Source organism: Pantoea sp. SGAir0180 (genome assembly GCF_043546245.1).
The window spans coordinates 4133863-4186715 of record NZ_CP028071.1; the positions used below are offsets into that span (position 1 = coordinate 4133863).

Sequence of the window (52853 nt, forward strand, 5' to 3'; positions counted from 1 at the left end):
CACGCCCGAGCAGCATCGTGCGCTGGCCATTCGCTTTGGCGATCTTCATATCCATCCGGTTTATCCGCATGCGCCGGGCGTGGAAGAGATCATTGTCCTGGATACGCATCAGGATAATCCTCCGGATAATGATAACTGGCACACCGATGTGACGTTCATTCAGACGCCTCCGGCTGTGGCGCTGCTGGCGTCCAAAGTCTTGCCGGAGGCGGGTGGGGATACGTTATGGACCAGCGGTATTGCGGCGTATGAGGCGCTGTCTGCTCCCTTCAAAACCTTGCTGTCTGAACTCTATGCGGAGCACGATTTTACAAAGTCGTTTCCGGAATATAAACACCGTAAGACAGAAGAGGAACACCAGCGCTGGCAGCAGGCTGCGGCGAAAAACCCACCTGTGCAGCATCCTGTTATCCGGACGCATCCGGTTAGTGGGAAAAAAGCGTTGTTCGTCAATGAGGGTTTTACAACCCGAATTCTGACGCTGAGTCAGAAAGAGAGCGATGCATTACTGGGCTTTTTGTTTGCGCATAGCACGAAACCGGAGTTTCAGGTGCGCTGGCGCTGGCAGCCTAATGACCTGGCGATTTGGGACAATCGCGTCACTCAGCACTACGCCAGTGCCGATTACTATCCGGCCCGAAGAGTGATGCAGCGCGCCACGGTATTAGGCGATAAGCCTTACTGAACCGTACCGCGAGTACACCGGTACGGTTGTGACGAAAGGTGATGCCGCCTCTGTCAGGAGGCGAGCATCGCTTCCAGTTTTTCCTGCGCGTCCAGCCAGGCCATTTCCACCTCTTCCAGCGCCGATTTACTCTCAGCCTGTTTTTGCAGGGCAGCCGTTAAATCAGCCTTGCGGCTGTGTTCGTACAGCGCGCTGTCTGCCAGCAGGTGTTCGGCGTCGGCCAGTTGGGCTTGCCACTTCGCCATCTGTTTTTCTAACTTCTCGATTTCTTTGCGCAAGGGCTGGGTCTGCGTTCGCAGCTCGGCTTCACGACGCTTTTGATCCTTACGGGCCTGAGCACTGTTACCATTGTCCTGTTTAGGCGCGGCCTCATTTTGCGTTTGCTGTTTTTGCAGGTCGCTCAGCCACTGCTGATAATCTTCCAGATCGCCCGGGAACACATCAACGCTGCCATCATGCACCAGATAGAGGTCATCGGTGGTGGCACGTAACAGATGGCGATCGTGCGATACGACAACCAGTGCGCCTTCAAAATCAATCAACGCCTCAGTCAATGCCTGACGCATGTCCAAATCGAGGTGGTTGGTGGGTTCATCCAGTAACAGCAGGTTGGGGCGCTGCCAGACAATCAGCGCCAGCACCAGCCGCGCTTTTTCGCCGCCAGAGAAGCGTTCGGTTACCTCTGTGACTTTATCGCCCTGAAAGCCAAAGCCGCCCAGATAATCCCGTAACTGCTGCTCGAGCACTTTCGGCGCAAGCCGTGAAAGATGTTGTAAAGGCGACTCATCGGCGCGCAGGAACTCCAGCTGATGCTGAGCGAAGTAACCCAGCTTGATCCCTTTCGCCAGGCCAATTTCGCCCGCTTTGGCGGCGAGTTCGCCCGCCAGCAGCTTAATCAGCGTTGACTTGCCGGCACCGTTGCGACCCAGCAGGCCAATGCGCGATCCCGGCACCAGGTTAAGTTTAATGGCGTTCAGAATAATGCGATCGCCATAGCCCGCGGTGACTTTATCCATTTTCAGCAGCGGATTCGGCAGGCTTTCGGGTGCGCGGAAGCTGAAGCTAAACGGATTATCCACATGGGCTGGCGCAATCAGCTCCATCCGTTCCAGCATCTTAATACGGCTTTGCGCCTGTTTGGCTTTGGTGGCCTGTGCACGGAAACGATCGATATATTTTTGCAGGTGCGCCACTTTTTCCTGCTGACTCTGGTATAACGCCTGCTGCTGGGCCAGTTTCGCGCCGCGCTGGCGTTCGAAGGAACTGTAGTTACCGGTGTACTCGGTCATCGTCTGCTGTTCGATGTGGATAATTTTGTCCACCACCGGATCGAGAAAATCGCGATCGTGCGAGATCAGAATCAGCGTACCCTCATAGCTTTTTAGCCAGCGTTCCAGCCAGATCACGGCGTCCAGATCGAGGTGGTTCGTCGGTTCATCGAGTAACAACAGGTCCGATCGACACAGCAGTGCCTGGGCCAGGTTAAGACGCATGCGCCAGCCCCCCGAAAAATCACTGACCGGGCGCTGAAGCTGTTCCTGACTGAATCCGAGCCCGTGCAGCAGGCTTGAGGCGCGCGACTGAATCGTCCAGGCCTGAATGGTATCGAGCTTACCGTGAATCAGGGCGATGGCATTTCCGTCATTTCTGATGTTGGCCTCTGCCAGTTCTGCTTCAAGATGGCGGTATTCACGGTCGCCATCGATGACATAGTCAAGGGCGGCCTGGCTGAGGGCAGGCGTTTCCTGATTCACCCAGGCAAGCGACCAGTTACCGGGAAAGGTAAACGATCCCGCATCGCTGGTGATCTCACCTTTCAGCAACGACAGCAGGGTGGATTTTCCACAGCCGTTTTTACCCACCAGCCCGACTTTTTGGCCGGGATTGATGGTGGCGGTAGCGTTGTCGAGCAGGACGCGAACACCGCGGCGAATTTGTAGGGCAGAAAAGACAATCATAAGCGCCGTATCGTCAGAATATGTTAATTTACGTGCAACATAATTGGGTTTTTGTTGCGTTGTGCATGGTAGCGGAAATCCGCACCAATGACGACGCTTTGGAGGGAAAGGATGTCGCAGCCACCTAAGATTTTGCTGCTTTTTGCTCATCCGGAAGCGCAGGATTCCATCGCAAATCGTATTTTGCTGGACGCGGCCAGGCCCCTTGAGCATGTTACCGTTCATGACCTCTATGCCGCCTATCCGGATTTTTTTATCGATATCCACCATGAGCAACAGCTACTGCGTGAGCATGATGTGATTATTTTTCAACATCCTCTCTATACCTACAGCTGCCCGGCGTTACTTAAAGAGTGGTTAGATCGCGTGTTGTCCCGGGGTTTTGCTAACGGCATAGACGGAAACGCATTAGAAGGAAAGTACTGGCGCAGTATCGTCACAACCGGCGAACCTGAAACGGCCTTTCAGCAGCACGGACTGAACCGCTATTCCATGAATGACATTTTGCGACCTTTTGAGCTGACCGCACAGATGTGCCGTATGCACTGGATGTCGCCGATGATTATTTACTGGGCGCGCCGTCAGCAACCTGATTTACTCAAAAAATATGCCCGTGCCTATAGCGACTGGCTGGCAGCACCGCTGCCGAATGGAGGGTTATAAATGGAAGGACAAACGCTGCTGACCGCAGGAGTCATCTATCTCTTTGCGGCGGTGCTGATTGTACCGGTAGCGGCTCGCCTGGGGATTGGCGCAGTATTGGGGTACTTACTGGCCGGTATTGCCATTGGTCCGTGGGGACTGGGATTTATTAGTGACGTCGACGAGATTCTGCACTTTTCTGAACTGGGCGTTGTCTTTCTGATGTTTATCATCGGGTTGGAACTGAACCCGGCAAAGTTGTGGGCGCTGCGCCGTTCTATCTTTGGTATCGGTGCCGCGCAGGTCATTTTCTCCGCCGCCATTCTTGGCGCATTGCTGTGGCTGACAAACTTTGACTGGCGCGCGGCGGTAATCGGCGGGATCGGTCTGGCCATGTCATCAACGGCGATGGCCTTGCAGCTGATGCGGGACAAGGGCATGAACCGCAGCGAAGCGGGCCAGCTAGGGTTTTCGGTGCTGCTGTTTCAGGATCTGGCTGTTATTCCGGCGTTGGCACTGATTCCGCTTCTGGCCGGGAATGACAGCGGCAGCGTCGACTGGATGAAAGTGGGCATGAAGGTCCTGGCGTTTGCCGGCATGCTCGTCGGGGGCCGCTATTTACTGCGCCCCATTTTTCGCTACATCGCGGCCTCAGGCGTGCGTGAAGTATTTACCGCCGCCTCGCTGCTGCTGGTATTGGGCTCCGCGTTGTTTATGGATGCGCTGGGGTTATCCATGGCGTTAGGCACCTTTATCGCCGGGATTCTGCTGGCGGAAAGTGAATACCGTCATGAGCTGGAAGTGGCGATCGAGCCGTTCAAAGGCTTACTGCTGGGGCTGTTTTTTATCTCGGTGGGCATGGCGCTGAACCTCGGGGTGCTTTATACCCACATTATCGCCATTTTACTGGGCGTACTGACGCTGGTGTCGGTCAAGTTACTGGTGCTGTATGTGCTGGCTCGAATCTATGGCTTACGCAGCTCTGAACGTCAGCAGTTTGCCGGCGTGTTGAGTCAGGGCGGCGAGTTTGCTTTTGTACTGTTCTCGGCGGCCTCGTCAGCCAGACTGTTCTCGGGCGACCAACTGCCGCTGCTGCTGGTTACCGTGACGCTGTCCATGATGACCACGCCGCTGCTTATGCAGGCAATTGATCGGCTGTTGGCGCGTCGCTTTAATGAAAGCGATGAAGACACTGAAAAACCCTTCGTTGAGGACGATCAGCCGCAGGTCATTGTGGTGGGCTTCGGACGTTTTGGTCAGGTAGTGGGCCGTTTGCTGATGGCAAACAATAAGCGCATCACCGTACTGGAGCGTGATATTAGTGCGGTCAACCTGATGCGCAAGTACGGCTACAAGGTTTACTATGGTGATGCAACGGAGCTGGAACTGCTGCGAGCGGCGGGTGCGGCTGATGCGCAGTCAATCGTCATTACCTGCAGCAATCCGGAAGATGCGATGACGATTGTGCATCTCTGCCAGCAACATTTTCCGCATTTGCAGATTATGGCGCGTGCCCGTGGTCGTGTGGAAGCCCACGAACTGCTGCAGGCGGGCGTGACGCAGTTCTCACGCGAAACTTTTTCCAGTGCGCTGGAACTGGGGCGTAAAACGCTTATGTCGCTGGGAATGCATCCTCATCAGGCTCATCGGGCACAGCAACACTTCCGCCGGCTGGATATGCGTATGTTGCGGGAGCTGATGCCTGTCCACTCTGATATGGCGCAGATTTCCCGTGTCCGCGAGGCGCGACGTGAACTGGAAGACATTTTTCAGCGTGAAATGCAGCATGAACGACGTCAGTTCCATGACTGGGATGACGATCAGTAATCAAAAGACACAGGTAGAACAGCATGCGTAAACGCTTTATTGCTGGTGCGGTATGTCCGCATTGTCAGGAAAAAGACACGCTGGCCATGTGGCGTGAAAACAATGTCGATGTCGTCGAGTGTGTGAAGTGCGGCCATCAAATGCGGGAAGCCGATAAACAGGCACGCGATCAGGTTCGCAGTAACGAGCAAGTGATCGGAATTTTCCATCCCGAGTAGCGAAATGGCCTAGCTTTTTTTAAGCTTAAGCACACAGCGGGATTGAATTCCGTTACAATTGACGCCATTAACGCTGAAGTCGCAAGAGCAAAAGAGTGCCTCTTGTACTCAGCCCCGAACCTTTCTGGTTGGTGTTATTGCACGCAAGAATAGACCAATGAGACGGGATCTTAGTTCTCAACGGTTAGGAGATATCATGAAAGTAGCAAAAGACCTGGTGGTAAGCCTGGCCTATCAGGTACGTACAGAAGACGGTGTGTTGGTTGACGAGTCACCGGTGAGTGCACCGTTAGACTATCTGCACGGTCATGGTTCCCTGATTTCTGGTCTGGAAAATGCGCTGGAAAACCACGTCGCGGGCGATAAGTTTGACGTGCATATCCCGGCAAATGACGCGTACGGTCAGTACGATGACAACCTGGTACAGCGCGTACCAAAAGACGTTTTTATGGGCGTTGACGAATTACAGGTTGGCATGCGTTTCCTGGCGGAAACCGATCAGGGTCCGGTGCCGGTTGAAATCACCGAAGTGGAAGACGACCATGTTGTGGTTGACGGTAACCACATGCTGGCGGGTCAGAACCTGAACTTTAACGTTGAGGTGGTTGCGATTCGTGAAGCCACACCGGAAGAGCTGGCACACGGCCATGTTCACGGTGCAGATGGTCATCACCACGACCATGACCATGACCATGACCACGGTAAAGGTGGTTGCGGAACGGGCGGTTGTGGCTGCAGCCACTAAGTCCGACGCGGTAGTGCAGGGCCACCTTCGGGTGGCCTTACTTTTTGCGGCATTTTATTGTCAGCAGACCTCGGCAGAGCGGGCCTGCCGACAGTCAGCCTGGCCTGTCACGGATGGATCAGTAATGCGGCGGCGGGGTTTCTTCTGAAGCATCGGCAATCATCGACGGCGCGCTGGCTTTAAACTTCTCAAGTAACAGGCGCATATGTTCGCGCATCTTACTCATTTCAAGTTCATGCTGAACGACGGTATTGTTCAGTTGATCGATAGTGATCTCCTGAAAGGCCAGCTTACTTTCAAGCGCTTCAATACGTTGTTCCCACTCTGACTGTTGCATGATCTTTTCTCCTGTTAAGGGGTTACTCAGCGCATGATTCTAAAGGCTGGCGTTGCAGAATTGCCCTATTTATTCGCTTTTATTTGGCGTTTAGCTTGAAAAAGGGTCAGATGACATCATCTCTGGTGAAACTTCCTGATGCAAAAAAGGTCGGAAGTAGACCAGATAATTACGTTGTGGGAGTGTTCGTCACTGCCACGTAAAGTTATAGTGTGGGCCCTCAGTCCGCAATGATTCCCGAGGTGAGAGGCTTCGGTTTTGGAGAAAGGATGAAATCACTGTTTAAAGTCACATTGTTAGCTACCACCATGGCCGTCGCGCTGAATGCTCCGCTGGCAATGGCTGCAGAAACAGCAGCAGCTCCGGCCGCTGCCGATGCTCCACAGTCTGCTCCTCAGGCTCCAAAAAATGCCGCCTTCAAAAATGAAGATCAGCAATCTGCATACGCTTTGGGTGCGTCACTGGGCCGTTATATGGACAACTCCCTGAAAGAACAGGAGAAGTTGGGCATCAAGCTGGACAAGCAGCAACTGATTGCCGGTGTTCAGGACGCGTTTGGCGGCAAGAGCAAGCTGTCTGACGAAGAAATCGAGCAAACCCTGCAGGCGTTCGAAGCCCGCGTGAAAGGCGCGGCGTCAGCCAAGATGGAAAAAGACGCAAAAGAAAATGCCGAGAAGGGTGAAGCTTACAGCGCTAAGTTTGCTAAAGAGAGCGGCGTGAAGAAGACCGAAAGTGGTCTGCTGTATAAGGTTGAGAAAGAAGGGACCGGTGAGGCACCAAAAGACAGCGATACAGTCGTTGTAAACTACAAAGGTACGCTGATCGACGGCACCGAGTTTGATAACTCTTACACGCGCGGTGAGCCCCTGTCTTTCCGTCTTGACGGCGTGATTCCAGGCTGGACTGAAGGCCTGAAGCACGTTAAGAAAGGCGGTAAGATCAAGCTGGTTATCCCACCAAACCTGGCGTACGGTAAAAACGGTGTTCCGGGCATCCCGGCTAACTCCACGCTGGTGTTTGACGTTGAGCTGCTTGATATCAAACCGGCACCAAAAGCGGATGTAAAAACGCAGGCACCTGCTGCTGACGCGAAGAAATCCCAGTAATCTGTCTGCCGCCACCTTCGGGTGGCGGTTTCTCTTTATGACAAACCTCTGGCATAACCCCGCGACATTTGCCAGACTATCGCCTGCATAACTATCCCAATATTGAGTCTGCCCGTAGCCGCTGTGACAGGCTCCAGCCATGTAGGGTGATGTCTTCAATGTCTAATCCATTCAATCCCGGTGAACTGAGCGACTTCGATCTTCTGGAGCAGCATCCGTTCGAGCAAACTGATTACGATATTTTAAAATCGTATGAGGCCGTTGTAGATGGTCTTGCCATGTTGATCGGCTCGCATTGTGAAATCGTCCTTCACTCACTGGAAGATTTAAACTGTTCGGCCGTGCGTATTGCTAACGGCGAGCATACAGGGCGTAAAGTGGGCTCGCCCATCACGGATTTAGCCTTGCGCATGCTGCATGATATGCAGGGTGCAGACAGCAACGTCTCCCGCGCTTATTTTACCCGCGCGAAAAGTGGTGTGCTGATGAAGTCCGTCACGATTGCGATTCGTAATCGCCAGCAGCGGGTGATTGGCTTGCTGTGTATCAACATGAACCTCGACGTTCCGTTTTCACAGATCATGTCGACGTTTCTGCCGCCAGAGATGCAGCAGGTCGATTCCAATGTGAACTTTGCCAGTTCGGTCGATGACCTGGTCATGCAGACGCTGGAATTTACGATTGAAGAAGTGAGCGCCGACCGTAACGTCTCGAATAATGCCAAGAACCGTCAGATCGTATTGAATCTGTATGAAAAAGGGATTTTCGATATCAAAGACGCCATCAATCAGGTCGCCGAGCGCTTAAATATTTCCAAACATACCGTGTACCTGTACATCCGCCAGTTTAAAAACGGTGACTTTCAGGGGCAGGATCGTTAATGCGCTATGCGCTTCTTGTCACCGGTCCGGCCTATGGTACGCAGCAGGCGACCAGCGCCCTGCTGTTTGCCAACGCGCTGCTGGCAGCGGGACACCAGCTGGAAAGCGTCTTTTTTTATCGGGAAGGCGTGCTGAACGCCAATCAGCTTAGCGCGCCCGCCAGTGACGAATTCGATCTTGTTCGTGCCTGGCAGTCGCTTCATCAGGCGCATGGGGTGGCGCTGAACATTTGCGTGGCGGCCGCACTCCGGCGCGGCGTAACGGATGCGCAGGAAGCCTCACGGCTTGCGCTGCCGGGCGTGAATCTTCAGCCCGGTTTTACCCTGGCCGGCTTAGGCGCGCTGGCGGAAGCGGCGCTGCGTTGCGAGCGGATGGTGCAGTTCTGATGAAGCGTGTCGCGTTTGTATTCACCCGAGCCCCACATGGCAGCAGTGCGGGACGTGAAGGGTTAGATGCGGTGCTGGCCACCGGCGCGTTGAGTGACGATATCGGCCTTTTTTTTATTGGAGATGGCGTTCTGCAGCTTAACAGTGAGCAACAGCCGGAAAATATTCACAGCCGGCATTATGCCGCTACCTTCGGCGTGCTGGCGCTGTATGATATCGACCAGTGTTATCTGTGCAGGGCGTCGCTGCAGTCGCGCGGTTTAGCGGAAAATGCGCCACGCATTCTGGATGCCGAAATTTTAGATGCGTCGGCCCTGCGGCAAAAACTCGCAGGCTATGACCGTATTTTGACTTTTTAAGAGCACCTAATGCTGCATACGTTATTTCACTCACCGACTTACAGCGACATCGAAAGCCTGACCCGACTGCTTATGCCGGAAGATGACCTGCTCTTGCTGCAGGATGGCGTACTGGCGGCGATTGAGGGCAGCAGGGCGCTGGAACAGCTTCGCGCCTCAGGGGCGAAGCTCTGGGCACTGGAAGATGACCTGAATGCCCGGGGGCTGAGCACGCAAATTTCCCCTGTTGTGCAGTCTGTGGACTATACTTTTTTCGTTGCGCTAACGGTAAAACATCAACAACAAATGGCCTGGTAATGCATTGGCCCCCTGGTTATTTCTTGACACCTTTTTGACACAGCCCTAAAATTCTGCCTCCTCGTAATTCTACGAGGTGATTTATTACGTGTTTACGAAGCAAAAAGCTAAATCCCAGGAGCTATTTAATGGCAACAGTTAACCAGCTGGTTCGCAAACCACGCGTCCGCAAAGTTGCAAAGAGCAACGTGCCGGCGCTGGAAGCTTGCCCGCAGAAACGTGGCGTTTGTACCCGTGTGTACACCACCACTCCTAAAAAACCAAACTCAGCACTGCGTAAAGTTTGCCGTGTGCGTTTGACTAACGGTTTTGAAGTCACCTCCTACATCGGTGGTGAAGGTCACAACCTGCAGGAACACTCCGTGATCCTGATCCGTGGCGGTCGTGTTAAAGACCTGCCAGGTGTGCGTTACCACACCGTTCGTGGCGCGCTGGACTGCTCAGGTGTTAAAGACCGTAAGCAGTCACGCTCCAAGTACGGCGTGAAGAAGCCAAAGGCTTAATGGTTCTCCGTTAAGTAAGGCCAAACGTTTTAACTTAAATGTCAAACTAAACTCGTAGAGTTTTGGACAATCCTGAATTAACAACGGAGTATTTCCATGCCACGTCGTCGCGTCATTGGTCAGCGTAAAATTCTGCCGGATCCTAAGTTCGGATCAGAGCTGCTGGCTAAATTTGTAAATATCCTGATGGTAGATGGTAAAAAATCTACTGCTGAATCTATCGTCTATACCGCACTTGAGACCCTGGCTCAACGTGCTGGTAAAGATGGCCTGGAAGCTTTTGAGGTTGCTCTCGAAAACGTGCGTCCGACTGTCGAAGTTAAGTCACGTCGCGTTGGTGGTTCAACCTATCAGGTTCCAGTTGAAGTCCGTCCGGTTCGTCGTAATGCCCTGGCAATGCGTTGGATCGTAGAAGCTGCTCGTAAACGCGGTGATAAATCTATGGCTTTACGCCTGGCGAACGAACTTTCTGACGCTGCAGAAAACAAAGGTACTGCAGTTAAGAAACGTGAAGACGTTCACCGTATGGCTGAAGCCAACAAGGCGTTCGCTCACTACCGCTGGTAACAGCTGCGTAGTTGTTGTTAAACCAGCGGGCGCTCAAACAGCCAACCCGCTGGGGTCGACTAACTTTGAACGTCCTAAAAACCGAGGAATAAAATGGCTCGTACAACACCCATTGCGCGCTACCGTAATATCGGTATCAGCGCACACATCGACGCCGGTAAAACCACTACTACCGAGCGTATCCTGTTCTACACCGGTGTTAACCACAAAATCGGTGAAGTGCATGATGGCGCAGCGACCATGGACTGGATGGCACAGGAGCAGGAACGTGGTATTACCATCACGTCTGCTGCAACGACCGCGTTCTGGTCAGGTATGGCTAAGCAGTTTGAGCCACACCGCATCAACATCATCGACACCCCGGGACACGTTGACTTCACCATCGAAGTAGAACGTTCCATGCGTGTGCTCGATGGCGCAGTAATGGTTTACTGTGCTGTAGGTGGTGTTCAGCCACAGTCTGAGACCGTATGGCGTCAGGCTAACAAATATAAAGTTCCACGCATTGCGTTCGTTAACAAAATGGACCGCATGGGTGCAAACTTCCTGAAAGTAGTTGGTCAGATCGAATCTCGTCTGGGCGCGACTCCGGTTCCGCTGCAGATCGCTATCGGCGCTGAAGAAAACTTCACCGGCGTTGTTGACCTGATCAAAATGAAAGCCATCAACTGGAACGACCAGGATGCGGGCGTGACCTTCGATTACGAAGAGATCCCAGCTAACCTGCAAGAACTGGCTGAAGAATGGCGCGGCAAGCTGATCGAAGCTGCAGCAGAAGCCTCTGAAGAGCTGATGGAGAAATTCTTCAGCGGTGAAGAGCTGACTGAAGAAGAGATCAAAAAAGCGCTGCGTCAGCGCGTGCTGAAAAACGAAATCATCCTGGTGACCTGTGGTTCTGCATTTAAGAACAAAGGTGTTCAGGCAATGCTGGATGCGGTTGTTGAGTATCTGCCAGCCCCGACCGACGTACCGGCAATCAACGGTATGCTGGACGATGGTAAAGATACCCCAGCTGAGCGTCACGCAAGTGATGAAGAGCCGTTCTCTGCTCTGGCGTTTAAGATCGCAACTGACCCATTCGTGGGTAACCTGACGTTCTTCCGCGTTTACTCTGGTGTAGTTAACTCAGGCGATACCGTTCTGAACTCCGTGAAATCTGCACGTGAGCGTTTCGGTCGTATCGTTCAGATGCACGCTAACAAACGTGAAGAAATCAGCGAAGTTCGCGCAGGTGACATCGCCGCTGCGATCGGCCTGAAAGACGTTATCACTGGTGATACCCTGTGTGATCCAAACGCGCCAATCATTCTGGAGCGTATGGAATTCCCTGAGCCGGTAATTTCTATCGCCGTTGAGCCGAAAACCAAAGCTGACCAGGAAAAAATGGGTCTGGCTCTGGGTCGTCTGGCGAAAGAAGACCCGTCATTCCGCGTATGGACTGACGAAGAGTCTAACCAGACTATCATCGCTGGTATGGGTGAACTTCACCTCGATATCATCGTTGACCGTATGAAGCGTGAATTCAACGTTGAAGCGAACGTGGGTAAACCACAGGTTGCTTACCGTGAAGCTATCCGCTCTAAAGTTACCGGTATCGAAGGTAAACACGCCAAGCAGTCTGGTGGTCGTGGTCAGTACGGTCATGTTGTTATCGACATGTACCCGCTGGAGCCAGGTTCGAACCCGAAAGGTTACGAATTTGTCAACGATATCAAAGGTGGTGTAATTCCTGGCGAATTCATCCCAGCCGTTGATAAAGGTATCCAGGAGCAGTTGAAATCAGGCCCACTGGCAGGTTATCCGGTTGTGGATCTGGGTGTTCGTCTGCACTTCGGTTCTTACCATGACGTTGACTCCTCTGAACTGGCGTTTAAACTGGCCGCGTCTATTGCCTTTAAAGATGGCTTTAAGAAAGCGCAGCCTGTTCTGCTTGAGCCTATCATGAAGGTTGAAGTTGAAACCCCAGAAGAGAACACCGGTGACGTAATCGGTGACCTTAGCCGTCGTCGTGGTATGCTCAAAGGGCAGGAATCTAACGCTACTGGCGTTCAGATCCACGCTGAAGTTCCACTGTCTGAAATGTTCGGATATGCAACTCAGCTGCGCTCTCTGACCAAAGGTCGTGCTTCGTACTCCATGGAGTTCCTGAAGTATGACGACGCACCGAACAACGTTGCGCAGGCCGTTATTGAAGCTCGTAGCAAATAAGCTACGGTTTAAATTTGAACTGATGCCTTCATCCCGGGTGATGAAGGCATAACGTAAGGAATATCGCCATGGCGAAAGAGCAATTTCAACGTAACAAACTGCACGTAAACGTGGGCACCATCGGTCACGTTGACCACGGTAAAACCACCCTGACTGCAGCAATCACCACCGTTCTGGCTAAAACCAACGGCGGCCAGGCGCGTGCGTTCGACCAGATCGACAGCACCCCTGAAGAAAAAGCACGTGGTATCACCATCAACACTGCACACGTTGAGTATGAAACCCCGTCTCGCCACTATGCACACGTTGACTGCCCGGGCCACGCCGACTATGTGAAAAACATGATCACCGGTGCTGCGCAGATGGACGGCGCGATCCTGGTTGTTGCTGCGACTGACGGCCCAATGCCGCAGACCCGTGAGCACATCCTGCTGGGTCGTCAGGTAGGCGTTCCTTACATCATCGTGTTCCTGAACAAGTGTGACATGGTTGATGACGAAGAGCTGCTGGAGCTGGTTGAGATGGAAGTCCGTGACCTGCTGTCACAGTACGACTTCCCGGGCGACGACACCCCAATCGTTCGCGGTTCAGCACTGAAAGCGCTGGAAGGCAACCCAGAGTGGGAAGAGAAGATCGTTGAGCTGGCTAACCACCTGGACAACTACATCCCGGATCCGGTTCGTGCTATCGACATGCCGTTCCTGCTGCCAATCGAAGACGTATTCTCAATCTCTGGCCGTGGTACTGTAGTAACCGGTCGTGTTGAGCGCGGTGTTGTTAAAGTCGGCGACGAAGTTGAAATCGTGGGTATCAAAGATACGGCGAAATCAACCTGTACCGGTGTTGAAATGTTCCGCAAACTGCTGGACCAGGGTCAGGCAGGCGAAAACTGTGGTGTTCTGCTGCGCGGTATCAAGCGTGAAGACATCCAGCGTGGTCAGGTTCTGGCGAAGCCAGGCACCATCAAGCCACACACCAAGTTCGAGTCAGAAGTTTACGTTCTGTCTAAAGACGAAGGTGGCCGCCATACTCCGTTCTTCAAGGGCTACCGTCCACAGTTCTACTTCCGTACCACTGACGTGACCGGTTCAGTAGAGCTGCCAGAAGGCGTTGAAATGGTTATGCCAGGCGACAACATCAAAATGGTTGTTACCCTGATCCACCCAATCGCAATGGACGAAGGTCTGCGCTTCGCAATCCGCGAAGGTGGCCGTACCGTTGGCGCGGGCGTTGTTGCTAAAGTTATCGCTTAATTGTGATCTCTGATGTGGCCACATGAGTGGCCACTGCAAAATAAAAAGAGCACTTCGGTGCTCTTTTTTTATGCCTGTCATTTAATCACGCAGGCTTTCTCCTCACAAAAGGTAGGTTTGAAATAAAAACGATTCGCATTTACACTGTGCGCACGAAATAGACCGGGTGATGAATAAATGTACGTCTGTCTGTGTAATGCCATCAGTGACAAAACGCTCCGTGAAGTCGTGCGCCGTTATCAGCCCAAATCTATCCAGCAGTTGCGCCAAATCGTGCCCGTGGGAAAGCAATGTGGAAAATGTATTCGGGATGCCCGCACGATTATGGATGAAGAGATGCAGCACGCTCCGCAATATAAAGAAATCGCGTAAACGCACACACACCACCGACTTGATAATACCCACAATTTTCATCGCGTTTTTTTGACTTCTTTTTAACCGCATCTACGCTCAAATAAACATGAGCGGAGGAAGCGAAATGAAGGGCGATGCGAAAATCATAAGTCATCTCAATAAATTGTTGGGGAATGAACTGGTTGCAATAAACCAGTACTTCTTACATGCACGGATGTTCAAAAACTGGGGACTGATGCGTCTTAACGACGTTGAGTACCATGAGTCTATAGATGAAATGAAGCATGCGGATAAATACATCGAACGTATTCTGTTTCTTGAAGGCATTCCTAATCTGCAGGATCTGGGACGACTCAGGATTGGAGAAGATGTCGGGGAGATGTTGCAGTCCGATCTCAATCTTGAACTCGAAGGCGCAAAAGACCTGCGTGAAGCCATCGCCTATGCGGATAAAGTTCATGATTACGTAAGCCGCGATATGATGATCGCCATCCTCGAAGATGAGGAGCACCATATCGACTGGATTGAAACTGAGCTTGATCTTATTAGTAAGATGGGCATCCAGAATTACCTGCAGGCGCAAATCAAAGAAGAGTAAGGCTTTGACTAATGATAATTCCCCAGCCTGCGACGGCCAGGAAAGGGCCAAAGGGAAGCGGGCTGTTCAGGTACCACGCCCGGTTCCTTATCCGCAGCGCGCCGAAAGCGATCAAGGCTGTCGTACAGGCGGTCAGGGCAATGAAGGGCAGGGCCTGCCAACCACACCATGCGCCCAGTGCGGCAAACAGTTTAATATCCCCACAACCTAATCCCTTCCGCCGCGTAACCTGTTGAAAAATTCCGGCAAGCAACCAAAGTGAACCATAGCCAAACATGACGCCACCGATGGCCGAACTGACCGTGAGTGGCTGAAAGAACATGAAACGTGAAAGACCCAGCCACAGGAGCGCGTGGGTGAGAACATCTGGCAGCAGGAAGTGGCGCTGGTCGATGGCCGCAAGGACGAGGAGCAAACAGGAAGCCAGAAGCGGAAACAGCGCATGAATGAGATTGTCGTAAAACAGGTAAGCCAGCAACAGGCAGAGCAGGGCGCCTGTCAGCTCAAACAGTACGGGCAGCAAACCGACCGGATGCGAACAAAACCGACAGTGCCCCCGCAACCACAGCCAGCTTATCAGCGGAACGCTGTCGTGCCACAGGATCGTGCGGCGACAGTAACTACAGTGGGAAGGCGGCGTCCACAATGACTGAAGCCAGCGACGTGGTGAAGCGGACGTATGAAAACGTTGACAGGCCAGGGCGAGAAAGCTGCCAAGCGCGCCGCCTGACAGGGAGACAGCAACGATGATGAGCAACACGATGACCTCCGGTTAACCTGATGTGATGACTGAGTCTGTCTGAACGCGTCCTCTGCGTCGCGGATAAGAAAAAGAGAATGGAAAACCGCGCCCAGAAAAAAAAGGGCGAAGACATCCGTCCTGCAGGGCTTCTGTGCAGACGTGCACAAAAGCGTTAAACACAGTTTTCTGTGGCAAATGTGCATCGTGGGTTGCTTCCTGAGCAAATCTACGTATAATGCGCGGGCCTGCCGATATTGGCAGGCGCGATTCGAGCTGAATCGCAGACGGCAGTTTGTTGGGCCGTCTGACAATACTCCCAACTGTGGAGTTATATGCTGAACGATTACACTCTCCCATCAATCGTAATGGGTTCGAGTAGTAATTTTTTTCGTCTATAAAATGTTTGGAGCCTTGGTCTCATGTCGAACCAAAGAATCCGTATCCGTCTTAAAGCGTTTGATCATCGTCTGATCGATCAATCAACCGCGGAAATCGTCGAGACTGCCAAGCGCACTGGTGCGCAGGTACGTGGTCCGATCCCGCTGCCGACCCGCAAAGAGCGCTTTACCGTTCTGATCTCTCCGCACGTTAACAAAGATGCGCGTGACCAGTACGAAATTCGCACTCACAAGCGTCTGGTAGACATCGTTGAGCCAACTGAAAAAACCGTTGATGCTCTGATGCGTCTGGACCTGGCTGCCGGTGTTGACGTGCAGATCAGCCTGGGTTAATCAGGTCATCGAGCGATTGAGAGGTTGAAACAATGATTGGTTTAGTCGGTAAAAAAGTGGGTATGACCCGCATCTTCACTGAAGATGGCGTATCTATCCCAGTAACCGTAATCGAAGTTGAAGCGAACCGCGTTACTCAGGTCAAAGGCCTGGAGAACGATGGTTACCAGGCAATTCAGGTTACCACCGGTGCTAAAAAAGCAAACCGTGTGACCAAACCTGAAGCTGGTCATTTTGCTAAAGCTGGCGTAGAAGCTGGCCGTGGCCTGTGGGAATTCCGCACCGCTGAAGGTGATGAGTATTCTGTAGGTCAGAGCATCAGCGTTGAAATTTTCGCTGACGTTAAAAAAGTAGACGTAACTGGCACCTCTAAAGGTAAAGGTTTCGCAGGTACCGTTAAGCGCTGGAACTTCCGTACCCAGGACGCAACCCACGGTAACTCCTTGTCTCACCGTGTTCCGGGTTCTATCGGTCAGAACCAGACTCCGGGCAAAGTGTTCAAAGGCAAGAAAATGGCAGGTCAGCTGGGTAATGAGCGCGTAACTGTTCAGAGCCTGGACGTAGTACGTGTTGACGCTGAGCGCAACCTGCTGCTGGTTAAAGGTGCAGTTCCCGGTGCTACCGGTAGCGACCTGATCGTTAAACCAGCTGTGAAGGCGTAAGGGGATAGCAATGGAATTAGTATTGAAAGACGCGCAGAGCGCGCTGACTGTTTCCGAAACTACCTTCGGTCGTGATTTCAACGAAGCGCTGGTTCACCAGGTTGTTGTTGCTTACGCATCAGGCGCCCGCCAGGGTACTCGCGCGCAGAAAACTCGCGCTGAAGTAACCGGTTCAGGCAAAAAGCCTTGGCGTCAGAAAGGCACCGGCCGTGCGCGTTCAGGTTCTGTAAAGAGCCCGATCTGGCGTTCAGGTGGCGTGACCTTTGCTGCTAAGCCACAAGACCACAGTCAAAAAGTTAACAAAAAGATGTACCGCGGCGCGCTGAAAAGCATCCTGTCCGAACTGGTACGTCAAGATCGTCTGATCGTTGTCGAGCAGTTCTCTGTTGAAGCACCGAAAACCAAGTTGCTGGCACAGAAGCTGAAAGACATGGCGCTGGAAGACGTGCTGATCATCACCGGCGAACTGGATGAGAATCTGTTCCTGGCTGCGCGTAACCTGTACAAGGTTGACGTGCGTGATGCAGCGGGTATCGACCCAGTTAGCCTGATCGCCTTCGACAAAGTCGTTATGACTGCTGATGCAGTTAAGCAAGTTGAGGAGATGCTGGCATGATCCGTGAAGAACGTCTGCTGAAAGTACTGCGCGCGCCGCACGTATCTGAAAAGGCATCTAGCGCGATGGAAAAAACCAACACCATCGTACTCAAAGTAGCTAAAGACGCGACTAAAGCAGAGATCGTTGCTGCTGTTGAGAAACTGTTCGAAGTAGAAGTTAAAGACGTTAACACCCTGGTAGTTAAAGGTAAGGTTAAGCGTCACGGACAGCGTATCGGTCGTCGTAGCGACTGGAAAAAAGCTTACGTCACCCTGAAGGAAGGCCAGAATCTGGACTTCGTCGGCGGCGCTGAGTAAGTCGGAGGAGAAAGACAATGGCAGTTGTTAAATGTAAACCGACATCTCCGGGTCGTCGCCACGTCGTTAAAGTGGTGAACCCAGAGTTGCACAAGGGCAAGCCGTTTGCTCCATTGCTGGAAAAAAACAGCAAATCCGGTGGCCGCAACAACAACGGTCGCATCACTACCCGTCACATCGGTGGTGGTCATAAGCAGGCTTACCGTCTGGTTGACTTCAAACGCAACAAAGATGGTATCCCGGCAACCGTTGAACGTCTTGAGTACGATCCGAACCGCTCTGCGAACATCGCACTGGTTCTGTACAAAGACGGCGAACGCCGTTACATCCTGGCCCCTAAAGGCCTGAAAGCCGGCGACCAGATTCAGTCTGGCGTTGATGCTGCGATCAAAGCAGGTAACACACTGCCGATGCGTAACATCCCGGTGGGTTCTACCGTTCACAACGTAGAAATGAAACCAGGCAAAGGCGGTCAGATTGCTCGCTCAGCCGGTGCTTACGTGCAGATCGTTGCGCGTGAAGGTTCCTACGTTACCCTGCGTCTGCGTTCAGGTGAAATGCGTAAAGTCGAAGCTGACTGCCGCGCTACACTGGGCGAAGTCGGTAACGCTGAGCATATGCTGCGCGTTCTGGGTAAAGCTGGTGCAACCCGTTGGCGTGGTGTTCGTCCGACCGTTCGTGGTACCGCGATGAACCCAGTAGATCACCCGCACGGTGGTGGTGAAGGTCGTAACTTTGGTAAGCACCCGGTAACTCCGTGGGGCGTTCAGACCAAAGGTAAGAAGACCCGTAGCAACAAGCGTACCGATAAATTTATCGTACGTCGCCGTAGCAAATAATATTAGAGGATAAGCCATGCCACGTTCTCTCAAGAAAGGTCCTTTTATTGACCTGCACTTGCTGAAGAAGGTAGAGAAAGCGGTGGAAAGCGGTGACAAGAAGCCTTTGCGCACTTGGTCCCGTCGTTCAACGATCTTTCCTAACATGATCGGTTTGACCATCGCTGTCCATAATGGTCGTCAGCACGTTCCTGTCTTTGTTTCCGACGAAATGGTTGGTCACAAACTGGGTGAATTCGCGCCGACACGTACTTATCGCGGTCACGCGGCTGATAAAAAAGCCAAGAAGAAATAAGTAGGAGGAAGAGATGGAAACTTTAGCTCAACATCGCCACGCTCGTTCTTCTGCTCAGAAGGTTCGCCTTGTTGCTGACCTGATCCGCGGTAAGAAAGTGTCGCAGGCACTGGACATTTTGACCTACACCAACAAGAAAGCGGCTGTACTGGTCAAGAAAGTTCTGGAATCTGCCATTGCTAACGCTGAACACAACGATGGCGCTGATATCGACGATCTGAAAGTCGCGAAAATTTTCGTCGACGAAGGCCCAAGCATGAAGCGCATTATGCCGCGTGCAAAAGGTCGTGCAGATCGCATCCTGAAGCGCACCAGCCACATTACTGTGGTTGTGTCCGATCGCTGAGACTCTGGAGACTAGCAATGGGTCAGAAAGTACATCCTAATGGTATTCGCCTGGGTATTGTAAAACCATGGAACTCTACCTGGTTTGCGAACACCAAAGAATTCGCTGACAACCTGGACAGCGACTTTAAAGTACGTCAGTACCTGACTAAGGAACTGGCTAAGGCGTCTGTATCTCGTATCGTTATCGAGCGTCCAGCTAAGAGCATCCGTGTGACCATTCACACCGCTCGTCCTGGCATCGTGATCGGTAAGAAAGGTGAAGACGTAGAAAAACTGCGCACGGTCGTCGCGAAAATCGCTGGCGTTCCTGCACAGATCAATATCGCCGAAGTCCGTAAACCGGAACTGGACGCAAAACTGGTTGCTGACAGCATCACTTCACAGCTGGAGCGTCGTGTGATGTTCCGTCGTGCTATGAAGCGTGCGGTTCAGAACGCCATGCGTCTGGGCGCGAAGGGTATCAAAGTTGAAGTTAGCGGCCGTCTGGGCGGCGCCGAGATCGCACGTACCGAATGGTACCGTGAAGGTCGCGTGCCGTTGCACACTCTGCGTGCTGACATTGACTACAACACCTCTGAAGCGCACACCACTTATGGTGTAATCGGCGTTAAGGTATGGATCTTCAAAGGCGAGATCCTGGGTGGTATGGCTGCTGTTGAACAACCGGAACCGGCTGCTCAACCTAAAAAGCAGCAGCGTAAAGGCCGTAAGTAAGGAGAGTCGCTATGTTACAACCAAAGCGTACGAAATTCCGTAAAGTGCACAAAGGCCGCAACCGCGGTCTGGCGCAGGGTACGGATGTTAGCTTCGGGACTTTCGGTCTGAAAGCTGTTGGCCGTGGTCGTCTGACTGCCCGTCAGATCGAAGCAGCACGTCGTGCTATGACCCGTGCAGTTAAGCGTCAAGGTAAGATCTGGATCCGTGTATTCCCGGACAAACCGATCACCGAGAAGCCGCTGGAAGTGCGTATGGGTAAAGGTAAGGGTAACGTTGAGTATTGGGTTGCCCTGATCCAGCCTGGTAAAGTCCTGTATGAAATGGACGGCGTACCAGAAGAGCTGGCCCGTGAAGCATTCAAGCTGGCAGCAGCAAAACTGCCTATCAAAACCACCTTTGTAACTAAGACGGTGATGTAATGAAAGCAACAGAGCTGCGTGAAAAAAGCGTTGAAGAGCTGAACACTGAGCTGCTTAATCTGCTGCGTGAGCAATTTAACCTGCGCATGCAGGCAGCATCTGGCCAACTGCAGCAGTCTCATCTGCTGAAGCAGGTTCGCCGTGATGTTGCACGCGTTAAGACTTTACTGACTGAGAAGGCGGGTTCGTAATGACCGATAAAATCCGTACTCTGCAGGGTCGTGTTGTTAGTGACAAAATGCAGAAATCTGCTGTTGTTGCTATCGAGCGTTTCGTGAAGCATCCAATCTATGGAAAATTCATTAAGCGTACGACTAAGCTGCACATCCATGACGAGAACAACGAATGTGGAATCGGCGACGTGGTAGAAATCCGCGAATGCCGTCCACTGTCTAAGACTAAGTCCTGGACACTGGTTCGCGTTGTAGAGAAAGCAATTCTGTAATAGAATTTGCCCTCTTTAAAAATCTAATGAACGGCTCGAAAGAGCCGTTCATTTTTTCTACCCATCTGCGAGAACCGGTGTTATAATGCCGCGCCCTCAATTATGGGGCTTTCAATCGACCTGAGGTCTAGGTCCCGAAGTAGTAGTTGACATTAGCGGAGCACTGAAATGATCCAAGAACAGACTATGCTGAACGTCGCCGACAACTCCGGTGCACGTCGCGTAATGTGTATCAAGGTTCTGGGTGGCTCGCACCGTCGCTACGCAGGCGTCGGCGACATCATTAAAGTTACCATCAAGGAAGCAATTCCACGTGGTAAAGTTAAAAAAGGTGATGTCCTGAAGGCGGTAGTGGTGCGCACCAGGAAGGGTGTTCGTCGCCCGGACGGTTCTGTCATTCGCTTCGATGGTAATGCATGCGTTATTTTAAACAATAACAGCGAGCAGCCTATCGGTACGCGTATTTTTGGGCCGGTAACTCGTGAACTTCGTACTGAAAAGTTCATGAAAATTATCTCTCTGGCACCAGAAGTACTCTAAGGAGCGAACAATGGCAGCTAAAATCCGTCGTAACGACGAAGTTATCGTGTTAACCGGTAAAGATAAAGGTAAGCGCGGTAAAGTTAAGAACGTCCTGTCTTCTGGCAAGGTCATCGTTGAAGGTATCAACCTGGTTAAGAAACATCAGAAGCCTGTTCCGGCTCTGAACCAACCAGGCGGCATCGTTGAAAAAGAAGCTGCAATTCAGGTTTCTAACGTTGCTCTCTTCAATGCGGCAACCGGTAAGGCTGACCGTGTAGGCTTTAGATTCGAAGACGGTAAAAAAGTCCGTTTCTTCAAATCTAATAGCGAAACTATCAAGTAATTTGGAGTAGTACGATGGCGAAACTGCATGATTACTACAAAGACGAGGTAGTCCAGAAACTCATGTCTGAGTTCGGCTACAATTCTGTCATGCAAGTCCCTCGGGTCGAGAAGATCACCCTGAACATGGGTGTTGGTGAAGCGATCGCTGACAAGAAACTGCTGGATAACGCAGCAGCTGACCTGGCAGCAATCTCCGGTCAAAAACCGTTGATCACCAAAGCACGCAAATCAGTTGCAGGCTTCAAAATCCGTCAGGGCTATCCGATCGGCTGTAAAGTAACTCTGCGTGGCGAACGCATGTGGGAGTTCTTTGAGCGTCTGATCACCATTGCTGTACCGCGTATCCGTGACTTCCGTGGCCTGTCCGCTAAGTCATTCGATGGTCGTGGCAACTACAGCATGGGTGTACGTGAGCAGATCATCTTCCCAGAAATCGACTACGACAAAGTCGATCGCGTTCGTGGTTTGGATATTACCATTACCACTACTGCGAAATCTGATGATGAAGGCCGTGCTCTGCTGGCTGCCTTTGACTTCCCGTTCCGTAAGTAAGGTAGGGTTACTTAATGGCTAAGCAATCTATGAAAGCACGCGAAGTTAAGCGTGTGAAATTAGCAGACAAATTCTTCGCAAAACGCGCTGAACTGAAAGCGATCATTTCTGATGTGAACGCTTCCGACGAAGACCGTTGGGATGCCGTTCTCAAGCTGCAGAGTCTGCCGCGTGATTCCAGCCCTTCACGTCAGCGTAACCGCTGCCGTCAAACAGGTCGTCCGCACGGTTTCCTGCGGAAGTTTGGGTTGAGCCGTATCAAGGTCCGTGAAGCCGCAATGCGCGGTGAAATCCCGGGTCTGAAAAAGGCTAGCTGGTAATTGTCACCAATTGAATCACGGGAGTAACACAGATGAGCATGCAAGATCCGATCGCGGATATGCTGACCCGTATCCGTAACGGTCAGGCCGCGAACAAAGTTGCGGTCACCATGCCCTCCTCCAAGCTGAAATTGGCAATTGCCAACGTGCTGAAGGAAGAAGGCTTTATTGAAGATTTTAAAATCGAAGGCGACACCAAGCTGGAACTGGAACTGACTCTTAAGTATTTCCAGGGTAAAGCGGTTGTAGAAAGCATTCAGCGAGTAAGCCGTCCCGGCCTGCGCATCTATAAGAAAAAAGATGAGCTGCCAAAGGTAATGGCTGGTATGGGTATCGCTGTCATTTCTACATCGAAAGGTGTTATGACTGATCGTGCAGCGCGCCAGGCTGGTCTTGGTGGCGAAATTATCTGCTACGTAGCGTAATCGGAGGATACTATGTCTCGTGTTGCTAAAGCACCTGTCGTTGTTCCTGCCGGCGTAGAGGTAAAACTCAACGGTCAGGTAATTTCGATTAAAGGTAAAAACGGCGAGCTGACTCGTACTATCAATGATGCTGTTGAAGTTAAGCATGCTGACAACACTCTGACTTTCGCTCCGCGCGAAGGTTATGTTGACGGCTGGGCGCAGGCGGGTACTTCTCGCGCGCTGCTGAACGCAATGGTTATCGGTGTTACCGAAGGCTTCACTAAGAAGCTGCAGCTGGTTGGTGTTGGTTATCGTGCTGCCGTTAAAGGCAACGTAGTTAACCTGTCTCTGGGCTTTTCTCATCCAGTTGATCACCAGCTGCCCGCGGGTATCACTGCAGAGTGTCCGACTCAGACTGAAATCGTGCTGAAAGGCGCTGATAAGCAGGTGATCGGCCAGGTTGCAGCTGACTTGCGCGCCTACCGTCGTCCTGAGCCTTATAAAGGCAAGGGTGTCCGTTACGCCGACGAAGTCGTGCGTACCAAAGAGGCTAAGAAGAAGTAAGGTAACACTATGGATAAGAAATCTGCTCGTATCCGTCGTGCGACCCGTGCACGTCGCAAGCTCAAAGAGCTGGGTGCTACTCGCCTGGTGGTACATCGTACCCCGCGTCACATTTACGCACAGGTAATCGCCCCGAACGGTTCCGAAGTTCTGGTTGCTGCTTCTACTGTAGAAAAAGCTATCACTGAACAACTGAAGTATACCGGTAATAAAGAAGCCGCAGCTGCTGTAGGTAAAGCTATTGCAGAACGCGCAATCGAAAAAGGCATCACTGGTGTTTCTTTCGACCGTTCCGGTTTCCAATATCATGGTCGCGTCCAGGCACTGGCAGATGCTGCCCGTGAAGCTGGCCTTCAGTTCTAAGGTAGAGGTCTAAGATGGCACACATCGAGAAACAAGCTGGCGAACTGCAGGAAAAACTGATCGCGGTAAACCGTGTATCTAAAACTGTAAAAGGTGGTCGTATTTTCTCCTTCACCGCACTGACTGTAGTGGGTGATGGTAACGGCCGCGTTGGTTTTGGTTACGGTAAAGCGCGTGAAGTTCCAGCAGCGATCCAGAAAGCGATGGAGAAAGCCCGTCGCAACATGGTTAATGTCGCGCTGATCAACGGCACCCTGCAGCACCCTGTTAAAGGTGCGCACACTGGGTCCCGTGTGTTCATGCAGCCGGCTTCAGAAGGTACCGGTATCATCGCCGGTGGTGCAATGCGCGCCGTTCTGGAAGTCGCTGGAGTACATAACGTTCTGGCAAAAGCCTATGGTTCTACTAACCCGATTAACGTGGTTCGTGCAACTATCGACGGCCTGGGCAATATGAAGTCTCCGGAAATGGTCGCTGCTAAGCGTGGTAAATCCGTTGAAGAAATTCTGGGGTAATCACGATGGCAAAGACTATTAAAATCACTCAAACCCGTAGTTCAATCGGCCGCTTGCCTAAGCATAAAGCCACTCTGGTTGGCCTGGGTCTGCGTCGTATTGGTCATACCGTAGAGCGTGAAGACACGCCAGCTGTACGCGGCATGGTCAACGCGGTTTCCTACATGGTTAAAGTGGAGGAGTAAGAGATGCGTTTAAATACTCTGTCTCCGGCCGAAGGGTCTAAGCACGCTACCAAGCGTCTGGGTCGTGGTATCGGTTCTGGCCTCGGAAAAACCGGTGGTCGTGGTCACAAAGGTCAGAACTCACGTTCTGGCGGTGGCGTACGTCGCGGTTTCGAAGGTGGTCAGATGCCTCTGTACCGTCGTCTGCCGAAGTTCGGTTTCACCTCTCGCAAAGCAATGATCACCACAGAGATTCGTCTGTCTGATCTGGCGAAAGTTGAAGGCGGTATCGTCGACCTGAACGCGCTGAAAGCAGCCAACATTGTCGGTGTCCAGATTGAGTTCGTTAAAGTCATTCTGTCTGGTGAAGTTTCTGCACCGGTAACGGTTCGCGGCCTGCGTGTCACCAAAGGTGCTCGTGCTGCAATCGAAGCTGCTGGCGGTAAAATCGAGGAATAAGTAGCAGATGGCTAAACAACCGGGATTAGATTTTCAAAGTGCCAAAGGTGGCTTTGGTGAACTGAAACGCAGACTGCTGTTTGTTATCGGTGCACTGATTGTCTTCCGCATTGGCTCTTTCATTCCAATCCCTGGTATTGATGCCACTGTACTTGCCAAACTGCTTGAGCAACAGCGTGGCACCATCATTGAAATGTTTAACATGTTCTCTGGTGGTGCTCTCAGCCGTGCTTCTATTTTTGCTCTGGGTATCATGCCGTATATTTCGGCATCTATTATTATCCAGCTGTTAACGGTGGTTCATCCTGCCTTAGCAGAAATCAAGAAAGAAGGGGAGGCTGGCCGTCGTAAGATTAGTCAGTACACCCGTTACGGTACGTTGGTATTGGCCATATTCCAGTCGATCGGTATTGCTACCGGTTTGCCGAATATGCCTGGTATGCAAGGCCTGGTAATGAATCCAGGCTTTGCATTCTATTTTACCGCTGTTGTAAGTCTGGTTACCGGGACAATGTTCCTGATGTGGCTGGGCGAACAGATTACTGAACGTGGTATCGGTAACGGTATCTCGATCATTATCTTCGCGGGTATTGTTGCGGGACTTCCGCCGGCCATTGGCCATACCATCGAGCAAGCGCGGCAAGGTGACCTGCACTTCCTTCTGTTGCTGTTGGTTGCAGTTCTCGTATTTGCAGTGACCTTCTTTGTTATTTTCGTTGAGCGTGGTCAACGCCGCATTGTGGTGAATTATGCGAAACGTCAACAAGGTCGTCGCGTTTACGCTGCACAGAGCACACATTTACCGTTGAAAGTGAATATGGCAGGGGTTATCCCGGCAATCTTCGCTTCCAGCATTATTCTGTTCCCGGCAACGATTGCATCGTGGTTCGGGGGCGGTACCGGTTGGAACTGGCTGACAACAATTTCGATGTATTTGCAGCCAGGACAGCCGCTTTATGTGCTACTCTATGCGACTGCTATCATCTTCTTCTGTTTCTTCTACACGGCGTTGGTTTTCAACCCGCGTGAAACAGCAGATAACCTGAAGAAGTCTGGTGCATTCGTACCGGGAATTCGTCCGGGAGAGCAAACGGCGAGATATATCGATAAAGTAATGACACGGTTAACCTTAATCGGTGCCCTCTACATTACCTTTATTTGCCTTATCCCGGAGTTCATGCGTGATGCGATGAAAGTTCCTTTCTACTTTGGCGGTACATCGCTGCTTATCGTAGTGGTCGTCATCATGGACTTTATGGCTCAAGTGCAAACTCTGATGATGTCAAGTCAGTACGAGTCTGCATTGAAGAAAGCTAACCTGAAGGGCTATGGCCGTTAATTCAGGTGGTTGAGAAGTTACGGAGAGTAAAAATGAAAGTTCGTGCTTCCGTCAAGAAATTATGTCGTAACTGCAAAATCATTCGTCGCGACGGTGTCGTTCGTGTGATCTGCAGCGCCGAGCCAAAGCATAAACAGCGCCAAGGCTGATTTTCACATATTTTTCTTGCAAAGTCGGGTTGAGCTGGCTAGATTAGCCAGCCAATCTTTTGTATGTCTGTACGTTTCCATTTGAGTATCCTGAAAACGGGCTTTTCAGCATGGTGCGTACATATTAAATAGTAGGAGTGCATAGTGGCCCGTATAGCAGGCATTAACATTCCTGATCAGAAACATACCGTTATCGCATTAACTTCGATCTTCGGTATTGGTAAAACTCGTTCTAAAGCCATTTGCGCTTCAACGGGTATTGCTGAAAATGTTAAGATCAGTGAGCTGTCTGAAGAACAAATTGATCAGCTGCGTGATGCAGTTGCTAAATTCGTTGTTGAAGGTGATCTGCGCCGTGAAATCACCCTGAGCATCAAGCGTCTGATGGACCTTGGTTGCTACCGTGGTTTGCGCCATCGTCGTGGTCTACCGGTTCGCGGTCAGCGCACCAAGACCAACGCACGTACCCGTAAGGGTCCGCGTAAACCGATCAAGAAATAATCGGGGTGAGTAAATAATGGCAAAGGCACCAGTTCGTGCACGTAAGCGTGTAAGAAAACAAGTCTCAGATGGCGTGGCTCATGTCCATGCGTCTTTTAACAACACCATCGTTACCATTACTGATCGTCAGGGTAACGCACTGGGTTGGGCAACCGCCGGTGGTTCCGGTTTCCGCGGTTCACGTAAATCTACGCCGTTTGCTGCTCAGGTCGCTGCAGAGCGCTGTGCAGAAGCTGTAAAAGATTACGGTATTAAGAACCTGGAAGTTATGGTTAAGGGTCCGGGTCCAGGCCGCGAATCAACGATTCGTGCTCTGAACGCCGCTGGTTTCCGCATCACGAACATTACTGATGTGACTCCGATCCCTCACAACGGTTGTCGTCCGCCGAAAAAACGTCGCGTATAACGTCCGTTTTTTAGGTTAGTTGGAGAAAGAAAATGGCAAGATATTTGGGTCCTAAGCTCAAGCTGAGCCGTCGTGAGGGCACTGACTTATTCCTTAAGTCTGGCGTTCGCGCGATTGATTCCAAGTGTAAGATTGAACAAGCCCCTGGTCAGCACGGTGCGCGCAAGCCACGTCTGTCTGACTACGGCGGTCAGTTACGTGAAAAGCAAAAAGTTCGTCGTATCTACGGTGTGCTTGAGCGTCAGTTCCGTAACTATTACAAAGAAGCAGCACGTCTGAAAGGCAACACCGGTGCAAACCTGTTGGCTCTGCTGGAAGGCCGTCTGGACAACGTCGTTTATCGTATGGGCTTTGGTGCCACGCGTGCGGAAGCACGTCAGCTGGTCAGCCATAAGTCTGTTCTGGTAAATGGTCGCGTTGTTAACATCGCTTCTTATCAGGTATCTCCGAATGATGTCGTTAGCATCCGTGAGAAAGCCAAAAAGCAATCTCGCGTGAAGGCCGCTCTGGAGCTGGCTGAGCAGCGTGAAAAGCCAACCTGGCTGGAAGTTGATGCAGCTAAGATGGAAGGTGTGTTCAAACGTATTCCTGAACGTACTGATCTGTCTGCGGACATTAACGAACACCTGATCGTCGAGCTTTACTCTAAGTAAAGCTTAGTACCAAAGAGAGGACACAATGCAGGGTTCTGTGACAGAGTTTCTAAAACCGCGCCTGGTAGATATCGAGCAAGTGAGTTCGACGCACGCCAAGGTGACCCTTGAGCCTTTAGAGCGTGGCTTTGGCCATACTCTTGGTAACGCGCTGCGCCGTATTCTGCTTTCATCAATGCCGGGTTGCGCGGTGACCGAGGTTGAAATTGATGGTGTACTGCATGAGTACAGCACCAAAGAGGGTGTACAGGAAGATATCCTGGAAATCCTGCTCAACCTTAAAGGTTTGGCGGTAAGAGTTCAGGGCAAAGATGAAGTTATTCTTACCTTGAATAAATCTGGCATTGGCCCTGTGACTGCAGCCGACATTACCCATGATGGTGATGTCGAAATCGTCAAGCCGCAGCATGTGATCTGCCATCTGACCGATGACAACGCATCTATTAGCATGCGTATCAAAGTTCAGCGTGGTCGTGGTTATGTGCCGGCTTCTGCCCGAATTCATTCGGAAGAAGATGAGCGCCCAATCGGCCGTCTGCTGGTCGACGCTTGCTACAGCCCTGTAGACCGTATCGCCTACAATGTTGAAGCAGCGCGTGTAGAGCAGCGCACCGACCTGGACAAGCTGGTCATCGAAATGGAAACCAACGGCACAATCGATCCTGAAGAGGCGATTCGTCGTGCGGCGACCATCCTGGCAGAACAACTGGAAGCTTTCGTTGACTTACGTGATGTACGTCAGCCGGAAGTGAAAGAAGAGAAACCAGAATTCGATCCGATCCTGCTGCGCCCTGTTGACGATCTGGAATTGACTGTCCGCTCTGCTAACTGCCTTAAGGCAGAAGCTATCCACTACATCGGTGATCTGGTACAGCGTACTGAGGTTGAGCTGCTTAAAACGCCTAACCTTGGTAAAAAATCTCTTACCGAGATTAAAGATGTGCTGGCCTCACGTGGTCTGTCTCTGGGCATGCGCCTGGAAAACTGGCCACCGGCAAGCATTGCTGATGAATAACCCGATCACAGGTTAAGGTTTCACTGAGAAGGATAAGGTCATGCGCCATCGTAAGAGTGGTCGTCAACTGAACCGCAACAGCAGCCATCGTCAGGCTATGTTCCGCAACATGGCTGGCTCTCTGGTTCGTCACGAGATCATCAAGACGACTCTGCCGAAAGCCAAAGAGTTGCGCCGCGTAGTTGAGCCGCTGATTACTCTTGCCAAGACCGACAACGTAGCTAATCGTCGTCTGGCATTCGCCCGTACTCGTGATAACGAGATCGTGGCAAAACTGTTTAATGAGTTAGGCCCGCGTTTCGCGAGCCGTGCAGGTGGTTACACTCGCATTCTGAAGTGTGGCTTCCGCGCTGGTGACAACGCTCCGATGGCATACATCGAGCTGGTTGATCGTCCAGAAGCTCAAGCAGAAGCTGCAGCAGAGTAATCTGTTGCAACGTGAAAAACCCGCTTCGGCGGGTTTTTTATTGCCTGTCATTCTGCGTCTGCTACGCTTGTGGTGTCATGAAGGAGGTGAACAATGTGGTTAATTGATCAGCTTGCAGAACAGCATATTAAAGCCGCGCAGGAGAAAGGTGAGCTGAGTGATCTGCCGGGCGAAGGCGCACCGCTGAATCTCGAAGACGACAGTCAGGTTCCATCTGATCTACGAGCAGGATACCGACTGTTAAAAAATGCAGGTTTTCTTCCCCCCGAACTTGAGCTGCGCCGCGAAGCACTTCAGGTCAGCGATCTTTTACAGCATTTAGATCCTGACGATCCAGAGGCGCTGATCCAGACACAACGATTACGGCAACTGAAGATAAGGCTGAGCCAGGCCGGTATGCGCACTGATTTTCTTGAGGGGGAATATGGTCGTGCGATTAAGACCAAACTCGTGCCCGATTAAGGTGTATTTTTTGTCGCTGTTGTGCGCGTATAATGAGTTTGCTTCATCTTTTCACCGCATTATTCCATTACTCAACCGGAGAAGTTATGTCCAGATACCGTCATACGAAAGGACAAATACAGGATAACGCCTTACAGGCATTGTTACACGACCCGCTGTTCAGGCAACGTGTTGAAGAAAAACAAAAAGGCAAAGGCAGTTACCGGCGTAAAGAAAAACATGGGAAAGGCTGGGAGGCCAGTGATAAGCAAGCCGTTTATCACTGGCCTTCTGCTTTACAGACACAAAAAAGCCGCTTCAGAGCGGCTTTTTATTTTAGATTTTCGTATTCTGTTGTTTGAGTAAATCGCGGATTTCTGTCAGAAGCAGTTCTTCATTTGTAGGTTTAGGTGCCGGTTTTTCCACTTCTTTCTTCTTATACAGTTTGTTCATCAGCTTAATCGCCATAAAGATAGCAAAAGCAACAATGATGAAATCAAATACGGTTTGCAGGAAAATACCATATTCCATAACCACAGCCGGTGTGTTGCCGACGGCAGGTTTAAGCACCCAGCTAAACGATTTGAAATCAACGCCGCCAATCAGCAAGCCCAGCGGTGGCATAATGATGTTCGCGACCAGTGATGAAACAATCTTACCGAATGCCGCACCGATAATCACACCGACGGCCAGATCAACCACGTTGCCGCGCATCGCAAAATCACGAAACTCTTTGAATAAACTCATACTTCTCTCCTTGCCTTAGCCAATGCCATAAAGTTTAACAAAGCTCACAATATTTGCCATTAACCACAGACAATAAGCCACTGACATGTCAGTGCTGGCTTTTTATGTGTTATAGGAAAAACGGACTGGGCTGGAACAGGCGCTCGACGTCCGGCACAAACTTTTTATCGGTTAAAAACATCACAACGTGATCGCCCTGTTCAATACGCAGATTGTCATTCGCTATCATCACATCGTCGCCGCGCACCACAGCACCAATCAGTGTGCCTGGTGGCAGCTTGATATCATCAACTGACCGTCCCACCACGCGCGATGTGGTTTCGTCGCCATGCGCGATGGCTTCGATGGCTTCAGCAATGCCTCGACGTAATGACGAGACACCCACAATATCGGCTTTGCGCACATGTCCCAGTAAGGCCGAGATGGTCGCCTGCTGGGGAGAAATGGCGATATCAATGACGCTGCCCTGGACCAGATCGACATAAGCACGGCGTTGAATCAGCACCATAACTTTCTTGGCGCCCATTTTTTTGGCCAGCATGGCAGACATGATATTGGCTTCGTCATCGTTGGTGACGGCGATAAACAAATCCACCTGCTCAATATGCTCTTCCGCCAGTAGTTCCTGATCGGAGGCATCACCGTAAAAGACCACCGTGTCGTGCAACTGTTCAGCCAGTTCGGCCGCGCGCTGGGGATTGCGCTCAATAAGTTTCACGCTGTAGTTTTTCTCGAGCTTTTGCGCCAGGCCAAAGCCAATGTTGCCGCCGCCTACTAACATGATGCGTTTATAAGGCTTTTCCAGGCGCTGCATTTCACTCATTACCGCACGAATATGCTGGCTGGCGGCAATGAAGAAAACTTCATCACCGGCTTCGATAATGGTGGAGCCCTGTGGCCGGATAGGGCGGTCCTGACGAAAAATCGCCGCTACGCGCGTATCGATATGGGGCATGTGATCGCGCAGGATCGACAATGGATTGCCCACCAGGGGGCCACCGTAATAGGCTTTCACGACTGCGAGGCTCACTTTGCCTTCAGCAAAATTAACTACCTGCAACGCGCCCGGATATTGAATCAGGCGGTAAATATTGTCGATAACCAGTTGCTCAGGCGAAATCAGATGGTCGATAGGCACTGCTTCGGGGATAAAAAGCTTATCCGCATCGCGCAGATAGTCAGCCGCACGTATACGGGCGATACGATTTGGCGTGTTGAAGAGCGAATACGCGATTTGACAGGCTATCATGTTGGTTTCGTCAGAGCTGGTAACGGCGACCAGCATATCGGCGTCTTCCGCGCCCGCCTCACGGAGAACCCGTGGGTGGGAACCATGACCCTGCACAACACGTAAATCAAATTTATCCTGTAACTGACGTAAACGTGCTGAATCTGTATCAACAACTGTTATATCGTTGTTTTCGCCAACCAGATTTTCGGCCAGTGTGCCTCCAACCTGGCCAGCACCAAGAATGATGATTTTCATCGCTTTTCAAAGCCTTTTCATTATGCGTTAGCGTCTTTAATCAGCTTAGCGTAGAAAAATCCGTCTCCGCCTTCAGCGTCAGGGAACACCTGCCAGCCCGTTTCGGGCGCGCCTGAAAGGGAGACAGCCTGTGCATCCGCATGTCGCTGTAAGAAACCGCTGATTTGCTCATGGTTCTCTTCCGGTAGGACAGAGCAGGTCGCGTAGATCATCGTACCGCCCGCTTTTAGAAGCGTCCAGGTGGCCTCCAGAATGTCACGCTGCAAAGCGGCCAGTTCGCTGATATCGCGATCGCGGCGTAACCATTTGATATCCGGATGGCGGCGAATCACGCCTGTGGCTGAGCAGGGCGCATCCAGCAGGATACGATCAAACTGCCGTTGGTCACACCATTGCTGCGGAGTACGGCCATCACCTTGTTTGACCTCGGCGGTCATTCCCAGCCGTGTCAGGTTTTCGGTTACGCGCTTCAGTCGTTGTGCGTCCACATCCACAGCGAGGACCTGCGCGTCAGGGGCTATTTCTAAAATATGCGTCGTTTTGCCGCCTGGCGCTGCACACAGATCGAGAATATGTTCGCCATTTTTAGGCGCAAGCAGAAGCGCACAGCGTTGTGCTGAGAGATCCTGCACCGTAACCCAGCCCTGGTCGAAACCGGGTAACTGGTGAACCGGCGCTGGCGAGGCCAGGCGTAATGCTTCCGGCACATCCTCTGCGGTCATCGCCTCTCTTTCACTGGCGGTCAGCAGAGCAAGCCAACTGTCACGGGTATGGTGCTGACGGTTAACCCGCAGCCACATCGGTGGGCGTTGGTTATTCGCGTCAACAATCTGTTGCCAGCGATCTGGCCAGGCAAGCTGCAGTCGGTTCAGTAGCCATCCGGGATGAAGATGGCGCTGTGGACCTTCCTGGATGCTGGCAAGGAGTTCCTCCTGACGGCGCTGGAACTGACGTAACACACCGTTGATCAATCCTTTCAGATTGGCACGTTTAAGCACTTCAGCACCAGCAACGGTCTCGGCTAATGCCGCATGTGCCGGGACGCGCGTGTAGAGCAACTGGTACAGGCCCACCATGATCAGAAAATGCAGCGTACGCTGTTTGCCGGTCAGAGGGCGCTCCATCAATTTCCCGATAAGCGCTTCCAGCTGCGGTAACGTTCGTAACACACCAAAGCAGATCTCTTGCACCAGAGCGGCGTCTTTATCGGCGACTTTTTTCTGTGCGGCAGGCAGCACAGCATTGAGTGACTCGCCCTTATCGACAACACGTTCAATCAGTTGTGCAGACAGGCTACGAAGGTTGGATGATTTAGTCATAAGATAGTGCCATCAAACAAAAGGCCCGGATTTACCGGGCCTGAATGTCAGTCCAGAAGAGAGCCAGGTTCAAACCATTCCCGGCGCGAGTTGAGCAGATCCTGTGCCGACATCGGTTTTTTACCGGCGGGTTGCAACTGAAGTAAATTGAGTACGCCGTCGGCGGTGACAATGTGAATGCCCTGTTTGTCAGCCTTAACGATCTCGCCTGGTCGTTTATTGACATGAGGTAAAACACCGGCTTGCCATACTTTTACTGGCTGATCATTTACCATAAAAAAGCTAACCGGCCAGGGATTAAAGGCGCGAATGCAGCGTTCAAGCTGTTCCGCGGGCAACTGCCAGTCAAGACGTGCTTCCTCTTTGCTGAGCTTCTCAGCATAATTTGCCAGGGTTTCATCCTGTTTCACCGGCTGGGCGTTGCCCTCACGCAATTGCGACAAGGTTGTCAGTAGCCCTTCTGGTCCGAGGCTGGCCAGCTTGTCGTATAATGAAGCACTGGTGTCTTCAGCAGTAATAGGGCAGGCCAGTTTTACCAGCATATCACCGGTATCCAGCCCGACATCCATTTGCATGATGGTGACACCGGTTTCCTGATCACCTGCCCAAAGCGCGCGCTGAATAGGCGCCGCGCCGCGCCAGCGTGGCAGCAACGAACCATGTACGTTGATGCAGCCCAGACGTGGCATCTCTAGCACGGCTTTCGGCAGGATAAGGCCATAAGCCACCACGACCATGACATCGGCCTGCAAATCGGCAACCAACTGTTGGTTTTCCGCAGGGCGCAACGATTTGGGCTGAAAAACCGGAATGTCGTGGGCAAGAGCCAGCGCTTTTACCGGGCTCGCGGTCAACTTATTGCCGCGCCCGGCAGGGCGGTCTGGTTGGGTAAAAACGCCAACGACCTTATGCTCAGATGCGAGCAACGCGTCAAGGTGACGCGCCGCGAAGTCTGGTGTGCCAGCAAAGATTATATTAAGCGGGGCAGACACGTTTATCCCTTTTTCAGATCTCAAGAGGCCTGGGCGTTTTGCCGCGCCAGTTTTTCTAACTTTGTCTTGATTCGCTGACGCTTTAAAGGCGACAGATAATCGATAAACAGTTTGCCATCCAGATGATCAATTTCATGCTGAATACAGATAGCCAGCAGGTCACCGGTTTCCAGTTCAAACGGCTTACCTTCGCGATCTAACGCTCGCACTTTTACCCGCTCTGCACGAGGCACAAAGGCGCGTTGCTCAGGAATGGACAGGCAACCTTCTTCGATACCTGTTTCACCACTTTTTTCCAGAAGCTCGGGATTGATCAATACCAGTCGCTCGTCCCGGTTCTCAGAGACATCAATCACAATGATGCGCTGATGAATATCCACCTGCGTAGCGGCAAGGCCGATACCTTCTTCGGAATACATGGTTTCGAACATATCATCAACGATACGCTGAACTTCTGCGTTAACTTCTTTGACTGGCGCGGCGATCTTGCGCAGGCGCTCGTCAGGAAAATGTAACACCTGTAAAACTGACATAAATATCCAGATCTATATTCTAAAAGGAAAAGATTACTGCCTCATATTGTAGACTTTTTAGTACCTGATTGACAGCATTCTGCGGAGGGATGCGACGGTTATCAGGAGGCCGTGACGATGGAAAAAAGGGCGCGATTACTGCGGCTGGCCGCGATACCCGGCCTGACGGGCCGACGCTGGCTGAACGCGGCGCAGCAACTGTGCGCAGGTCAGGATATTGATGTGATATTAAGCCAAAAGGGCTTCGAGACAGCGCAACATCATTATGCCCATCAGAAAACCACGGACTGGCTGGCAACCGTTAACACTTGGCTGGCACAGTGTTCAACGCATCACCTGATTACGGCGCTGGATGCGCATTACCCCGCTCAACTCCTTGAAACGGCCTGTTTCCCTCCGCTCTTATATGTAAACGGTGATCCAACCGTATTATCTTCACCTCAACTGGCGGTGGTAGGCAGCCGTCTGTGTTCGCCCTCAGGCCGTTACTGGTGCGACTGGTTCACCCAACAACTGGCATTGAGCGGTTTGACCATAACCAGTGGGCTGGCTATCGGGATTGATGGCGTGGCACACCGTGCCGCATTAAATGTGCAGGGTAAAACCGTGGCCGTACTGGGGAGTGGACTGGCCCATCTGTATCCCAAAAAACACACTGCGCTGGCGCAGGAGATTGTTATGCAGGGAGGCGCCGTGATCTCGGAGTTTCCGCTTACTGCCGCGCCACTGGCGCATCAGTTTCCGCGCAGAAACCGTATTATCAGTGGGTTAAGTCAGGGTGTTCTCGTCATTGAAGCGTCATTAAAAAGTGGTTCATTAGTCACAGCCCGTTATGCATTAGAGCAGAATCGCAATGTTTATGCCTTACCGGGTGCGCTGGGTAACAGCGGCAGTGAGGGGACAAACTGGCTGATCCAACAAGGTGCCATGTTGGTGGCACATCCTAATAACATTGTCGAAGATTTACGCGCTATGCTTAACTGGTTACCTGTTAACCCGTCAGATGAAATTTATTCTGATGCCAGTGACGATGCTCCATTGCCATTTGCCGAGCTGTTGGCTAACGTAGGTGATGAGGTTACACCTGTTGACGTTGTCGCTGAACGTGCCGGCCAACCTGTGCCAGTTATTACAGCTCAATTGCTGGAACTGGAGTTAGCAGGATGGATCGCAGCTGTACCCGGCGGCTATGTCCGATTGAGGAGGGCATGCCATGTTCGACGTACTCATGTACTTGTTTGAGACCTATATCCACAACGAAACAGAAATGGGTGTTGATCAGGACAGATTGACAGATGACTTGACGGATGCCGGTTTCCACCGCGAAGATATTTATAATGCGTTGAACTGGTTAGAGAAATTGGCGGACTATCAGGAAGGACTGGTCGCACCAATTTTGCTGGCAAATGATCCGCTCTCTATGCGCATCTATACCGATGAAGAGAGCAAGCGTTTAGATGCCGAAAGCCGCGGTTTCCTGCTGTTCCTGGAGCAAATCCAGGTACTGAGTCTGGAAACACGAGAAATGGTCATTGAACGTGTCATGGCGCTTGATACGCTGGATTTCGATCTTGAGGATCTTAAATGGGTGGTGCTGATGGTGCTGTTTAACATCCCTGGATGTGAAAACGCGTATCAGCAGATGGAAGAACTGCTATTCGACGTCAACGAAGGTATGCTGCATTAAATTTTTACTAATGCATGACTGTTATGAGTAAAACCGCACTCTTTACTGTGCGTAAACAGGATCCCTGCCCCGCATGCGGGGCAGAACTTGTTATACGTTCAGGAAAGCATGGCCCATTTTTGGGCTGTGCAAATTACCCTGCCTGTGACTATATCAAGCCTTTGGGAAACCAGGCTGATGGGCATGTCGTCAAAGTTCTGGAAGGCCACGTTTGCCCACAATGCGGGGCAGATAAAGTATTGCGCCAGGGCCGGTTTGGCATGTTTATTGGCTGTAGCGACTATCCCGCGTGTGATTACACCGAAACCATCGATAAACCGGATGAAACCACGATCGACTGTCCGCAGTGCCAGCAGGGTAAGCTGGTACAACGCCGCTCGCGTTTTGGTAAAACGTTTCATGCCTGCGAACGCTATCCAGCCTGTCAGTTTGCCGTGAACCTGACGCCAGTGGCGGGGCGCTGTCCGCATTGTGAATTTCCGCTTTTAGTCGAGAAAAAGACGGCGCAGGGCATCCGGCTTTTCTGCGCCAGTAAAAGTTGTGGCAAAGCTATTATTCAAGAGACATAAGACATAACCATGTTAAATCAACCCGTTGCCGGCTCATTGCAGGATTGTGTAAGCCATCTTAACCAGCATGCTGTGATTGCCTATCCCACCGAAGCGGTATTCGGCTTAGGCTGTGATCCCGATAATGAATCTGCGGTCATGGCACTGCTGGCATTAAAAAAACGGCCAGTAGAGAAAGGCTTGATCCTGATAGCTGCCGACTATGATCAGCTTAAACCTTACGTATCAGATGAGGCCTTAACCACGGAGCAGCGTGAACGTATGTTTGCCTGTTGGCCAGGCCCGGTCACCTTTGTCGTGCCTGCTTCTCCGGTTACCCCGCGCTGGTTAACCGGGCAATTTGATTCACTGGCCATCCGCGTTAGCGATCATCCGGATGTTCAGGCGCTGTGCCGGGCGTTTGGAAAACCTTTGGTATCGACCAGCGCTAATCTTTCCGGTCAGCCACCGTGCCGTTCAGTCGAAGAGGTCAAATTGCAGTTTGGCACCGCGTTTCCTGTATTGAATGGAAAGACAGGAGGAAGGCTCAATCCTTCTGAGATTCGCGATGTCATCAGCGGCAATTTGATACGCCAGGGTTAATATATGGCAAATTTTGCAGTTTTTGGTCATCCCATTAGTCACAGCAAATCGCCGCACATTCATCAGGCGTTTGCGCGACAGACAGGAATCTCTCTTCAGTATGATCGTATTGATGCGCCTGTTGATGCTTTTCCTGAGACTCTCCGCACTTTTTTCCACGACGGCGGGGCGGGTGCGAACATTACGCTGCCTTTTAAACAGCAGGCGTGGGCATTTGCCGACCAGTTGACCGAGCGCGCTGCGCTGTCAGGGGCTGTGAACACGCTAAAGCTGTGTGATGATGGCCAAATTCTTGGCGACAATACGGATGGTATTGGGCTGCTCAGCGATCTTCAGCGCCTTGGGATGATTAAGCCCGACAGCCATCTTCTGCTGGTGGGGGCAGGTGGGGCCGCTCGGGGCGTCATTCTCCCTCTGCTTTCAATGGGAGCAACGATCACGGTCGTGAACCGAACGGCGTTGAATGCGCAGACTCTGGCCGCAGAGTTTGCCCATCGCGGAGCGATTAATGCGTGCTCGTTTGACGCGCTTGTGGATAGACATTTCGACCTTGTCATTAATGCCACATCAAGTGGTATTCAGGGAGAAGTACCGCCGTTGCCGCCTTCATTAGTTCATGCTGAGCTACGTTGCTACGATATGTTCTATCAGAGTGGTTTAACGCCTTTCCTGCGCTGGTGTCAGCAGCACGGTTCATCTCATCTTGCTGACGGGCTGGGGATGCTGGTGGGTCAGGCCGCGCATGCCTTTCATCTATGGCACGGGGTGATGCCCGAAATCGCACCGGTCATCGCCTCATTAAAAGCCGGGATGCAGTCATGAACCAGGCGATACAGTTTCCTGATCGGGAAAGCCTGAATACAGAATTAAGGGCCGTTTGTTTCCCTGTTCTGGTAAACGGGATGGGCTTAACCTGCGCTATCAGTGTTGAGGCGCTTAATGAACAGTTCGGTGAGGGAGAAGCGATGACGCTGTTTCGCCATCATCGCTGGGATTTGGAAGATCAGGCCGAAGACTGCATTCGAAACGATCAGGTCGATAATGAAGGATGGGTCTGGCTGTCTCCGGCCAGATAGTCGTTCTTCCAGTTAACATAGTTGCTGGCTGAGTAAAGTAGACCTTCAATTTCTTTTTCATTCAGCGGCCGGATTTGTTTGACCGGGCTCCCGACATACAGATAGCCACTTTCCAGTCGTTTGCCGGGGGGAACCAGGCTCCCGGCACCAATCATAACGTCGTCTTCAACAATGACGCCATCCAGTACGATTGAGCCCATTCCAACCAGTACGCGATTGCCTATCGTGCAGCCATGCAGCATCGCTTTATGCCCAACCGTTACGTCTTCCCCAATTATCAGAGGAAAACCGGCGGGGTTGGCCTCTGATTTATGCGTGACATGCAGGACGCTGCCATCCTGAATATTGGTTCGGGCACCAATATGCACCTGGTTCACATCGCCACGAATAGCGACTAAAGGCCAGATACCTACATCATCTTCCATAATGACGTCACCCGCTACCACGCTGGTGGGATCAACCATGACGCGCAGACCCAATTTTGGGAAAAGATGTTTGTAAGGGCGTAACGCTACAGTCATTTTGTTCTCCTTTTACTGAGTTTACTGGCAGCCTGATGCGATTCTGACCAACTGGCAAGGGGATTTTGTGCCGGATCGTTGGTGATCTAATCAATATGAATGTTTTCTCGGCAGTCAGTAAAAAGATCCAAAAAAAGGGTTGTGCAATTCATTCGGATCCCTATAATGCGCCTCCATCGACACGGCACAACGGCTTACGGAATGCGGTGTTGAGAGGGTCAGGCAACTGAGCCGCCGGAGAAAAACTTCTGAAAAAGAGGTTGACTCTGAAGGAGGAAAGCGTAATATACGCCACCTCGCAACAGACGGTTAACCCGCTGGTTGCACTGCTCTTTAACAATTTATCAGACAATCTGTGTGGGCACTCGCAGGATTGATATCCGCGTCTCCGGACGCAAAAAATATCAAGTCTTAAGAGTGAACACGTAGTGAAATTCATTACGACGTTTTCCTTGAGCATCGCTGCACTGGTTGCAGCAAATCAAACTTTAAATTGAAGAGTTTGATCATGGCTCAGATTGAACGCTGGCGGCAGGCCTAACACATGCAAGTCGGACGGTAGCACAGGGGAGCTTGCTCCTCGGGTGACGAGTGGCGGACGGGTGAGTAATGTCTGGGAAACTGCCCGATGGAGGGGGATAACTACTGGAAACGGTAGCTAATACCGCATAACGTCGCAAGACCAAAGTGGGGGACCTCCGGGCCTCACACCATCGGATGTGCCCAGATGGGATTAGCTTGTAGGCGGGGTAACGGCCCACCTAGGCGACGATCCCTAGCTGGTCTGAGAGGATGACCAGCCACACTGGAACTGAGACACGGTCCAGACTCCTACGGGAGGCAGCAGTGGGGAATATTGCACAATGGGCGCAAGCCTGATGCAGCCATGCCGCGTGTATGAAGAAGGCCTTCGGGTTGTAAAGTACTTTCAGCGGGGAGGAAGGTGGTGAGGTTAATAACCTCAGCAATTGACGTTACCCGCAGAAGAAGCACCGGCTAACTCCGTGCCAGCAGCCGCGGTAATACGGAGGGTGCAAGCGTTAATCAGAATTACTGGGCGTAAAGCGCACGCAGGCGGTCTGTTAAGTCAGATGTGAAATCCCGGGCTTAACCTGGGAACTGCATTTGAAACTGGCAGGCTTGAGTCTCGTAGAGGGGGGTAGAATTCCAGGTGTAGCGGTGAAATGCGTAGAGATCTGGAGGAATACCGGTGGCGAAGGCGGCCCCTGGACGAAGACTGACGCTCAGGTGCGAAAGCGTGGGGAGCAAACAGGATTAGATACCCTGGTAGTCCACGCCGTAAACGATGTCGACTTGGAGGTTGTTCCCTTGAGGAGTGGCTTCCGGAGCTAACGCGTTAAGTCGACCGCCTGGGGAGTACGGCCGCAAGGTTAAAACTCAAATGAATTGACGGGGGCCCGCACAAGCGGTGGAGCATGTGGTTTAATTCGATGCAACGCGAAGAACCTTACCTACTCTTGACATCCAGCGAACTTTCCAGAGATGGATTGGTGCCTTCGGGAACGCTGAGACAGGTGCTGCATGGCTGTCGTCAGCTCGTGTTGTGAAATGTTGGGTTAAGTCCCGCAACGAGCGCAACCCTTATCCTTTGTTGCCAGCGATTCGGTCGGGAACTCAAAGGAGACTGCCGGTGATAAACCGGAGGAAGGTGGGGATGACGTCAAGTCATCATGGCCCTTACGAGTAGGGCTACACACGTGCTACAATGGCGCATACAAAGAGAAGCGACCTCGCGAGAGCAAGCGGACCTCATAAAGTGCGTCGTAGTCCGGATCGGAGTCTGCAACTCGACTCCGTGAAGTCGGAATCGCTAGTAATCGTGGATCAGAATGCCACGGTGAATACGTTCCCGGGCCTTGTACACACCGCCCGTCACACCATGGGAGTGGGTTGCAAAAGAAGTAGGTAGCTTAACCTTCGGGAGGGCGCTTACCACTTTGTGATTCATGACTGGGGTGAAGTCGTAACAAGGTAACCGTAGGGGAACCTGCGGTTGGATCACCTCCTTACCTGAAGATACCTTCGTGCGCAGTGCTCACACAGATTGTCTGATAGAAAAGTAATGAGCAAAGCGTCTACGCGTTGGGGTGCGGTAACAATAACTATTGTCGCCTGATTATCTAATCTCACCTTCACGTGAAATAACCCGTGTCTGTTGCACAAGGATTTCACGTCCCCTTCGTCTAGAGGCCCAGGACATCGCCCTTTCACGGCGGTAACAGGGGTTCGAATCCCCTAGGGGACGCCACTTGCTTGGTGACAGGTGAAAGGTGTTGCCGATATATCTTAAAGACGACTTGCGAGTCGTGTTTAAGATATTGCTCTTTAACAATCCGGAACAAGCTGAAAATTTGAAACGACGCACGTCGTGTTCCTCCGTAATAAGGAACACAGCACGATGCGTTCGGGTCTCTCAAAAGCTCATAACACGCAAGCGCAAAACGCCTGTGGGTTGTGAGGTTAAGCGACCAAGCGTACACGGTGGATGCCCTGGCAGTCAGAGGCGATGAAGGGCGTGCTAATCTGCGATAAGCGCCGGTAAGGTGATATGAACCGCTATAACCGGCGATACCCGAATGGGGAAACCCAGTGTGATTCGTCACACTATCATGCAGTGAATACATAGCGGCATGAGGCGAACCGGGGGAACTGAAACATCTAAGTACCCCGAGGAAAAGAAATCAACCGAGATTCCCCAGTAGCGGCGAGCGAACGGGGAGGAGCCCAGAACCTGCATCAGCTTGTGCATCAGTGGAAGCGTCTGGAAAGTCGCAGGGTACAGGGTGATACTCCCGTACACAAAGGTGCACAGGCTGTGAGTTCGATGAGTAAGGCGGGACACGTGGTATCCTGTCTGAATATGGGGGGACCATCCTCCAAGGCTAAATACTCCTGACTGACCGATAGTGAACCAGTACCGTGAGGGAAAGGCGAAAAGAACCCCGGCGAGGGGAGTGAAACAGAACCTGAAACCGTGTACGTACAAGCAGTGGGAGCACCTTCGTGGTGTGACTGCGTACCTTTTGTATAATGGGTCAGCGACTTATATTCTGTAGCAAGGTTAACCGTATAGGGGAGCCGCAGGGAAACCGAGTCTTAACTGGGCGTTAAGTTGCAGGGTATAGACCCGAAACCCGGTGATCTAGCCATGGGCAGGTTGAAGGTTGGGTAACACTAACTGGAGGACCGAACCGACTAATGTTGAAAAATTAGCGGATGACCTGTGGCTGGGGGTGAAAGGCCAATCAAACCGGGAGATAGCTGGTTCTCCCCGAAAGCTATTTAGGTAGCGCCTCGTGAATTCATCTCCGGGGGTAGAGCACTGTTTCGGCTAGGGGGCCATCCCGGCTTACCAACCCGATGCAAACTGCGAATACCGGAGAATGTTATCACGGGAGACACACGGCGGGTGCTAACGTCCGTCGTGAAGAGGGAAACAACCCAGACCGCCAGCTAAGGTCCCAAAGTCATGGTTAAGTGGGAAACGATGTGGGAAGGCACAGACAGCCAGGATGTTGGCTTAGAAGCAGCCATCATTTAAAGAAAGCGTAATAGCTCACTGGTCGAGTCGGCCTGCGCGGAAGATGTAACGGGGCTAAACCATGCACCGAAGCTGCGGCAGCGACGCGTAAGCGTTGCTGGGTAGGGGAGCGTTCTGTAAGCCGCTGAAGGTGTGCTGTGAGGCATGCTGGAGGTATCAGAAGTGCGAATGCTGACATAAGTAACGATAAACAAGGTGAAAAACCTTGTCGCCGGAAGACCAAGGGTTCCTGTTCAACGTTAATCGGAGCAGGGTGAGTCGACCCCTAAGGCGAGGCCGAAAGGCGTAGTCGATGGGAAACAGGTTAATATTCCTGTACTTGGTGTTACTGCGAAGGGGGGACGGAGAAGGCTATATCGGCCGGGCGACGGTTGTCCCGGTTTAAGCGTGTAGGTGTGTGCGCCAGGCAAATCCGGTGCACTTTACACTGAGGCGTGACGACGAGGCACTACGGTGCTGAAGTGATAAATGCCCTGCTTCCAGGAAAAGCCTCTAAGCATCAGGTAACACGAAATCGTACCCCAAACCGACACAGGTGGTCAGGTAGAGAATACCCAGGCGCTTGAGAGAACTCGGGTGAAGGAACTAGGCAAAATGGTGCCGTAACTTCGGGAGAAGGCACGCTGGCGCGTAGGTGAAGGGACTTGCTCCCGGAGCCGAGGCCAGTCGAAGATACCAGCTGGCTGCAACTGTTTATTAAAAACACAGCACTGTGCAAACACGAAAGTGGACGTATACGGTGTGACGCCTGCCCGGTGCCGGAAGGTTAATTGATGGGGTTATCCGTAAGGAGAAGCTCTTGATCGAAGCCCCGGTAAACGGCGGCCGTAACTATAACGGTCCTAAGGTAGCGAAATTCCTTGTCGGGTAAGTTCCGACCTGCACGAATGGCGTAATGATGGCCAGGCTGTCTCCACCCGAGACTCAGTGAAATTGAAATCGCTGTGAAGATGCAGTGTACCCGCGGCAAGACGGAAAGACCCCGTGAACCTTTACTACAGCTTGACACTGAACACTGAGCCTTGATGTGTAGGATAGGTGGGAGGCTTTGAAGCGTGGACGCCAGTCTGCGTGGAGCCGTCCTTGAAATACCACCCTTTAATGTTTGGTGTTCTAACGTGGGCCCGTGATCCGGGCTGCGGACAGTGTCTGGTGGGTAGTTTGACTGGGGCGGTCTCCTCCCAAAGCGTAACGGAGGAGCACGAAGGTTGGCTAATCCTGGTCGGACATCAGGAGGTTAGTGCAATGGCATAAGCCAGCTTGACTGCGAGAGTGACGGCTCGAGCAGGTGCGAAAGCAGGTCATAGTGATCCGGTGGTTCTGAATGGAAGGGCCATCGCTCAACGGATAAAAGGTACTCCGGGGATAACAGGCTGATACCGCCCAAGAGTTCATATCGACGGCGGTGTTTGGCACCTCGATGTCGGCTCATCACATCCTGGGGCTGAAGTAGGTCCCAAGGGTACGGCTGTTCGCCGTTTAAAGTGGTACGCGAGCTGGGTTTAGAACGTCGTGAGACAGTTCGGTCCCTATCTGCCGTGGGCGCTGGAGAATTGAGGGGGGTTGCTCCTAGTACGAGAGGACCGGAGTGAACGCACCGCTGGTGTCCGGGTTGTCACGCCAGTGGCACTGCCCGGTAGCTAAGTGCGGAAAAGATAAGTGCTGAAAGCATCTAAGCACGAAACTTGCCCCGAGATGAGTTCTCCCTGAGGCTTCGGGCCTCCTGAAGGGACGTTGAAGACGACGACGTTGATAGGCCGGGTGTGTAAGCGCAGCGATGCGTTGAGCTTACCGGTACTAATGACCCGTGAGGCTTAACCTTACAACGCCAGAGGCGTTTTGGGTTGAGAGACAGAAAGAATTTTCAGCCTTGTTTACCGGATAACGCCGTGCGGCCCGAGAGGGCGGTGCGGCAGACAGAATCTGCCTGGCGGCTGTAGCGCGGTGGTCCCACCTGACCCCATGCCGAACTCAGAAGTGAAACGCCGTAGCGCCGATGGTAGTGTGGGGTCTCCCCATGCGAGAGTAGGGAACTGCCAGGCATCAAATTGAACGACCCGAGCATCAGCATAATAATGCCGGGAATACCTGTTGCGTGCTGATATGGCTCAGTTGGTAGAGCGCACCCTTGGTAAGGGTGAGGTCCCCAGTTCGACTCTGGGTATCAGCACCAGTTATATATGGCTAGAGTTCGGCGAATAAAGAATTTGCCTGGCGGCTGTAGCGCGGTGGTCCCACCTGACCCCATGCCGAACTCAGAAGTGAAACGCCGTAGCGCCGATGGTAGTGTGGGGTCTCCCCATGCGAGAGTAGGGAACTGCCAGGCATCAATAAAGTAAAAAAGCCCCGTACGAAAGTACGGGGCTTTTTTACGTCGGTTATCCGCCTGAAACCGAAAGGGACGAGCCGCACCTCAGCGGAAGCCGCGCTACCGCCGGCCCCACAGCCGTGAAACTCGCCTCATTGGTGGGCTGGCTGACTTCCGCAACGTCGATTTCTACCTGTCGCCAGCAGGCTCGTCCACATAAAGTGCATCACGGGCCAGCTCAGGCAGACGCGTATCAGGGTTTAAGCGGAAAGATCTGTGGATCACTCTATAAGCCGTCAGTAAACCCGCCTGAATCACCCATATCCGATCAATGTACAGGCGAGCACTGGCTGGGCCAGCTCACCCTTGCTGAATACAGCACGATTCAGGCATGCACCGTCGACGACAGCGTTTCCTCAGTTGTTAAAAAGCGGAGTTTTATAAAGGATGACGGTGGATTTACAACGTGGTGCATCATCCGGACAGGAAAGGTCAGAACCGTACCTCTGTCAGAGACGGAGGTACGGTCAGAAACGAGAGCGGTCAGTGAATAACCTGGGACAGGAAAGCGCGGGTACGTTCTGACTTCGGATTTGCAAAAAACTCCTGCGGTGGCGCAACCTCCACGATCTCGCCGCGATCCATAAAGATCACCCGATCGGCAACGGTACGTGCAAAGCCCATCTCATGCGTGACACACAGCATCGTCATGCCATCTTCTGCAAGCCCAATCATGGTATCCAGCACCTCTTTCACCATTTCCGGATCCAGGGCAGAGGTGGGCTCATCAAACAGCATAATTTTAGGTTTCATGCACAATGAACGCGCAATCGCGACACGCTGCTGTTGGCCGCCTGAAAGCTGACCAGGAAACTTATGCGCGTGTTCAGCAATGCGTACGCGCTGCAGATAGTGCATCGCAAGCTCCTCCGCTTCTTTTTTGGCAATCTTACGCACCCACATCGGGGCTAGCGTACAGTTCTGCAAAACCGTAAGGTGAGGAAAAAGATTAAAGTGCTGAAAGACCATACCGACTTCAGTACGAACGCGCTCTATATTCCGTACGTCATCATTCAGATGAATACCATCGACCACAATCCGCCCCTTCTGATGTTCCTCCAGATGGTTGATACAACGAATCGTCGTCGACTTTCCTGACCCTGACGGACCGCATAGCACGATACGTTCGCGCGGTTTCACCTGCAGATTAATGTCTTTCAGCACATGAAACTGGCCGTACCATTTGTTCACATTTTCAAGCGAAATCATCGCATTGGTTGAATCAGTTATTATTTGTGTCATAGAAACCTCAGTGCGATTTACGCCCGGTGTGAAAACGTTTTTCCAGATACTGGCTGTAACGTGACATGCTAAAACAGAAAATCCAGTAGACCAGCGCCGCAAAGACATAGCCCTCTGTGGACATGCCCAGCCAGGCCGGATCGACCGTAGCCTGTTGAACGCTGCTAAACAGATCGAACAAACCGATGATGATAACCAGGCTGGTATCTTTGAATAACGCAATAATGGTATTCACCAGGCCCGGAATGGTGAGTTTTAACGCCTGAGGGAGGATCACCAGCATCTGGGTCTTCCAGTATCCCAGGGCAAGGGATTCAGCGGCTTCATACTGTCCTTTTGGTAATGCCTGCAGCCCACCGCGAACTACCTCGGCCACATACGCCGACTGGAACAGAATCACGCCGACTAAGGCACGTACCAGTTTGTCGATAGTGGTTCCCTCTGCCATAAACAGCGGCAGCATGACCGATGACATGAACAGCACGGTGATCAGCGGAACGCCACGCCAGAACTCAATAAAGATGACAGAAAGCGTACGGACAACAGGCATTTTAGAGCGGCGCCCTAACGCCAGCAAAATGCCTAAAGGTAAGGCGCCCGCAATGCCCACCGAGGCGATGATCAGGGTCAGCGTTAAGCCGCCCCACTGGCGCGTTTCCACGCGATCCAGTCCCAAAAATCCACCGTACAGTAAAAACCAGACGATCAGCGGATAGCATACCGCCCAGACGGCGATATAGCGTCCACGAAAGGGCAACCGTTTCAGGAACATGGGCACAATCGACACTAAGCCAATCACCAGCGCAAGATTAATGCGCCAGCGCAGCTCATGAGGATAGAGCCCATACATAAACTGACCAAAACGGGCATGAATAAAGACCCAGCATGCGCCTTCTTTTGTGCAGTCTGCGCGCGTAGTGCCAAACCAGTTGGCATCAAAGATCAGCCAGTTCAGCGCCGGGGGGATCAGGTGCCAGATCAGCCAGATACATAACAACGTCAGTAAGGTGTTAAACCATCCTGAAAACAGGTTCTTGCGGGCCCATAGCCAGCCCCGGCTCAGCGGCGAGGAGGCTACGGGCGTCGTTTCATGTGCAGTGACAGACATAGTCATCCCGTGTTCTTAACGCTCAACCAGCGCGATTTTGCGGTTATAAATATTCATCAACAGTGAAATCAGCAGGCTGATAATCAGGTAGACGCTCATCGTAATCGCAATGGTTTCAATAGCCTGACCGGTCTGATTCAGTACCGTACCGGCAAACAGCGACACCATGTCCGGGTAACCTATCGCGGCAGCCAGAGAGGAGTTTTTGACGATATTGAGATACTGGCTGGTCAGGGGCGGAATAATCACTCGCATGGCCTGAGGAATGATGACCTGACGCAGCGTGACGGGATTCGGTAACCCCAGTGAACGCGCCGCTTCATGCTGTCCGTAAGGCACAGCCTGAATACCTGAGCGAATCACCTCGGCAATGAAAGATGACGTGTAGATCGACAGGGCCAGCGTGAGCGCTGCCAGCTCAGGTATCATGACGAAGCCGCCCCGGAAGTTAAACCCACGCAACTCCGGGATATCCCAGTGCATGGCGGCACCAAAACCTGCATGCGCAACCAGCGGGAACAGGATCAGCATTGCAACAGCTGCGGGCCAGGAGCGACGTAACTGACCTGTTTTAAGCTGATGCTGTCGGTTAAAACGGTATAAACCGTAACTCGCCACCACAGCCAGTGCTAAAGCGATAACGAAAGGCCAGGTACCAGGCGCATAGGTCGGCCAGGGAATATACAGGCCACGATTACTCACGAAGGCGAGATCGAAGGCATTCAGCGCCTGACGCGGGCCGGGCAGGTTACGCAACACCGCGAAATACCAAAAGAAAATCTGCAATAACGGCGGGATATTGCGGAAGATTTCAATGTAGATATTCGCGATTTTACGTAATAACCAGTTCTCTGAGAGACGCGCCAGACCAATAAAGAAGCCCAGTATGGAAGCAAATACAATACAAAGTGCGGAAACCAGCAGGGTATTTGTCAGGCCAACCAGAAATACCCGCGCGTAGGTATCCCCTTCGGAATAATCAATAAGATGCTGAACGATGCCGAAACCCGCATTACGTTCTAAAAAACCAAACCCGGAAGTGATACCGCGATTAGCGAGATTGATGACGGTGTTGTGGACGAGATAACCCACCACAGACAGTACGATAACGATCGCCACGATCTGGTAAAGCCAGGCGCGAACCGTGGGATTACCGAACGAAAAATCCCTTTTCACGGTTGGGCGTTGTGACATGTTGAAACCTCAATAACGAAAGCCTTGCTGGGGCACCGCAGAAAACGGTGCCCGACGGGGAGGTAGACTTAACGAACCGGTGGTGCGTACTGAATACCACCCTGGTTCCAGAGCGCATTCTGGCCACGAGCGATTTTCAGCGGGCTGTCTTTACCGACGTTGCGATCAAAACTTTCCTGATAGTTACCGACCTGCTTGATGATGTTGTACGCCCATTTGTTATCGAGCTTCAGATCCTTGCCATAGTCACCCTCGGCACCTAACAGGTGGGCCATATCGGGCGTCGCTGGCTTCGCGGCTTTCTCATCCACGTTTTTAGAGGTGATGCCCATTTCTTCGGCGTTCAGCATGGCAAACAGTGACCATTTCACGATGGTGAACCAGTCATCATCACCACGACGAACAACAGGACCCAACGGTTCTTTAGAGATGACTTCCGGCAGAACGATAAAGTCGTCTGGTTTACCTAATTTGATACGCAGTGCATAAAGTTGTGACTGATCGGAAGCCAGCGTATCGCAACGGCCGCTATCCAGTGCTTTTGCCGATTCGTCGGAGCGGTCAAATGTCACCGGGGTGTACTGCATCTTGTTCGCTTTGAAATAATCCGCAACGTTCAGTTCAGTGTCAGTACCGGCCTGAATACAGACGGTGGCACCATCCAGCTCTTTCGCACTTTTCAGGCCCGCTTTTTTGTGTGTCAGGAAACCAATGCCGTCATAGTAGTTAACACCGGTAAACATGAAGCCCATGCCGCCATCACGTGATGAGGTCCAGGTAGTGTTACGAGAAAGCACGTCCACTTCGCCAGACTGTAATGCGGTGAAGCGCTCTTTTGCGGTCAGCGGGGTATATTTTACTTTTGTTGCATCACCAAATACGGCTGCTGCCGCGGCACGACAGATATCCACATCAAGACCGGTAAATTTACCGCTGGCGTCTGCATAAGAGAAACCTGGCAGGCCATCGCTGATACCACATTGAACGAATCCTTTCTTTTTAATCGCATCCAGCGTGGCGCCTGCGTGGGCTTGCTGAGCAACGGCGAGCAGCGAAGCCGCAGCAACCAGAGTAGAGAGCATCATCTTTTTCATAAAGCATCCTGTGTGGCATGTCGTGTTGTGTTGTTATGTAGTGCGCACTTTGGTGTGCGTTTCCTGTCTGTGGCGATCAGCCATCCACGACTTTGCAAAGCCAGTGCCAGGTTTGCAGAATTCTGAATTCACCTGAAATATCGGGTAATAATCTGAATTATCCGGAAGGCTGCAATAATATGGCGCACCAAAAGGATGCATTTCGAGTCGGGTAGATCACATTTAGTGCAATTTGTTTCACTATTTAGCAACAGTGTGAGCCTGTTTGCATGTGGCTGATGTAAGCAGACATGAGATTGCTTAAAAAGGTAGCCGTGCTCACAAAAGGCCGACAGGGCTGGGCTGAAGGGCATGGTGGTACAAAAGACAAAGGCCGCGAAGAAGAGAAAATGTGAAAGGTAAGTCTGTTAAAGTCACGCTGGCGACTGCAACTACAGTTACCATATGTGATGCAACTGTTTCAGCGTTTTTAAAAAAATTTGCGTAGTAACGCACAAATAAAAACGCCAGCCCGAAGGCTGGCGAGATTAACGGTGTGAACCTGAATCAGTTCATGCCGTATTTTTTCAGTTTCTTACGCAGCGTACCGCGGTTGATACCCATCATCAGGGCAGCACGGGTCTGGTTGCCACGGGTATACTGCATCACCATGTCCAACAGAGGCTGCTCGACTTCAGCCAAAACCAGCTCATACAGGTCACTCACATCCTGACCATTCAGTTGAGCAAAATAGTTCTTCAGTGCCTGTTTAACCGAATCACGCAAAGGTTTTTGAGTTACCTGATCCTGTGAGTTAACGGTAGAAACGGTCAGTACGTCAGAATTTACGCGTTGTTCGAACATAGTTCTTTCAGCTCTTTATTTCGTTACGCAAGATTTTCGAAGTATGCCTCCAACGCCTCCAGCTGTTCGCTGGCATCCTCAATGGCGTTGAATGTGCGCCGAAACTGGTCATTTGGGGCATGTTCCTGGAGATACCAGGACACGTGCTTCCGCGCTATACGGTATCCCTTGCCTGGACCGTAAAAGTCGTGCAGCTCACGTATATGCGAAACAAGCAAACGCTTGACCTCTGCCAGTGGCAGCGGGGCAAGCAGCTCCCCAGTGTCCAGATAATGCTGGATTTCCCGGAAGATCCACGGTCTTCCCTGAGCAGCACGTCCTATCATCAAAGCGTCGGCTCCGGTGTAGTCGAGCACTGCTCTGGCTTTATGCGGGTCAGTTATGTCTCCGTTCGCGATAATCGGAATAGAGACACTCTGCTTAACTGTCCGAATGCTGTCGTATTCAGCGTCTCCGTTGAACAGGCAGGCACGAGTGCGGCCATGTATCGTCAAAGCCTGAATGCCACAACGCTCAGCCAATTGGGCAATCGCGACACAGTTTCTGTTTTCTGGATCCCAACCGGTACGGATTTTCAATGTGACCGGTACATCAACCGCATTTACCACGGCAGAGAGAATAGACTCGACCACGGCAGGATATTGCAGTAAGGCCGACCCCGCCATTTTGCGGTTCACCTTTTTGGCTGGGCAACCCATATTAATATCAATCACCTGTGCACCAGCATCGACATTAATACGTGCAGCCTGAGCCATCTCACTGGGATCACAGCCTGCAATCTGGACGGCACGAATGCCGGGTTCATCACTGTGCACCATGCGTAAACGAGATTTGTCACTGGCCCACACTTCGGGATTGGATGACAACATCTCAGAAACCGCCATTCCTGCACCCATCTCATGACAAAGCGTTCTGAAAGGCCTGTCTGTAATACCGGCCATCGGTGCCGCAATCAGTCGATTTCTCAGCTGGAGGTTTCCAATGCGCATGAAGTCGTAATGCCATACTGTGTCTGCAAGGCGGCGTATATTACGCATTTTTTTCTTAAGATGAAAGGCCAAACTTTGAACAATTCGCAAGAAAACTGCTTTTAGTCTGCTCTGACAAGGGTGTTATGGATAAATGACATTAAAAATCATGGCGTTATCCAGTTATGTTTATTTTGTGAACAAAGGTTTTTCCGACGAAGATTCGGCATTCGCCAGATAAAAAACGTCACATACCGTGATTAACGACACAACACGCCGTACAGACGGTTGACAAAAGCATAGCGATTGAGCGTGAAAGGCAGCGACGACCAGACAGGTTCGCTTTCATCTGTATGAGGAGAAGGTATACAGCCCTGCGACGTTTGCAGGGCTGAGTCTGACGCTCGCATCGTTTACGACGCTAAGCGTTTTTTACACCCGTAATCCGGCACCATTCTTCCTTAACGGCGACAGGGTCCAGCGCAAAGTGCATGGCATAAGCTTCACAGACACTCTCGGCCTGGCTTTCCAGCACGCCTGATAATCCCAGATGCCCGCCTGGTTTAGGCAGCACGCGGATAAGCGGCGCTAACTCACGCAGCGGTCCGGCAAGAATGTTTGCCACCACCACATCAGCCTGCAGGTTTTCCGGTTGCTGATGCGGCAGATAAAGAGACAGACGGTCCGCCACCCCATTGCGCTCGGCATTGTCGCGGCTGGCCTGAATCGCCTGAGGATCGATATCAATGCCAATGGCCTGCGCTGCACCCAGCTTTAAGGCGG

General features: G+C 51.9%; 68 protein-coding genes, 2 tRNA genes and 4 rRNA genes (2 of these 74 only partly in view). 58 read left to right on the forward strand and 16 right to left on the reverse strand.

The features are described 5' to 3' along the window. A protein-coding gene (gene tauD, locus C1N58_RS19325; protein WP_394564425.1) for a taurine dioxygenase crosses the window boundary here: on the forward strand, positions 1 to 685 show its 3' portion. 155 nt of this gene lie to the left of the window's left edge; 685 of the gene's 840 nt are visible here — the last part of the coding sequence; its start codon lies beyond the left edge, outside the window; the stop codon is at positions 683 to 685. A gap of 53 nt (positions 686 to 738) precedes the next feature. On the opposite strand, the gene C1N58_RS19330 is transcribed toward tauD, so the two are convergent. Then, a complete protein-coding gene (locus C1N58_RS19330) occupies positions 739 to 2643 on the reverse strand; it encodes an ABC transporter ATP-binding protein (RefSeq protein WP_058701411.1) in 1905 nt (634 codons plus the stop codon). A 111-nt stretch (positions 2644 to 2754) separates the two neighbouring features. Here C1N58_RS19330 and kefG point away from each other — a divergent pair, with 111 nt between their 5' ends. From kefG to slyD, 4 genes are all read left to right on the forward strand, one after another. Beyond that, complete coding sequence (gene kefG / locus C1N58_RS19335) at positions 2755 to 3306, forward strand: glutathione-regulated potassium-efflux system ancillary protein KefG (protein ID WP_006120565.1); 552 nt, start codon at positions 2755 to 2757, stop codon at positions 3304 to 3306. Beyond that, positions 3307 to 5112, forward strand: a complete 1806-nt coding sequence (kefB, locus tag C1N58_RS19340; protein ID WP_006120566.1) for a glutathione-regulated potassium-efflux system protein KefB — start codon at positions 3307 to 3309, stop codon at positions 5110 to 5112. 23 nt (positions 5113 to 5135) lie between these two features. Beyond that, entirely contained in the window at positions 5136 to 5330 is a 195-nt protein-coding gene (locus tag C1N58_RS19345) for a YheV family putative zinc ribbon protein (protein WP_006120567.1), read from the forward strand. 196 nt (positions 5331 to 5526) lie between these two features. After that, entirely contained in the window at positions 5527 to 6075 is a 549-nt protein-coding gene (gene slyD, locus C1N58_RS19350; protein WP_006120568.1) for a peptidylprolyl isomerase, read from the forward strand. Positions 6076 to 6193: 118 nt separating this feature from the next. Here the strand turns inward: slyD and C1N58_RS19355 are convergent, their stop codons facing one another. Beyond that, the gene (locus C1N58_RS19355) at positions 6194 to 6412 is read right to left on the reverse strand and encodes a protein SlyX (RefSeq protein WP_006120569.1); all 219 of its coding nucleotides are present in this window, start codon (positions 6410 to 6412) and stop codon (positions 6194 to 6196) included. Positions 6413 to 6681: 269 nt separating this feature from the next. Here C1N58_RS19355 and fkpA point away from each other — a divergent pair, with 269 nt between their 5' ends. The 11 genes from fkpA (at position 6682) to bfr (ending at position 14924) form a co-directional block, all read left to right on the forward strand. Then, the gene (fkpA, locus tag C1N58_RS19360) at positions 6682 to 7518 is read left to right on the forward strand and encodes an FKBP-type peptidyl-prolyl cis-trans isomerase (RefSeq protein WP_394564426.1); all 837 of its coding nucleotides are present in this window, start codon (positions 6682 to 6684) and stop codon (positions 7516 to 7518) included. Positions 7519 to 7676: 158 nt separating this feature from the next. Then, positions 7677 to 8399, forward strand: coding sequence for a helix-turn-helix transcriptional regulator (locus C1N58_RS19365; RefSeq protein WP_054632986.1), 723 nt, complete (start codon positions 7677 to 7679; stop codon positions 8397 to 8399). After that, on the forward strand, positions 8399 to 8785 hold the full coding sequence (tusD, locus tag C1N58_RS19370) for a sulfurtransferase complex subunit TusD (RefSeq protein WP_282498263.1): 387 nt from the start codon (positions 8399 to 8401) through the stop codon (positions 8783 to 8785). Before C1N58_RS19365 ends, tusD begins: the two co-directional genes overlap by 1 nt. Then, complete coding sequence (tusC, locus tag C1N58_RS19375) at positions 8785 to 9144, forward strand: sulfurtransferase complex subunit TusC (RefSeq protein ID WP_033741534.1); 360 nt, start codon at positions 8785 to 8787, stop codon at positions 9142 to 9144. The genes tusD and tusC overlap by 1 nt, the downstream gene beginning before the upstream one ends. Positions 9145 to 9153: 9 nt before the next feature. Further along, positions 9154 to 9441, forward strand: coding sequence for a sulfurtransferase complex subunit TusB (tusB, locus tag C1N58_RS19380; protein ID WP_033741532.1), 288 nt, complete (start codon positions 9154 to 9156; stop codon positions 9439 to 9441). Positions 9442 to 9569: 128 nt separating this feature from the next. Beyond that, positions 9570 to 9944, forward strand: coding sequence for a 30S ribosomal protein S12 (gene rpsL / locus C1N58_RS19385; RefSeq protein WP_006120575.1), 375 nt, complete (start codon positions 9570 to 9572; stop codon positions 9942 to 9944). Positions 9945 to 10040: 96 nt separating this feature from the next. Further along, a complete protein-coding gene (gene rpsG / locus C1N58_RS19390; protein ID WP_006120576.1) occupies positions 10041 to 10511 on the forward strand; it encodes a 30S ribosomal protein S7 in 471 nt (156 codons plus the stop codon). A 93-nt stretch (positions 10512 to 10604) separates the two neighbouring features. After that, on the forward strand, positions 10605 to 12719 hold the full coding sequence (gene fusA / locus C1N58_RS19395; protein WP_006120577.1) for an elongation factor G: 2115 nt from the start codon (positions 10605 to 10607) through the stop codon (positions 12717 to 12719). Positions 12720 to 12787: 68 nt separating this feature from the next. Next, positions 12788 to 13972 (forward strand): elongation factor Tu, encoded by a 1185-nt coding sequence (tuf, locus tag C1N58_RS19400; protein ID WP_006120578.1) that lies wholly within the window; start codon positions 12788 to 12790, stop codon positions 13970 to 13972. Between the two features lie 177 nt (positions 13973 to 14149). Next, the gene (gene bfd / locus C1N58_RS19405; protein ID WP_394564427.1) at positions 14150 to 14344 is read left to right on the forward strand and encodes a bacterioferritin-associated ferredoxin; all 195 of its coding nucleotides are present in this window, start codon (positions 14150 to 14152) and stop codon (positions 14342 to 14344) included. Positions 14345 to 14450: 106 nt separating this feature from the next. After that, positions 14451 to 14924 carry a bacterioferritin gene (bfr, locus tag C1N58_RS19410; protein ID WP_006120580.1) on the forward strand — a complete coding sequence of 158 codons (474 nt, stop codon included), beginning with the start codon at positions 14451 to 14453 and terminating at the stop codon, positions 14922 to 14924. On the opposite strand, the gene C1N58_RS19415 is transcribed toward bfr, so the two are convergent. Beyond that, on the reverse strand, positions 14911 to 15684 hold the full coding sequence (locus C1N58_RS19415) for a prepilin peptidase (protein WP_394564428.1): 774 nt from the start codon (positions 15682 to 15684) through the stop codon (positions 14911 to 14913). The two genes, bfr and C1N58_RS19415, sit on opposite strands and share 14 nt — an antisense overlap. 401 nt (positions 15685 to 16085) lie before the next feature. On the opposite strand from C1N58_RS19415, the gene rpsJ reads away from it, so the two are divergent. From rpsJ to C1N58_RS19565, 30 genes are all read left to right on the forward strand, one after another. Further along, positions 16086 to 16397: a 30S ribosomal protein S10 gene (gene rpsJ / locus C1N58_RS19420; RefSeq protein WP_006120582.1), complete on the forward strand. Its 312-nt coding sequence runs from the start codon at positions 16086 to 16088 to the stop codon at positions 16395 to 16397. 32 nt (positions 16398 to 16429) lie between these two features. Then, positions 16430 to 17059 (forward strand): 50S ribosomal protein L3, encoded by a 630-nt coding sequence (gene rplC / locus C1N58_RS19425; RefSeq protein WP_006120583.1) that lies wholly within the window; start codon positions 16430 to 16432, stop codon positions 17057 to 17059. A gap of 10 nt (positions 17060 to 17069) precedes the next feature. Beyond that, positions 17070 to 17675: a 50S ribosomal protein L4 gene (gene rplD / locus C1N58_RS19430; protein WP_006120584.1), complete on the forward strand. Its 606-nt coding sequence runs from the start codon at positions 17070 to 17072 to the stop codon at positions 17673 to 17675. Beyond that, positions 17672 to 17974, forward strand: a complete 303-nt coding sequence (rplW, locus tag C1N58_RS19435; protein WP_006120585.1) for a 50S ribosomal protein L23 — start codon at positions 17672 to 17674, stop codon at positions 17972 to 17974. Before rplD ends, rplW begins: the two co-directional genes overlap by 4 nt. Before the next feature lie 17 nt (positions 17975 to 17991). Further along, a complete protein-coding gene (rplB, locus tag C1N58_RS19440; protein ID WP_006120586.1) occupies positions 17992 to 18813 on the forward strand; it encodes a 50S ribosomal protein L2 in 822 nt (273 codons plus the stop codon). 16 nt (positions 18814 to 18829) lie between these two features. Continuing rightward, the gene (gene rpsS, locus C1N58_RS19445; protein WP_001138115.1) at positions 18830 to 19108 is read left to right on the forward strand and encodes a 30S ribosomal protein S19; all 279 of its coding nucleotides are present in this window, start codon (positions 18830 to 18832) and stop codon (positions 19106 to 19108) included. Between the two features lie 13 nt (positions 19109 to 19121). Then, positions 19122 to 19454 carry a 50S ribosomal protein L22 gene (rplV, locus tag C1N58_RS19450; protein WP_002919773.1) on the forward strand — a complete coding sequence of 111 codons (333 nt, stop codon included), beginning with the start codon at positions 19122 to 19124 and terminating at the stop codon, positions 19452 to 19454. A 17-nt stretch (positions 19455 to 19471) separates the two neighbouring features. Next, positions 19472 to 20170: a 30S ribosomal protein S3 gene (gene rpsC, locus C1N58_RS19455; protein WP_006120587.1), complete on the forward strand. Its 699-nt coding sequence runs from the start codon at positions 19472 to 19474 to the stop codon at positions 20168 to 20170. An 11-nt stretch (positions 20171 to 20181) separates the two neighbouring features. Further along, positions 20182 to 20592: a 50S ribosomal protein L16 gene (gene rplP / locus C1N58_RS19460; RefSeq protein ID WP_002438716.1), complete on the forward strand. Its 411-nt coding sequence runs from the start codon at positions 20182 to 20184 to the stop codon at positions 20590 to 20592. Then, positions 20592 to 20783: a 50S ribosomal protein L29 gene (gene rpmC, locus C1N58_RS19465; RefSeq protein ID WP_006120588.1), complete on the forward strand. Its 192-nt coding sequence runs from the start codon at positions 20592 to 20594 to the stop codon at positions 20781 to 20783. Before rplP ends, rpmC begins: the two co-directional genes overlap by 1 nt. After that, positions 20783 to 21037 (forward strand): 30S ribosomal protein S17, encoded by a 255-nt coding sequence (gene rpsQ / locus C1N58_RS19470; RefSeq protein WP_006120589.1) that lies wholly within the window; start codon positions 20783 to 20785, stop codon positions 21035 to 21037. The genes rpmC and rpsQ overlap by 1 nt, the downstream gene beginning before the upstream one ends. A 168-nt stretch (positions 21038 to 21205) precedes the next feature. Next, positions 21206 to 21577, forward strand: coding sequence for a 50S ribosomal protein L14 (gene rplN / locus C1N58_RS19475; RefSeq protein ID WP_006120590.1), 372 nt, complete (start codon positions 21206 to 21208; stop codon positions 21575 to 21577). A 10-nt stretch (positions 21578 to 21587) separates the two neighbouring features. Next, the gene (rplX, locus tag C1N58_RS19480; RefSeq protein WP_003850150.1) at positions 21588 to 21902 is read left to right on the forward strand and encodes a 50S ribosomal protein L24; all 315 of its coding nucleotides are present in this window, start codon (positions 21588 to 21590) and stop codon (positions 21900 to 21902) included. Between the two features lie 14 nt (positions 21903 to 21916). Next, entirely contained in the window at positions 21917 to 22456 is a 540-nt protein-coding gene (rplE, locus tag C1N58_RS19485; RefSeq protein WP_006120591.1) for a 50S ribosomal protein L5, read from the forward strand. 14 nt (positions 22457 to 22470) lie between these two features. Beyond that, a complete protein-coding gene (rpsN, locus tag C1N58_RS19490; protein WP_006120592.1) occupies positions 22471 to 22776 on the forward strand; it encodes a 30S ribosomal protein S14 in 306 nt (101 codons plus the stop codon). Between the two features lie 32 nt (positions 22777 to 22808). Beyond that, entirely contained in the window at positions 22809 to 23201 is a 393-nt protein-coding gene (gene rpsH, locus C1N58_RS19495) for a 30S ribosomal protein S8 (protein WP_006120593.1), read from the forward strand. Between the two features lie 12 nt (positions 23202 to 23213). Further along, positions 23214 to 23747 carry a 50S ribosomal protein L6 gene (rplF, locus tag C1N58_RS19500; RefSeq protein WP_033741521.1) on the forward strand — a complete coding sequence of 178 codons (534 nt, stop codon included), beginning with the start codon at positions 23214 to 23216 and terminating at the stop codon, positions 23745 to 23747. Positions 23748 to 23756: 9 nt separating this feature from the next. Further along, positions 23757 to 24110: a 50S ribosomal protein L18 gene (gene rplR / locus C1N58_RS19505; RefSeq protein ID WP_003850163.1), complete on the forward strand. Its 354-nt coding sequence runs from the start codon at positions 23757 to 23759 to the stop codon at positions 24108 to 24110. Between the two features lie 14 nt (positions 24111 to 24124). Next, positions 24125 to 24625 carry a 30S ribosomal protein S5 gene (gene rpsE, locus C1N58_RS19510; RefSeq protein ID WP_006120595.1) on the forward strand — a complete coding sequence of 167 codons (501 nt, stop codon included), beginning with the start codon at positions 24125 to 24127 and terminating at the stop codon, positions 24623 to 24625. 5 nt (positions 24626 to 24630) lie between these two features. Further along, positions 24631 to 24810 (forward strand): 50S ribosomal protein L30, encoded by a 180-nt coding sequence (rpmD, locus tag C1N58_RS19515; protein ID WP_003850166.1) that lies wholly within the window; start codon positions 24631 to 24633, stop codon positions 24808 to 24810. Between the two features lie 3 nt (positions 24811 to 24813). Next, positions 24814 to 25248 carry a 50S ribosomal protein L15 gene (gene rplO, locus C1N58_RS19520; RefSeq protein WP_009087579.1) on the forward strand — a complete coding sequence of 145 codons (435 nt, stop codon included), beginning with the start codon at positions 24814 to 24816 and terminating at the stop codon, positions 25246 to 25248. A gap of 7 nt (positions 25249 to 25255) precedes the next feature. Continuing rightward, entirely contained in the window at positions 25256 to 26587 is a 1332-nt protein-coding gene (secY, locus tag C1N58_RS19525) for a preprotein translocase subunit SecY (RefSeq protein ID WP_006120598.1), read from the forward strand. Positions 26588 to 26619: 32 nt separating this feature from the next. Beyond that, positions 26620 to 26736, forward strand: coding sequence for a 50S ribosomal protein L36 (gene rpmJ, locus C1N58_RS19530; RefSeq protein ID WP_004160566.1), 117 nt, complete (start codon positions 26620 to 26622; stop codon positions 26734 to 26736). Positions 26737 to 26880: 144 nt separating this feature from the next. Next, positions 26881 to 27237, forward strand: a complete 357-nt coding sequence (gene rpsM, locus C1N58_RS19535; RefSeq protein ID WP_003850176.1) for a 30S ribosomal protein S13 — start codon at positions 26881 to 26883, stop codon at positions 27235 to 27237. A gap of 16 nt (positions 27238 to 27253) precedes the next feature. After that, positions 27254 to 27643, forward strand: a complete 390-nt coding sequence (rpsK, locus tag C1N58_RS19540) for a 30S ribosomal protein S11 (RefSeq protein ID WP_004160563.1) — start codon at positions 27254 to 27256, stop codon at positions 27641 to 27643. Positions 27644 to 27675: 32 nt separating this feature from the next. Then, positions 27676 to 28296, forward strand: coding sequence for a 30S ribosomal protein S4 (rpsD, locus tag C1N58_RS19545; RefSeq protein WP_006120599.1), 621 nt, complete (start codon positions 27676 to 27678; stop codon positions 28294 to 28296). Between the two features lie 25 nt (positions 28297 to 28321). Next, the gene (locus C1N58_RS19550; protein WP_033741519.1) at positions 28322 to 29311 is read left to right on the forward strand and encodes a DNA-directed RNA polymerase subunit alpha; all 990 of its coding nucleotides are present in this window, start codon (positions 28322 to 28324) and stop codon (positions 29309 to 29311) included. Between the two features lie 40 nt (positions 29312 to 29351). Continuing rightward, positions 29352 to 29738 carry a 50S ribosomal protein L17 gene (gene rplQ, locus C1N58_RS19555; protein ID WP_009087575.1) on the forward strand — a complete coding sequence of 129 codons (387 nt, stop codon included), beginning with the start codon at positions 29352 to 29354 and terminating at the stop codon, positions 29736 to 29738. Between the two features lie 93 nt (positions 29739 to 29831). Further along, on the forward strand, positions 29832 to 30200 hold the full coding sequence (locus tag C1N58_RS19560) for a DnaJ family domain-containing protein (protein WP_394564429.1): 369 nt from the start codon (positions 29832 to 29834) through the stop codon (positions 30198 to 30200). Positions 30201 to 30286: 86 nt separating this feature from the next. Continuing rightward, positions 30287 to 30541 (forward strand): alternative ribosome-rescue factor A, encoded by a 255-nt coding sequence (locus C1N58_RS19565; RefSeq protein ID WP_039343751.1) that lies wholly within the window; start codon positions 30287 to 30289, stop codon positions 30539 to 30541. Here the strand turns inward: C1N58_RS19565 and mscL are convergent. The 5 genes from mscL to def all read right to left on the reverse strand — a co-directional run bounded on the left by mscL (position 30516) and on the right by def (position 35256). Beyond that, the gene (mscL, locus tag C1N58_RS19570) at positions 30516 to 30926 is read right to left on the reverse strand and encodes a large-conductance mechanosensitive channel protein MscL (RefSeq protein ID WP_006120604.1); all 411 of its coding nucleotides are present in this window, start codon (positions 30924 to 30926) and stop codon (positions 30516 to 30518) included. The genes C1N58_RS19565 and mscL overlap by 26 nt on opposite strands. A gap of 109 nt (positions 30927 to 31035) precedes the next feature. Beyond that, complete coding sequence (gene trkA / locus C1N58_RS19575; RefSeq protein ID WP_033741512.1) at positions 31036 to 32412, reverse strand: Trk system potassium transporter TrkA; 1377 nt, start codon at positions 32410 to 32412, stop codon at positions 31036 to 31038. Between the two features lie 20 nt (positions 32413 to 32432). Then, positions 32433 to 33731: a 16S rRNA (cytosine(967)-C(5))-methyltransferase RsmB gene (gene rsmB / locus C1N58_RS19580; protein WP_394564430.1), complete on the reverse strand. Its 1299-nt coding sequence runs from the start codon at positions 33729 to 33731 to the stop codon at positions 32433 to 32435. Positions 33732 to 33778: 47 nt separating this feature from the next. Beyond that, complete coding sequence (gene fmt, locus C1N58_RS19585; RefSeq protein WP_394515196.1) at positions 33779 to 34723, reverse strand: methionyl-tRNA formyltransferase; 945 nt, start codon at positions 34721 to 34723, stop codon at positions 33779 to 33781. A 20-nt stretch (positions 34724 to 34743) separates the two neighbouring features. Continuing rightward, complete coding sequence (gene def, locus C1N58_RS19590) at positions 34744 to 35256, reverse strand: peptide deformylase (RefSeq protein ID WP_006120608.1); 513 nt, start codon at positions 35254 to 35256, stop codon at positions 34744 to 34746. 117 nt (positions 35257 to 35373) lie between these two features. Here def and dprA point away from each other — a divergent pair, with 117 nt between their 5' ends. From dprA to C1N58_RS19620, 6 genes are read left to right on the forward strand one after another with little or no spacing between them, the layout of a single operon-like run. Beyond that, complete coding sequence (dprA, locus tag C1N58_RS19595; protein WP_394515195.1) at positions 35374 to 36498, forward strand: DNA-protecting protein DprA; 1125 nt, start codon at positions 35374 to 35376, stop codon at positions 36496 to 36498. Then, complete coding sequence (gene smg / locus C1N58_RS19600) at positions 36470 to 36943, forward strand: DUF494 family protein Smg (RefSeq protein WP_006120660.1); 474 nt, start codon at positions 36470 to 36472, stop codon at positions 36941 to 36943. Before dprA ends, smg begins: the two co-directional genes overlap by 29 nt. A 23-nt stretch (positions 36944 to 36966) precedes the next feature. Then, positions 36967 to 37512 (forward strand): DNA topoisomerase family protein, encoded by a 546-nt coding sequence (locus C1N58_RS19605; protein ID WP_006120661.1) that lies wholly within the window; start codon positions 36967 to 36969, stop codon positions 37510 to 37512. 9 nt (positions 37513 to 37521) lie between these two features. Beyond that, positions 37522 to 38094, forward strand: coding sequence for an L-threonylcarbamoyladenylate synthase type 1 TsaC (gene tsaC / locus C1N58_RS19610; protein ID WP_033741505.1), 573 nt, complete (start codon positions 37522 to 37524; stop codon positions 38092 to 38094). A gap of 3 nt (positions 38095 to 38097) precedes the next feature. Beyond that, positions 38098 to 38916 carry a shikimate dehydrogenase gene (aroE, locus tag C1N58_RS19615; RefSeq protein WP_033741503.1) on the forward strand — a complete coding sequence of 273 codons (819 nt, stop codon included), beginning with the start codon at positions 38098 to 38100 and terminating at the stop codon, positions 38914 to 38916. Further along, the gene (locus C1N58_RS19620; RefSeq protein WP_006120664.1) at positions 38913 to 39170 is read left to right on the forward strand and encodes a DUF1488 family protein; all 258 of its coding nucleotides are present in this window, start codon (positions 38913 to 38915) and stop codon (positions 39168 to 39170) included. Before aroE ends, C1N58_RS19620 begins: the two co-directional genes overlap by 4 nt. On the opposite strand, the gene C1N58_RS19625 is transcribed toward C1N58_RS19620, so the two are convergent. Continuing rightward, a complete protein-coding gene (locus tag C1N58_RS19625) occupies positions 39125 to 39691 on the reverse strand; it encodes a gamma carbonic anhydrase family protein (RefSeq protein ID WP_006120665.1) in 567 nt (188 codons plus the stop codon). The two genes, C1N58_RS19620 and C1N58_RS19625, sit on opposite strands and share 46 nt — an antisense overlap. Before the next feature lie 490 nt (positions 39692 to 40181). Between C1N58_RS19625 and C1N58_RS19630 the strand changes: the two genes are divergently transcribed. The 6 genes from C1N58_RS19630 to rrf (C1N58_RS19655) all read left to right on the forward strand — a co-directional run bounded on the left by C1N58_RS19630 (position 40182) and on the right by rrf (C1N58_RS19655) (position 45579). Continuing rightward, positions 40182 to 41721: ribosomal RNA gene (locus C1N58_RS19630) — 16S ribosomal RNA — on the forward strand. A 163-nt stretch (positions 41722 to 41884) separates the two neighbouring features. Next, positions 41885 to 41960: transfer RNA gene (locus C1N58_RS19635), tRNA-Glu, on the forward strand. 210 nt (positions 41961 to 42170) lie between these two features. Next, positions 42171 to 45075, forward strand: a 23S ribosomal RNA gene (locus C1N58_RS19640). A gap of 104 nt (positions 45076 to 45179) precedes the next feature. After that, positions 45180 to 45295: ribosomal RNA gene (gene rrf, locus C1N58_RS19645) — 5S ribosomal RNA — on the forward strand. 55 nt (positions 45296 to 45350) lie between these two features. Next, positions 45351 to 45426: transfer RNA gene (locus C1N58_RS19650), tRNA-Thr, on the forward strand. A gap of 37 nt (positions 45427 to 45463) precedes the next feature. Further along, positions 45464 to 45579: ribosomal RNA gene (gene rrf, locus C1N58_RS19655) — 5S ribosomal RNA — on the forward strand. The 16S, 23S and 5S rRNA genes sit together here with 2 tRNA genes alongside, the layout of an rRNA operon. Positions 45580 to 46104: 525 nt before the next feature. On the opposite strand, the gene C1N58_RS19660 is transcribed toward rrf (C1N58_RS19655), so the two are convergent. The 7 genes from C1N58_RS19660 to prmA form a co-directional block, all read right to left on the reverse strand. Continuing rightward, positions 46105 to 46863 carry an amino acid ABC transporter ATP-binding protein gene (locus C1N58_RS19660; RefSeq protein ID WP_033740081.1) on the reverse strand — a complete coding sequence of 253 codons (759 nt, stop codon included), beginning with the start codon at positions 46861 to 46863 and terminating at the stop codon, positions 46105 to 46107. 7 nt (positions 46864 to 46870) lie between these two features. Further along, entirely contained in the window at positions 46871 to 47971 is a 1101-nt protein-coding gene (locus C1N58_RS19665) for an amino acid ABC transporter permease (RefSeq protein WP_375094075.1), read from the reverse strand. A gap of 15 nt (positions 47972 to 47986) precedes the next feature. Further along, on the reverse strand, positions 47987 to 49165 hold the full coding sequence (locus C1N58_RS19670) for an amino acid ABC transporter permease (RefSeq protein WP_394550245.1): 1179 nt from the start codon (positions 49163 to 49165) through the stop codon (positions 47987 to 47989). A 68-nt stretch (positions 49166 to 49233) separates the two neighbouring features. Beyond that, positions 49234 to 50259, reverse strand: coding sequence for an amino acid ABC transporter substrate-binding protein (locus C1N58_RS19675; protein ID WP_033740076.1), 1026 nt, complete (start codon positions 50257 to 50259; stop codon positions 49234 to 49236). A gap of 546 nt (positions 50260 to 50805) precedes the next feature. Beyond that, entirely contained in the window at positions 50806 to 51102 is a 297-nt protein-coding gene (gene fis, locus C1N58_RS19680; RefSeq protein WP_003855228.1) for a DNA-binding transcriptional regulator Fis, read from the reverse strand. Between the two features lie 23 nt (positions 51103 to 51125). After that, on the reverse strand, positions 51126 to 52091 hold the full coding sequence (gene dusB, locus C1N58_RS19685; protein ID WP_033740115.1) for a tRNA dihydrouridine synthase DusB: 966 nt from the start codon (positions 52089 to 52091) through the stop codon (positions 51126 to 51128). A 400-nt stretch (positions 52092 to 52491) separates the two neighbouring features. Continuing rightward, positions 52492 to 52853 carry the final stretch of a 50S ribosomal protein L11 methyltransferase gene (prmA, locus tag C1N58_RS19690; protein WP_054686963.1) on the reverse strand. 523 nt of this gene lie beyond the right edge of the window, so only the last 362 of its 885 coding nucleotides appear in the window; the start codon falls outside the window, past its right edge; the stop codon is at positions 52492 to 52494.

What these genes read in the sequence shown, in the direction of transcription:
- C1N58_RS19605 (WP_006120661.1), top strand. Translation starts at nt 36,967, where the DNA reads ATGAGTAAAACCGCACTCTTTACTGTGCGTAAACAGGATCCCTGCCCC.
- bfd (WP_394564427.1), top strand. Translation starts at nt 14,150, where the DNA reads ATGTACGTCTGTCTGTGTAATGCCATCAGTGACAAAACGCTCCGTGAA.
- C1N58_RS19665 (WP_375094075.1), bottom strand. Translation starts at nt 47,971, where the DNA reads ATGTCTGTCACTGCACATGAAACGACGCCCGTAGCCTCCTCGCCGCTG.
- smg (WP_006120660.1), top strand. Translation starts at nt 36,470, where the DNA reads ATGTTCGACGTACTCATGTACTTGTTTGAGACCTATATCCACAACGAA.
- rplD (WP_006120584.1), top strand. Translation starts at nt 17,070, where the DNA reads ATGGAATTAGTATTGAAAGACGCGCAGAGCGCGCTGACTGTTTCCGAA.
- tuf (WP_006120578.1), top strand. Translation starts at nt 12,788, where the DNA reads ATGGCGAAAGAGCAATTTCAACGTAACAAACTGCACGTAAACGTGGGC.
- fusA (WP_006120577.1), top strand. Translation starts at nt 10,605, where the DNA reads ATGGCTCGTACAACACCCATTGCGCGCTACCGTAATATCGGTATCAGC.
- rpmD (WP_003850166.1), top strand. Translation starts at nt 24,631, where the DNA reads ATGGCAAAGACTATTAAAATCACTCAAACCCGTAGTTCAATCGGCCGC.
- rplV (WP_002919773.1), top strand. Translation starts at nt 19,122, where the DNA reads ATGGAAACTTTAGCTCAACATCGCCACGCTCGTTCTTCTGCTCAGAAG.
- C1N58_RS19675 (WP_033740076.1), bottom strand. Translation starts at nt 50,259, where the DNA reads ATGAAAAAGATGATGCTCTCTACTCTGGTTGCTGCGGCTTCGCTGCTC.
- rsmB (WP_394564430.1), bottom strand. Translation starts at nt 33,731, where the DNA reads ATGACTAAATCATCCAACCTTCGTAGCCTGTCTGCACAACTGATTGAA.
- tusB (WP_033741532.1), top strand. Translation starts at nt 9,154, where the DNA reads ATGCTGCATACGTTATTTCACTCACCGACTTACAGCGACATCGAAAGC.
- C1N58_RS19330 (WP_058701411.1), bottom strand. Translation starts at nt 2,643, where the DNA reads ATGATTGTCTTTTCTGCCCTACAAATTCGCCGCGGTGTTCGCGTCCTG.
- rpsC (WP_006120587.1), top strand. Translation starts at nt 19,472, where the DNA reads ATGGGTCAGAAAGTACATCCTAATGGTATTCGCCTGGGTATTGTAAAA.
- C1N58_RS19345 (WP_006120567.1), top strand. Translation starts at nt 5,136, where the DNA reads ATGCGTAAACGCTTTATTGCTGGTGCGGTATGTCCGCATTGTCAGGAA.
- rpsL (WP_006120575.1), top strand. Translation starts at nt 9,570, where the DNA reads ATGGCAACAGTTAACCAGCTGGTTCGCAAACCACGCGTCCGCAAAGTT.
- C1N58_RS19565 (WP_039343751.1), top strand. Translation starts at nt 30,287, where the DNA reads ATGTCCAGATACCGTCATACGAAAGGACAAATACAGGATAACGCCTTA.
- aroE (WP_033741503.1), top strand. Translation starts at nt 38,098, where the DNA reads ATGGCAAATTTTGCAGTTTTTGGTCATCCCATTAGTCACAGCAAATCG.
- C1N58_RS19560 (WP_394564429.1), top strand. Translation starts at nt 29,832, where the DNA reads ATGTGGTTAATTGATCAGCTTGCAGAACAGCATATTAAAGCCGCGCAG.
- C1N58_RS19625 (WP_006120665.1), bottom strand. Translation starts at nt 39,691, where the DNA reads ATGACTGTAGCGTTACGCCCTTACAAACATCTTTTCCCAAAATTGGGT.
- mscL (WP_006120604.1), bottom strand. Translation starts at nt 30,926, where the DNA reads ATGAGTTTATTCAAAGAGTTTCGTGATTTTGCGATGCGCGGCAACGTG.
- tusC (WP_033741534.1), top strand. Translation starts at nt 8,785, where the DNA reads ATGAAGCGTGTCGCGTTTGTATTCACCCGAGCCCCACATGGCAGCAGT.
- rplN (WP_006120590.1), top strand. Translation starts at nt 21,206, where the DNA reads ATGATCCAAGAACAGACTATGCTGAACGTCGCCGACAACTCCGGTGCA.
- rpmJ (WP_004160566.1), top strand. Translation starts at nt 26,620, where the DNA reads ATGAAAGTTCGTGCTTCCGTCAAGAAATTATGTCGTAACTGCAAAATC.
- C1N58_RS19550 (WP_033741519.1), top strand. Translation starts at nt 28,322, where the DNA reads ATGCAGGGTTCTGTGACAGAGTTTCTAAAACCGCGCCTGGTAGATATC.
- rplO (WP_009087579.1), top strand. Translation starts at nt 24,814, where the DNA reads ATGCGTTTAAATACTCTGTCTCCGGCCGAAGGGTCTAAGCACGCTACC.
- rplE (WP_006120591.1), top strand. Translation starts at nt 21,917, where the DNA reads ATGGCGAAACTGCATGATTACTACAAAGACGAGGTAGTCCAGAAACTC.
- secY (WP_006120598.1), top strand. Translation starts at nt 25,256, where the DNA reads ATGGCTAAACAACCGGGATTAGATTTTCAAAGTGCCAAAGGTGGCTTT.
- rplX (WP_003850150.1), top strand. Translation starts at nt 21,588, where the DNA reads ATGGCAGCTAAAATCCGTCGTAACGACGAAGTTATCGTGTTAACCGGT.
- bfr (WP_006120580.1), top strand. Translation starts at nt 14,451, where the DNA reads ATGAAGGGCGATGCGAAAATCATAAGTCATCTCAATAAATTGTTGGGG.
- rpsE (WP_006120595.1), top strand. Translation starts at nt 24,125, where the DNA reads ATGGCACACATCGAGAAACAAGCTGGCGAACTGCAGGAAAAACTGATC.
- tsaC (WP_033741505.1), top strand. Translation starts at nt 37,522, where the DNA reads ATGTTAAATCAACCCGTTGCCGGCTCATTGCAGGATTGTGTAAGCCAT.
- C1N58_RS19620 (WP_006120664.1), top strand. Translation starts at nt 38,913, where the DNA reads ATGAACCAGGCGATACAGTTTCCTGATCGGGAAAGCCTGAATACAGAA.
- rpsD (WP_006120599.1), top strand. Translation starts at nt 27,676, where the DNA reads ATGGCAAGATATTTGGGTCCTAAGCTCAAGCTGAGCCGTCGTGAGGGC.
- rpsQ (WP_006120589.1), top strand. Translation starts at nt 20,783, where the DNA reads ATGACCGATAAAATCCGTACTCTGCAGGGTCGTGTTGTTAGTGACAAA.
- rplQ (WP_009087575.1), top strand. Translation starts at nt 29,352, where the DNA reads ATGCGCCATCGTAAGAGTGGTCGTCAACTGAACCGCAACAGCAGCCAT.
- rplW (WP_006120585.1), top strand. Translation starts at nt 17,672, where the DNA reads ATGATCCGTGAAGAACGTCTGCTGAAAGTACTGCGCGCGCCGCACGTA.
- rpmC (WP_006120588.1), top strand. Translation starts at nt 20,592, where the DNA reads ATGAAAGCAACAGAGCTGCGTGAAAAAAGCGTTGAAGAGCTGAACACT.
- rpsH (WP_006120593.1), top strand. Translation starts at nt 22,809, where the DNA reads ATGAGCATGCAAGATCCGATCGCGGATATGCTGACCCGTATCCGTAAC.
- rplP (WP_002438716.1), top strand. Translation starts at nt 20,182, where the DNA reads ATGTTACAACCAAAGCGTACGAAATTCCGTAAAGTGCACAAAGGCCGC.
- rplR (WP_003850163.1), top strand. Translation starts at nt 23,757, where the DNA reads ATGGATAAGAAATCTGCTCGTATCCGTCGTGCGACCCGTGCACGTCGC.
- C1N58_RS19365 (WP_054632986.1), top strand. Translation starts at nt 7,677, where the DNA reads ATGTCTAATCCATTCAATCCCGGTGAACTGAGCGACTTCGATCTTCTG.
- fkpA (WP_394564426.1), top strand. Translation starts at nt 6,682, where the DNA reads ATGAAATCACTGTTTAAAGTCACATTGTTAGCTACCACCATGGCCGTC.
- kefG (WP_006120565.1), top strand. Translation starts at nt 2,755, where the DNA reads ATGTCGCAGCCACCTAAGATTTTGCTGCTTTTTGCTCATCCGGAAGCG.
- C1N58_RS19670 (WP_394550245.1), bottom strand. Translation starts at nt 49,165, where the DNA reads ATGTCACAACGCCCAACCGTGAAAAGGGATTTTTCGTTCGGTAATCCC.
- kefB (WP_006120566.1), top strand. Translation starts at nt 3,307, where the DNA reads ATGGAAGGACAAACGCTGCTGACCGCAGGAGTCATCTATCTCTTTGCG.
- rplC (WP_006120583.1), top strand. Translation starts at nt 16,430, where the DNA reads ATGATTGGTTTAGTCGGTAAAAAAGTGGGTATGACCCGCATCTTCACT.
- rplB (WP_006120586.1), top strand. Translation starts at nt 17,992, where the DNA reads ATGGCAGTTGTTAAATGTAAACCGACATCTCCGGGTCGTCGCCACGTC.
- rpsG (WP_006120576.1), top strand. Translation starts at nt 10,041, where the DNA reads ATGCCACGTCGTCGCGTCATTGGTCAGCGTAAAATTCTGCCGGATCCT.
- slyD (WP_006120568.1), top strand. Translation starts at nt 5,527, where the DNA reads ATGAAAGTAGCAAAAGACCTGGTGGTAAGCCTGGCCTATCAGGTACGT.
- dusB (WP_033740115.1), bottom strand. Translation starts at nt 52,091, where the DNA reads ATGCGCATTGGAAACCTCCAGCTGAGAAATCGACTGATTGCGGCACCG.
- C1N58_RS19355 (WP_006120569.1), bottom strand. Translation starts at nt 6,412, where the DNA reads ATGCAACAGTCAGAGTGGGAACAACGTATTGAAGCGCTTGAAAGTAAG.
- rpsJ (WP_006120582.1), top strand. Translation starts at nt 16,086, where the DNA reads ATGTCGAACCAAAGAATCCGTATCCGTCTTAAAGCGTTTGATCATCGT.
- trkA (WP_033741512.1), bottom strand. Translation starts at nt 32,412, where the DNA reads ATGAAAATCATCATTCTTGGTGCTGGCCAGGTTGGAGGCACACTGGCC.
- rpsK (WP_004160563.1), top strand. Translation starts at nt 27,254, where the DNA reads ATGGCAAAGGCACCAGTTCGTGCACGTAAGCGTGTAAGAAAACAAGTC.
- rplF (WP_033741521.1), top strand. Translation starts at nt 23,214, where the DNA reads ATGTCTCGTGTTGCTAAAGCACCTGTCGTTGTTCCTGCCGGCGTAGAG.
- def (WP_006120608.1), bottom strand. Translation starts at nt 35,256, where the DNA reads ATGTCAGTTTTACAGGTGTTACATTTTCCTGACGAGCGCCTGCGCAAG.
- dprA (WP_394515195.1), top strand. Translation starts at nt 35,374, where the DNA reads ATGGAAAAAAGGGCGCGATTACTGCGGCTGGCCGCGATACCCGGCCTG.
- fis (WP_003855228.1), bottom strand. Translation starts at nt 51,102, where the DNA reads ATGTTCGAACAACGCGTAAATTCTGACGTACTGACCGTTTCTACCGTT.
- tusD (WP_282498263.1), top strand. Translation starts at nt 8,399, where the DNA reads ATGCGCTATGCGCTTCTTGTCACCGGTCCGGCCTATGGTACGCAGCAG.
- rpsS (WP_001138115.1), top strand. Translation starts at nt 18,830, where the DNA reads ATGCCACGTTCTCTCAAGAAAGGTCCTTTTATTGACCTGCACTTGCTG.
- rpsN (WP_006120592.1), top strand. Translation starts at nt 22,471, where the DNA reads ATGGCTAAGCAATCTATGAAAGCACGCGAAGTTAAGCGTGTGAAATTA.
- C1N58_RS19660 (WP_033740081.1), bottom strand. Translation starts at nt 46,863, where the DNA reads ATGACACAAATAATAACTGATTCAACCAATGCGATGATTTCGCTTGAA.